Source organism: Streptomyces sp. NPDC048370 (assembly GCF_043200825.1).
GTDB lineage: Bacteria > Actinomycetota > Actinomycetes > Streptomycetales > Streptomycetaceae > Streptomyces.
This window is the reverse complement of the sequence record NZ_JBICYI010000012.1, coordinates 114082-170628: the sequence shown is the minus strand read 5'-3', so window position 1 is coordinate 170628 and position 56547 is coordinate 114082. Positions and strand designations below refer to the sequence as shown.

Genomic DNA, 56547 nt, shown 5'->3' with positions numbered 1-56547 from the left:
CTCGCCGCCGATCAGGAGGAGCTGTGCCGGCGCTTCGCGGTGACGGGCGGCGACAAGTTCGCCGGTACGGCATGGCGGCCGGGCGGCGCGGGCGGCGCCCCGCTGCTCGACGGGGCGCTCGCGACGGTCGAATGCACGCTGGACGCGGTACTGGACGGCGGCGACCACGCCATCGCGCTGGGCCGGGTCGACGCGCCGACCGCGCACCGGGACACCGGTCCGCTGCTCTACTTCCGGCGCACCTACGGACGCTTGCCCTCGGCGGAGTCGACGGAGTCGGCGGCCGCACGGGCGCGCTCCTTCTCCAGCTCCTCGATGTCGGCGAGCATGGCGTCCGCGAGGTCGCGCTCGGAGGCGTAGTACCGCTCGGCCCACTTGAGGGTGAGCGTGGGGTACGCCCACGCCTCCTCGGCCTTCGCCCCCTCCACGTCGACCTCCGCGCGCAGCCGCATGGTCTCGGCGAACTCCCGGTGGCGGCCGAGGACTTCACGCATCTGCTCGGGTTCGAGGAGGTGCCCGAGCCAGAGCCGCAGCATCGGTCCGTGCTTGAGCACGGGCGGGTCGACGGGCGCGGTGCGCGCCCACGTACGGACGGCGGTCATCCCCTCGTCCGTGATCCGGTAGACCCGCTTGTCGCGGCTGCCCGTCTCCTGGGCGACCATCCGCGAGGTGGCGTAACCGGCCTTCTCCAGGCGCTTCAGCTCGCTGTAGATCTGGCTGAACGACGGGCTCCAGTAGAAGAAGCGCAGCGACCAGTCGGACCACTTCTTGAGGTCGTAGCCGGACAGCTCCTCCCCGAAGGAGAGCAGCCCGAGCACCGCCCAGCTGGTCGCCGGGAACCCCGGGATCTCCGGTACGTCTTCCTGACCTGCCGTCTTCTTGTCCGCCACGGACCGAAGTCTACGACCCCCTTCCCGACCTCCGATATGACTGCTAGACGTATTCCTATTCGAAATAGAAGAGGTGAGGAGTTCACCGTGAAGTTCTCCATGATCTTCGAGGCCCAGCTCGTCGACCCGACCCCCGAGCGGGAGCGCCAGGTCATCCACGACTGCGTCGAACAGGCCGTCCACGCCGAGGAGATGGGCTTCGACCGCGTCTGGGCGGTCGAGCACCACTCCCTCACCCAGTACGCGCACATGAGCGCGTCCGAGATCTTCCTGACCTGGGTCGCCGCCCGCACCGAACGCATCCGGATCGGCCACGGCGTCGTCACCATGCCCTTCGGCTACCAGCACCCGGTGCGGGTCGCCGAGCGCGCCGCCATGCTCGACGTCCTCAGCGGCGGCCGGGTGGACATCGGCGCCGGCCGGGGCGCGACCCGGCAGGAGATGCGGATGTACGGAGTGCGCCCCGAGGACACGTACCCGCAGATGGAGGAGGCGCTACGGATCTTCTCCCACGCCTGGCGCGAGGAGCAGTTCGAGTGGCACGGCTCGATCGACATCGGCCCGGGCGCGATCCTCCCCCGCCCCGTGCAGGACCCCCACCCGCCGCTCTTCATGGCCTGCTCGAAGCACGACACCCTGAAGCTCGCCGCCGAACTCGGCATCGGCGCCCTGGTGATGGGCTTCGCCGGCGCCGACGACGTGCGCGCGATGCGCAAGGTGTACGACGAGGCCATCGCCGGACGCGACGGCTCCCGGCTCGTCTCCTCCGAGGTCAACGACCACTTCTCGGCGCTCTGCCCGACGATCGTCCTCGACGACGCGGAGCGCGCGCTCCGGCTCGGCACGCGCGGCCAGCGCTTCTTCGCCGAGTCGATCGCCCACTGGTACGGCAACTCCCCCGCCCCGACCGGCTACGCGGAGGACGAGGACCACACGGGCGCGCTCGAACGGCGCCGCGAGGAGCTGGTCGCCCGCCTCCACGAGGCGAACATCCCGGCCCGCCCGGTCGACACCGGCACGTACAACACCGACCACGCCTACGGGGACGCCGGCACCGCCATCGCGTACGTCGAGCAGCTGCACGAGATCGGGGTGGACGAGGTGATGTGCCTGATCCAGATGGGCACGGTCCCGCAGGAGGTCTGCATGGAGACCATCCGGCAGTGGGGCGAGAAGGTCATCCCGCACTTCCGTGCACTGGAGGCGGCCAAGTGAGCCAGGTGAGCAGGTGAGCCAGGTGAACTCCCTCGCCGGCAAGGTCGTGATCGTCACGGGCGCGGCGCGCGGCCAGGGCGCGGCCGAGGCCCGGCTCCTGGCGGCGGCGGGCGCGCGGGTGGTCTGCACGGACGTACGGGAGGAGGAGGGCCGGGCGGTCGCGGCGGAGTTGGGCGACGCCGGGGAGTTCGTACGCCATGACGTGACCTCCGCCGAGGACTGGCGGGAGGTGGTCGCGCGCGCCCTCGCGTCGTACGGCCGCGTGGACGCGCTGGTCAACAACGCGGCGCTGTGGCGGACGGCACCGGTGGAGTCGGAGACGTACGAGAACTTCGAACTCCTCCTCAGAGTCAATCTGTTGGGCCCGTTCCTCGGCATCCAGGCGGTCGTGCCGGCACTGCGCGAGGCGGGCGGCGGCTCGATCGTGAACGTGTCGTCGACGGCCGGACTCGTCGGCATACCGGGCCACGCGGCGTACGGATCGAGCAAGTTCGGGCTGCGCGGCCTGACCCGCTCCTCGGCCCTCGACCTGGCGGGGCACGGGATCCGCGTCAACTCGGTGCACCCGGGGGCCGTCGACACGCCGATGACGGCGGCGGTGGCGGACAGGGACTGGTCACACGTCCCGCTCGGCCGGATGGGCCGTGCGGAGGAGGTCGGCGGCCTGATCGCCTTCCTGGTCTCGGACGCGTCCTCGTACGTGACGGGTGCGGAGTTCACGGTGGACGGGGGGCTGACGACCGGCTGACGGATCCACTGACCCCGGCGGCCCGGGCACTCTGCGACGCGATGTCGGCGGGCTTCCCCGGCCCCGGCTCCCCGGAGGCCCTGCGGGCGGCGGCCCGGGCGGGGGTACGGGAGGTACCGCCGTCCCGGGAGACGACGGCGGACGGCGTACGCGTACGGCTGTACGCCCCAGCGTCGAGCTCCGCACCGAACGCCGCACCGAACGCCGCCCCGGGCCCGGCCTCCGGCCCCGCGTCGAGCTCCGCGTCGAGCCCGTGCCCGGCCCCTACCCCCACCCCCGTGATCGTCTTCGCCCACGGGGGCGGCTGGGTGCTCTGCGACCTCGACACGCACGACGGCCTGTGCAGGGAACTGGCGGGCCGTACCGGCGCCTCGGTGGTCTCCGTGGACTACCGGCGGGCGCCCGAGCACCGCTTCCCGGCGGCCGAGGACGACGTGTACGCGGTTCTGGAGTGGGCGGCCTCGGAGTATCCGGGGAGCCCTCTCCTCGTCGCGGGCGACTCCAGCGGCGGCAACCTCGCGGCGGCCGCGGCCCTGCGCGCCCGGGACGCGGGCGGCCCGCCGGTCGCGGGCCAGCTCCTCTTCCACCCGGCCCTCGACCACCGCCTGGACACCCCCTCCGCCGAGGCGTACGCCGAGGGCTTCTTCCACACCGCGGCCCACATGCGCTGGTACTGGGAGCAGTACGTCGGCCCGTCCGGCGACCCGGTCGCCGCCTCCCCCGGCCTCGCCGCCGACCTCACCGGCCTCCCGCCCACCCTCGTCGTCCTCGCGGACTGCGACCTTCTCCGGGACGAGGGCCTGGCCTACGCACGTCGCCTCTCCTCCGCCGGAGTCCGGACCCATGTCCAGCTGCACACCGGGGTCTTCCACGGCTTCCTCGGGGCGCGGGGCGTGCTGCCGGAGGCGGACGCCGCGCTGGCCGGGGCGGCGGCCTGGGTGACCACCGTGAGTGGGTGAAGCCCACGACCGGACCGACCGAGGTCAGTCGCCCAGGACGCTGTCGACGTGGGCCGCGAGCGCGGCGCGCAGGGCGTCGGGCGTCATCTTCCGGTCGTCGATCAGGCGCACCACCAGGTCCGCGCGGATGGCGGCTCGGCGATGTCGTCCATCGACACGCTCGTGGGGCTGCTGCTCACGGCGAAGAGCTCGTCGGCGGCGGCAAAGACGGCGGTCGGGGACCCACAAGGAGACGCAAGCAGAACGAGACCGCGTCGACCGTCCGCCCCCGCGAGGAGAACGCACCGCGGCGCCCACCCAGTCGTCCGGTCGGGGACATTCGGGGGGCGCCGCGCTCAGTTCCGTACGTCGTTGTACGGGACGTCTTGGGGACGGGACGGTCAGACCGTCAGGGCACGGTCCGTCGGGCGGATCGGGGCCGGGAGGTCGCTCGCGCCCGTCAGGAAGCGGTCGACGCCTCGGGCCGCCGAGCGGCCCTCGGCGATCGCCCAGACGATCAGCGACTGGCCGCGACCCGCGTCACCGGCCACGAACACACCACCCACGTTGGTGGCGAAGTCCGCGTCGCGAGCGATGTTACCCCGCTCGTCGAGGTCTAGACCAAACTGCGCGACCAGACCGTTCTCCACGTCCGTACCCGTGAAGCCCATCGCGAGCGTGACCAGCTGCGCCGGGATCTTCCGCTCGGTGCCCGGCTTCTGCGTCAGCTTGCCCTCGACGAACTCGACCTCGACCAGGTGCAGGAACTGGACGTTGCCGTCCTCGTCGCCCTCGAAGTGGGTGGTCGAGACGGAGTAGACCCGCTCGCCGCCCTCCTCGTGCGCCGAGGTGACCTTGTACAGCATCGGGAACGTCGGCCACGGCTGGCCGGCCGGCCGGTCCTCGCCCGGACGCGGCATGATCTCCAGCTGCGTGACCGAGGCCGCGCCCTGGCGGTGGGCGGTGCCCACGCAGTCCGCGCCCGTGTCGCCGCCGCCGATGACGACGACGTGCTTGCCCTCGGCCGTGATCGGCGCGGTGACGAAGTCACCCTCGACGACCTTGTTGGCCAGCGGCAGGTACTCCATCGCCTGGTGGATGCCGGACAGCTCCCGGCCCGGGACCGGCAGGTCACGCGCGGTCGTGGCGCCCGCGGCGATGACCACGGCGTCGTAGCGCTTGCGCAGGTCCGTCGCCGTGATGTCGCGGCCGATCTCCACGCCCGTACGGAACTTGGTGCCCTCCGCGCGCATCTGCTCGATGCGGCGGTTGATGTGCCGCTTCTCCATCTTGAACTCGGGGATGCCGTAGCGGAGGAGGCCGCCGATCCGGTCCGCGCGCTCGAAGACCGCGACCGTGTGGCCGGCCCGCGTCAGCTGCTGCGCGGCGGCGAGACCCGCCGGGCCCGAGCCGATGACGGCGACGGTCTTGCCGGACAGCCGCTCGGGCGCCTGCGGCTTGACGTCGTTGGCGTCCCACGCCTTGTCGATGATGGAGACTTCGACGTTCTTGATGGTGACGGCCGGCTGGTTGATGCCGAGCACGCACGCCGCCTCGCACGGAGCCGGGCACAGGCGGCCGGTGAACTCCGGGAAGTTGTTCGTCGCGTGCAGCCGCTCGGACGCCTGCGACCAGTCCTCGCGGTAGGCGTAGTCGTTCCACTCGGGGATCAGGTTCCCGAGCGGGCAGCCGTTGTGGCAGAACGGGATGCCGCAGTCCATGCAGCGGCCGGCCTGCTTGCTGATGATCGGCAGCAGGGAGCCGGGAACGTAGACCTCGTTGAAGTCCTTGACTCGCTCGCCCACCGGACGGGTCTTGGCGACTTCGCGCCCGGTGGTCAGGAAGCCCTTGGGGTCAGCCATTGGTCGCCGCCTCCATCATCTTCTCGGTGGTCTCGGCCTCGGAGAGACCGGCGAGCTCAGCGGCGTCCTTGGCGGCGAGCACTGCCTTGTACGTGGACGGGATGATCTTGCTGAAGCGCTCCGCGTTCGCGGGCCAGTCGGCAAGGAGCTTCTCCGCGACCGTCGAACCGGTCTCCTCGTGGTGGCGGCGCACGACGTCGTGCAGCCACTGCTTGTCGGAGTCGCTCGGCGCCTCGACGGCGGACAGGTTCCCGGAGTTGACGTTGTCCCGGTCGAGGTCGACGACGTACGCGACGCCGCCCGACATACCGGCCGCGAAGTTGCGGCCCGTCTCGCCGAGCACGACCGCCGTGCCGCCGGTCATGTACTCGCAGCCGTGGTCGCCCACGCCCTCCGAGACCACCAGCGCGCCGGAGTTGCGGACGCAGAAGCGCTCGCCGGTGCGGCCGCGCAGGAACAGCTCGCCGCCGGTCGCGCCGTACGCGATCGTGTTGCCGGCGATGGTCGAGTACTCGGCCAGGTGGTCGGCGCCACGGTCCGGGCGGACGATCACGCGGCCGCCGGAGAGGCCCTTGCCGACGTAGTCGTTGGCGTCGCCCTCCAGGCGGAGCGTGACACCGCTCGGCAGGAAGGCGCCGAAGGACTGGCCGGCGGAGCCGGTGAAGGTGATGTCGACGGTGTCGGCGGGCAGACCCGCACCGCCGAACTTCTTCGTCACCTCGTGGCCGAGCATGGTGCCGACCGTCCGGTTGATGTTGCGGATCGCGACCTGGGCCCGGACCGGCTGGGCCTCCTCGGCCGTCGCCGCGCCGAGCGCCTCGGCGGCGAGCTCGATCAGCTCGTTGTCGAGGGCCTTCTCCAGACCGTGGTCCTGCTCGATCAGGGCGTGGCGGACCGCGCCCTCGGGCAGCTCGGGCACGTGGAAGAGCGGGGCCAGGTCCAGGCCCTGCGCCTTCCAGTGTGTGACGGCCCGGCTGGTGTCGAGCAGCTCGGCGTGGCCGACGGCCTCTTCGAGCGTACGGAAGCCCAGCTCAGCGAGGATCTCGCGGACCTCCTCGGCGATGAACTCGAAGAAGTTGACGACGTACTCGGCCTTGCCGGAGAAGCGGTCGCGCAGCACCGGGTTCTGGGTGGCGATGCCGACCGGGCAGGTGTCCAGGTGGCAGACGCGCATCATGACGCAGCCGGAGACGACGAGCGGCGCGGTCGCGAAACCGAACTCCTCGGCGCCGAGCAGCGCGGCGATGACGACGTCGCGGCCGGTCTTGAGCTGGCCGTCGGTCTGGACGACGATCCGGTCGCGCAGGCCGTTGAGCAGCAGCGTCTGCTGGGTCTCGGCGAGGCCGAGCTCCCAGGGACCGCCCGCGTGCTTCAGCGAGGTCAGCGGGGAGGCGCCCGTACCGCCGTCGTGGCCGGAGATGAGGACGACGTCCGCGTGTGCCTTGGAGACACCGGCGGCGACCGTGCCGACACCGACCTCCGACACCAGCTTCACGTGGATACGCGCGGCCGGGTTGGCGTTCTTGAGGTCGTGGATCAGCTGAGCCAGGTCCTCGATGGAGTAGATGTCGTGGTGCGGCGGCGGGGAGATCAGACCGACACCCGGGGTGGAGTGCCGGGTCTTGGCGACCCACGGGTAGACCTTGTGGCCGGGCAGCTGGCCGCCCTCGCCGGGCTTGGCGCCCTGGGCCATCTTGATCTGGATGTCGTCCGCGTTGACCAGGTACTCGCTCGTGACGCCGAAGCGGCCGGAGGCGACCTGCTTGATCGAGGAGCGGCGCGCCGGGTCGTAGAGGCGGTCCGGGTCCTCGCCGCCCTCACCGGTGTTGGACTTGCCGCCCAGCTGGTTCATGGCGATGGCGAGGGTCTCGTGCGCCTCGCGGGAGATGGAGCCGTACGACATGGCGCCGGTCGAGAACCGCTTGACGATCTCGGAGACCGACTCGACCTCGTCGATCGAGATCGAGGGACGGTCCGAGCTGAAGCCGAAGAGCCCGCGGAGCGTCATCAGGCGCTCGGACTGCTCGTTCACCCGGTCCGTGTACTTCTTGAAGATGTCGTACCGCTTGTTGCGCGTGGCGTGCTGGAGACGGAAGACGGTCTCCGGGTCGAACAGGTGCGGCTCGCCCTCGCGGCGCCACTGGTACTCGCCGCCGATGTCGAGCGCGCGGTGCGCGGAGGGGACGCCGGAGGCCGGGTACGCCTTGGAGTGCCGGGCGGCGACCTCCTTGGCGACCACGTCGAGACCGGCGCCGCCGATCTTGGTGGCCGTGCCGTTGAAGTACTTCTCGACGAAGGCGGTGTCGAGGCCGACGGCCTCGAAGACCTGGGCGCCTCGGTAGGAGGCGACGGTCGAGATGCCCATCTTGGACATGACCTTCAGGACGCCCTTGCCGAGCGCGTAGATCAGGTTCCGGATGGCCTGCTCGGGCTCCAGGCCCTCGATGAACGTGCCGGCCCGGACCAGGTCCTCGACGGACTCCATCGCCAGGTACGGGTTGACGGCGGCGGCGCCGTAGCCGATCAGGAGGGCCACGTGGTGGACCTCGCGGACGTCGCCCGCCTCGACCAGCAGACCCACCTGGGTGCGCTGCTTGGTACGGATGAGGTGGTGGTGGACGGCCGCGGTGAGCAGCAGCGACGGGATCGGCGCATGCTCGGCGTCGGAGTGCCGGTCGGAGAGGACGAGCAGGTGGGCGCCGCCCTCGATGGCCGCGTCGGTCTCGGCGCAGATCTCCTCGATGCGGGCGGCGAGCGCGTCGCCGCCGCCGGAGACCCGGTACAGGCCGGACAGGGTCGCGGCCTTCATGCCGGGCATGTCGCCGTCGGCGTTGATGTGGATGAGCTTGGCCAGCTCGTCGTTGTCGATCACCGGGAAGGGCAGGGTGACGCTGCGACAGGACGCTGCGGTCGGCTCGAGCAGGTTGCCCTGCGGGCCGAGCGAGGAGTGCAGGCTCGTCACCAGCTCCTCGCGGATCGCGTCCAGCGGCGGGTTGGTGACCTGCGCGAAGAGCTGGGTGAAGTAGTCGAAGAGCAGCCGGGGGCGCTCGGAGAGGGCCGCGATCGGCGAGTCCGTACCCATGGAGCCGAGCGGTTCGCCGCCGGTGCGGGCCATCGGGGCGAGGATGATGCGGAGCTCTTCCTCGGTGTAGCCGAAGGTCTGCTGGCGGCGGGTGACCGAGGCGTGGGTGTGCACGATGTGCTCGCGCTCGGGGAGGTCGGAGAGCTCGATCTCCCCGGTCTCCAGCCACTCGGCGTACGGGTTCTCGGCGGCGAGGCCGGCCTTGATCTCGTCGTCCTCGATGATCCGGTGCTCGGCGGTGTCGACGAGGAACATCTTGCCGGGCTGGAGGCGGCCCTTGCGGACGACCTTCGCGGGGTCGATGTCGAGGACGCCGACCTCGGAGGAGAGGACGACGAGGCCCTCGTCGGTGACCCAGTAGCGGCCGGGGCGCAGACCGTTGCGGTCGAGGACCGCGCCGACCTGGACGCCGTCGGTGAAGGTGACGCAGGCCGGGCCGTCCCAGGGCTCCATCATCGTGGAGTGGTACTGGTAGAAGGCGCGCCGGGCCGGGTCCATGGAGTCGTGGTTCTCCCACGCCTCGGGGACCATCATCAGGACGCTGTGCGGCAGGGAGCGCCCACCGAGGTGGAGCAGCTCCAGGACCTCGTCGAAGGAGGCGGAGTCGGAGGCGTCCGGCGTGCAGATCGGGAAGATCCGCTCCAGGCTGCCCTGGCCGAAGAGGTCGGAGACGAGCTGGGACTCGCGGGCCACCATCCAGTTGCGGTTGCCCTTGACCGTGTTGATCTCGCCGTTGTGCGCGACGAAGCGGTACGGGTGGGCCAGCGGCCAGCTCGGGAAGGTGTTGGTGGAGAACCGGGAGTGGACCAGGGCCACGGCGGTGGCGCAGCGGCGGTCCGACAGGTCCGGGAAGAAGGGCTCCAGCTGGCCGGTGGTCAGCATGCCCTTGTAGACGATCGTGCGGGCGGAGAGCGACGGGAAGTACGTCCCGGCCTCGCGCTCGGCGCGCTTGCGCAGCACGAACGCCTTGCGGTCGAGGGCGATGCCCTCGCTGCTGCCGTCGGCCACGAAGAGCTGACGGAAGACAGGCATGGTGGCACGGGCGGAGGCGCCGAGCAGCTCGGGGGCTACGGGGACCTCGCGCCAGCCGAGGACGTTCAGACCCTCCTCGGACGCGATCGTCTCGATCTGCGAGACGGCCTGTGCGGAGCCGTCGGCAGGGAGGAAGGCGATACCGACAGCGTAGGCGCCGGCGGCGGGGAGGTCGAAGTCGGTGACCTCGCGCAGGAAGGCGTCCGGAACCTGGAACAGGATGCCGGCGCCGTCTCCGGAGTCGGGCTCGGAGCCGGTGGCGCCGCGGTGCTCGAGGTTGCGCAGTACGGTCAGCGCCTGCTCGACCAGCGCGTGGCTGGCAACACCGGTCAGGGTGGCCACGAACCCGACACCACAGGCGTCGTGTTCGTTACGGGGGTCGTACATCCCCTGCGGAGCGGGGCGACCGTCCATGGGCGACCAGGCGTCGGAACGCATCGGCTCTCCCGTCGTCGTCGTGGCATATGCAGCTGCCGAGGGACGACGTTGGCCCTCCGCGAAATTTCGTGCAGGTTACATGATGGCTGGCTTCTCGCGAAGTGGATAGCTCATTCCAGCATGCGGACACCGCTGACACGGAGCGGTGATGGTGGTTCACATGCGAACAGGTGAATCTCGGGGTCGATCTCGGGGGTCGATCTCGGAGGACCGGACGACCCGTCGCGAAAGCGGGCCTCATTGCCCGCGGCGCTTACGCCTCATGCCCGGTGGTTAAGCCTTTGAAACCGCCGGGTAACGGCTACATATGTCGCGCTGTGCATAGTGTCTCACCGGGCGGCTGATCCGCCCAGGGGATATACATCACAGCAAGCATGCACGCGGAAGGCCCCCGCCGCAGGGCGGGGGCCTTCGGAGCGCGTACGGACACGCTCAGAGCGCGGCCCCGAAGAGCATGCCGAGCCCGTACGTGACGGCCGCGGCGGCACCGCCCAGGACGAGCTGGCGCAGCCCGCTGAACCACCAGCTACGCGCGGTCACCCGGGCCACGAGCGCGCCGCAGGCGAAGAGCCCGAGCAGGGCGAGGAGCACGGCCGGCCACAGCGCGCTCGCGCCGAGCAGATACGGCAGTACGGGGAGCATCGCACCGAGCGCGAACGAGCCGAACGACGACACGGCGGCGGTCACCGGCGACGGCAGGTCGTCGGGGTCGATCCCCAGCTCCTCGCGGGCGTGGATCTCCAGCGCCTGCTCCGGGTCCCGGGAGAGCTGCATCGCGACCTCGCGGGCGAGCGCGGGCTCGACACCCCGCGACACGTACAGCGCGGCGAGCTCCTCCATCTCGTCGACCGGGTGCTTGCGCAACTGACGGCGCTCGACGTCCAGTTCCGCCTGGACGAGTTCACGCTGCGAGGCGACGGAGATGTACTCGCCCGCCGCCATGGAGAAGGCGCCCGCCGCGAGACCGGCGAGACCGGTGATGACGAGGGTCTGCTGCGAGACCGCGCCGCCCGCGACACCGGTCATCAAGGCGAGGTTGGAGACCAGTCCGTCCATCGCGCCGAAGACCGCGGGACGGAGCCAACCGCCGTTCACATCGCGGTGCGTGTGGTTGTCGCGGTGGGCCTCGTGCAGTGGTGCGTGCGCTTCGATGATGGACATGCTTCTCCCCTGTTCCTCCGGCGGGCCGGGTCGCACCCGCCGCCCCCAACACCCTCGAAAATACGCGCGATGTAAGGGGCGCGCCAGCAAGGCAGGCCGTACTTACTAAGGCTGACCTTGCTCTTCTGGCGAGGTGTCAGCCGGGTGACAGAGACGTTTCTTCGACGTCATCGGATCCCCGACGTGGCACAGATCCAGGAACCGCGAAAGGGGTGCGAGATGGTGAGCGAGACGGGAACGACGGCATGCGACACGCGCGAGCGCGCGAGGGGCGCGCTCCTCGGCCTCGCGGTCGGTGACGCGCTCGGCGCCCCCGCCGAGAACATGCGCCCTTCGGAGATCCGCCGCCGATGGGGCCGGATCGAGGGCTTCGTGACGGACAGTCCGGCCGGGACGGACGACACGGAGTACGCGATCTTCTCCGGGCTGCTGCTCGCCCGGCACGGCTCGGCGCTGACGGTCCAGCACGTGGAACGGGCCTGGCACCACTGGATCGCGGACCTGGACGAGGGCCCGTTCCGGGGCGCGGGCTTCAGCGAGCGGGGCACCCTGGAGAACCTCCGCCGGGGCCTCGCGGCCCCCATCTCCGCCCAGCACCGGCACGCGTGGTCGGACGGCCTGGCGATGCGGGCCGCGCCCTTCGGGGTCTTCGCGGCGGGCCGCCCGTCGGAGGCGGCCCGGCTCGTGGCCATCGACGGCAGCGTCAGCCACGACGGCGAGGGCATCTACGGCGGCCAGGCGGTGGCGGCGGGCGTCGCGGCGGCGATGGGCGGCGCGTCGGTGACCTCGGTCATCGCGGCGGCGCTCTCGGTGGTCCCGATGGACTCCTGGACGGCCCGCTCGATGCGCCGCGCGGTGGTCGCGGCCCAGCGGGTGGAGCCCGACGCCCTGCTCCGCGAACGGACGGTCCGCTCGGCGGTCGTCATCGGCGGCTACCCCTGGACGGACCTGGCCCCCGAGGCGGTGGGCCTCGCCTTCGGCGCGTTCGCGGCGGCGCGCGGAGACTTCCGTACGGCAGTCCTGACGGCGGTCAACATGGGCCGCGACGCCGACACCACGGCCGCGGTGGCGGGCGCCCTCGCGGGCGCGGCCGCCGGCGTCTCGGCGATCCCGGAGGAGTGGGCGACGGCCATCGCCCCGGTGACCGGCAGCTGCCTCCCGTCGATGCGCGGCTACCACGTCCTGGACATCGCGGACCTGCTGACGACGGACGAGGAGGAGACGGCATGACAACCACGGACCCCACCCACCGCACCTACGGCTCGGCCACACCGCCCACCGCCGCCGTGGGCGGTCGTTCCACCCCCGCCCCCGAGGGGCCCGCCCTCGCCAAGATCGAGGGCCTCCTCCTCGGCCTCGCCGCGGGCGACGCGGCCGGCTGGCCGGCGGCCCGACACCGCGCCGCCCGCATGCCCGAATGGACCCGCCGCCTCACCCGCGAACTGGACACCTTCGCCGAACAGAACGCCACCACCACCCTCCCCGTCCCCATCGCCCTCAACCAACCCCCCGAGCCGCTGCGCCTCGGCCCCTCCGACGACGCCGAATGGGCGGTCTTCACCGCCGAGGCGGTCCTCGCCGCCGCCGGCCCCCTCTTCGCGACCCTCCCCCCGGAGCGCCGCCTCCGCGCCGCCGTCGACCTCTCCTGGAACTCCCTCGCGAGCCAGGTCGCCGCCGCCTCCGACCGCGCCCCCGAGGTCGAATCCGCCGTCCTCCCGCTCCGCGCGCGGATCTCCGTACGCGCCGGGCTCGGCAATCTCGCCACCGGCCTCCGCCCACCCGCGACCGGCCACGACAACCCGCACTACTTCGACGACGCCGCCTGCGTACGGGCGGCCGTCCTCGCCCTCGTCCACCCCGGGGACCCGGCCGCCGCCGCCGAACTCGCCGAGTTCGACGCCCGGTACACCCAGGACGGCGACGGCGTGCACGGCGCCCGAGCGACGGCGGCGGCGATCGCCGCGGCGCTCGGCGGGGCGTCCGTCGACGAGGCCGTGGAGGCGGCCCTCGCCCAACTGCCGCCCGCCACCGAGATCGGCCGCAACGCCCAACAGGCCGTCAAGATGGCCCAGGACGCGACGAGCGCCTTCGAACTCGTCCCCCTCCTGGAGCACCAGATCGTCGACCACGTCTACAGCTACGGCATCGCCGCCGCCGAGACCGTACCCGTGGCCCTGGCGCTCGCCCTCGCCGCGCGCGGCGAGGCGTCGGGGGCCGTACCCGCCGCCGCCTGCCTCTCGCGCGTCGCGGACTCCGCCCCGGCGCTGGCGGGCGCGCTCACCGGCGCGCTCGGCGGCGCCGACTCCATCCCCGCGACCTGGCGGGACGCCTGCCGCACGCTCGCCGGCTGCGCGCTCCCCCGCCTCGCGGGCACGGATCTGGTCGAACTCGCCGGGCTCCTCGCAGCCACGGAACTGACCGCCAGGGGTAGACAATTCCGACATGACACCCACACCCCCACTCGATGACCGCATCACCGGAAGCCTGATCGGGGCCGCCGTGGGCGACGCCCTCGGCGGCCCCGTCGAGGGCTACACCCCCGACCAGATCGTCGAACGCCACGGCGGCCGCGTCACGGGCATCGTCGGCCCCTGGAACGGCGAGGCCTGGCGCACGGCCCGCCCCATCGCGCCGTACCACAAGGGCGACGGGCACGTCACCGACGACACCTTGATGACCCACGCGCTGATCAGGGTGTACGAGAAGGTCCGCGACCACCTCGACGCGTACGCGGTGGCGGACCACCTCGTCCCCGACCTGATCTCCACCCCTGTCTGGATCCCGGAACTCGAGGCGGAGGCCCTCCCCCTCCAGCGGATCTTCCTCGCGGAGAAGTGGCTGGTGGCGCGGCTCCACTACGCCCATGTCGACCCGCGCGAGGCGGGCGGCGGAAACATCGTCAACTGCGGTGCGGCGATGTACATGGCGCCGGTCGGTCTGGTGAACGCGGCGAACCCGGAGGCGGCGTACGCGGAGGCGCTCGACGTCGCGGCCCCCCACCAGTCGTCCTACGGCCGGGAGGCGGCGGGGGTGTTTGCGGCGGCGGTGTCGGCGGCGTGCGCGCCGGGCGCGACGCCGGGGTCGGTGGTGAGCACGGCGCTCTCCCTCGCGAAGGACGGGACACGGGCGGCGATCGAGTCGGTGTGCGAAGTGGCGTCCCGGTACACGGACTTCGAGTCGGCGCTCGTCCCGCTCCGCAAGGCGGTGGCCCCGTTCGACACGGTGGGCGCGGACTATCGCGCGCCGGGCCTGGGCGCGCGGCGCCCTTCGCGCCTCCACGCGATCGAGGAACTCCCTCTCGCCCTCGGGATGCTGCTGGTCGGCGCGGGCGACTACCGGCATACGGTCCTGGGCGCGGTCAACTACGGCCGTGACTGCGACTCGATCGCGACGATGGCGGGAGCGATCGTGGGCGCGCTCGGCGGCGAGCAGGCGGTCCCCTCCGCCTGGGCGAAGCAGGTCGCCGAGGCGAGCCGCCTGGACCTGCACGCTCCGGCGCGGGCGCTGACGGCGGTCGCGCACGAGGTCTTCGCCCGTGACACGGCCCGCCGCCGGGCCCACGAGGCGGCGTACGCGACCTTGACGAACGCGGCCCTGACGAACGCGACCGTCCGATGAACCTGCGCGTCACCTGGGTGCAGCCTGAGGACCTCGTCGGCCACGAGCTCCGCCAGGCGGCGGAGGACGGCCGCGACGCCACCGAGATCGCCGCCCGCTGGAAAGCGGCGGGCGGCCCCCCACCCCCACTCACGGCCGGCGCCTCCCCCACCCCCCGCCCGGACCTCCGCCCCCTGGCCGACACCCTCCTCACCGAACTGGCCACCCTCCCCGTCCCTGCCCCCCACGCCCCCACCCCCGAAACCCCCCAGCCCCCCGCGCACGAGGCGCCGCGCCCCACCCCCGAAACCCCTCAACCTCCCGCGCGCGAAGCGCCGCGGCCCGCTCCCGGCATCGCACCCCCTGCCACCCCCGCGCGCGAAGCGCCGCGGCCCACCCCCGAAACCCCTCAGCCCCCCGCGCGCGAAGCGCCGCGCCCCACCCCCGGCATCGCACCCCCCGCCACCCCCGCGCGCGAAGCGTCGCGCCCCACCCCCGAACCCGCACAGCCCCCCGCGCGCGAAGCGTCGCGCCCCACCCCCGAACCCGCACAGCCCCCCGCGCGCGAAGCGTCGCGGTATCGGGGGGTCGGGGGCGGAGCCCCCGGTCCCGTCAGGGTTTCGGGGAGGGGCGGGGTGGGGGAAGACCACCCCCTCCGCGACCGGCTGCACGCCGCCTGGCTGGGGCGGGCCGTGGGGTGTCTTCTCGGAAAGCCCGTCGAGAAGCTCCCCCTCCCCGCCATCCGCGCACTCGCCCGCGCCGCCGGCAACTGGCCCCTCACCACCTGGTTCACCGAGCGCGGCGTCCCCCCGCACCTCCTCGCCGCCCACCCCTGGAACCGTCGCTCCGCCGCCACCTCCCTCGCCGAGAACATCGACGGCATGCCCGAGGACGACGACCTCAACTACCCCCTCCTCAACCTGCTCCTCCTCCAGCGGTACGGCCGCGACTTCACCACCGCCGACGTCGCCCGCCTCTGGCTCGACGAACTCCCCGCCGGCCGCACCTTCACCGCCGAGCGCATCGCCTACCGCAACCTCCTCGACGGCATCGAACCCCCGCTGACCGCCACCCACCGCAACCCCTTCCGCGAGTGGATCGGCGCCCTGATCCGCGCCGACATCCACGGCTGGACGCACCCCGGCGACCCCGGGGCCGCCGCCGAGCAGGCCCACCGGGACGCCGCGCTCACCCACACCGCCAACGGCCTCTACGGCGCCCGGTTCGTCGCCGCGACGATCGCCACCGCCGCCACCGGCACCGCCGACGTCCACCAGGCCCTCGCCGCCGGGCTCTCCGTCGTCCCGCCCCGCTCCCGGCTCGCCGTCGCCGTCCGCCTCGGCATCGAAGCCGCCCACACCACCCCCGACTTCGACGCCGTCGTGGACCGGCTGCACGCCACCCTCGGCGGGTATCACTGGGTCCATGCCGTCCCCAACGCCGCCCTCCTCGCCGCCGCCCTCACCCACGGCGACGGCGACTTCTCGCGCACCATCTGCGCCGCGGTCTCCGGCGGCTGGGACACCGACTCCAACGGCGCCACCGCCGGTTCCGTCGCCGGTCTCCTCGCCGGCCACCCCGACCGGCTGCCCGAGCGCTGGACCTCCCCCCTCAAGAACCGGCTCGCCACCTCGATCCCGTCCTTCGACGGCATCGGCTTCGACACCCTCGCCGAACTGACGTATCAGGAGGCAGTACGCCCATGACCAGCATCGTGGTGCTCGGCAGCACCAACATGGACCTCGTCGCCTTCGTGCCCCGGGCCCCCGCACGCGGAGAGACCGTCACCGGACGGGAGTTCCGTACGATCCCCGGCGGCAAGGGCGCCAACCAGGCCGTCGCCGCCGCCCGGGCCGGTGCCGACGTCTCGATGATCGGCGCGGTCGGCACCGACGAGTTCGGCGCACGCCTCCGCGCCGCCCTCGACAGCTCCGGCGTCGACACCGACCTGCTGCGCGCCGCCGAAGGTCCCTCCGGCACGGCGCACATCGTCGTCGACGACGAGGGCGGCAACGCGATCGTCGTCGTCCCCGGCGCCAACGGCACCGTCACCACCCTCGACCACGGCGACGAGGCCCTGATCGCCACCGCCGACGCCCTGCTCCTCCAGCTCGAACTCCCCCTCTCCGCCGTCACGGAGGGCGCCGTCACCGCCCGCCGCCTCGGCGTCCGTACCGTCCTCACCCCCGCCCCGGCCCAGCAGCTTCCCCCCGAACTCCTCGCCGCCACCGACCTCTTGGTTCCCAACGAGCACGAGGCCGCCGCGCTCACCGGCATCGCCGACCCGCACGCCGCCGCGACCGCCCTCCTCGCCCACGTCCCCGAGGTGGTCGTCACCCTGGGCGCGTCCGGCAGCCTGTACGCGGCCCGGGGCCGCGAGCCGTTCACGGTCGCCGCCCCCCGGGTCCGCGCCGTGGACACCACCGCCGCGGGCGACACGTTCGTCGGCGCGCTCGCCGTCGCCCTCGGCGAGGGCCGCCCGGTCCGGGAGGCGATGGCCTGGGCCTCGACCGCCGCCGCGCTCTCCGTCCAGCGCGCGGGCGCCTCGTCCTCGATGCCGTACCGCTCCGAGATCGACGAGGCCCACGACTCCCTCACCGGCCGGGAGGTCGACGCCGTATGACACCCTCCGACGAACGGACCACGGCCCCCGGGGAACCGACCGCGCTCCCTCCCCTCCATGGGCTGCGCGTCCTCGATCTCGCCACCCTCTTCGCCGGGCCGCTCGCGGCGATGATGCTCGGCGACTTCGGCGCCGACGTGATCAAGATCGAGCACCCCCGCAAGCCCGACCCGTCCCGGGGCCACGGCCCGGCCAAGGACGGCGTCGGTCTGTGGTGGAAGGTCCTCGGCCGCAACAAGCGGACCGTCACCCTCGATCTCTCCACCCCCGGCGGCCGGGACACCCTCCTGCGAATGGCCGCCGACGCCGACGTGATCGTGGAGAACTTCCGCCCCGGCACCCTGGAACGCTGGGGTCTGGGCTGGGAGGAACTCTCCACCGTCAACCCCCGCCTCGTCCTGGCCCGGGTCACCGGCTTCGGCCAGTTCGGCCCGTACTCCCACCGGCCCGGCTTCGGCACCCTGGCCGAGGCGATGAGCGGCTTCGCCGCCATCACCGGCGAACCCGAAGGACCGCCCACCCTTCCCCCCTTCGGCCTGGCCGACTCGATCGCCGCCCTGGCCACGGCGTACGCGGTGATGACCGCGCTCACCGCCAGGACGACCACCGACCGCGGCCAGGTCGTCGACATGGCCATCATCGAACCGATGCTCTCCGTCATCGGCCCCCACCCCCTCTGGTACGACCAGCTCGGCTACGTCCAGCCCCGCACCGGCAACCGCTCCCGCAACAACGCCCCCCGCAACACGTACCGCACGGCCGACGACTCCTGGGTCGCCGTCTCCACCTCGGCCCAGTCGATCGCCGAACGCGTCCTGCGGCTCGTCGGCCGCCCCGAGCTGATCGACGAGCCGTGGTTCGCCGACGGCGCGGGCCGGGCCGCCCACGCGGACGTCCTCGACGAGGCCGTCGGCTCCTGGATCGCCCGCCACACCCGGGACGAGGCGATGGCCGCGTTCGAGAAGGCCGAGGCGGCGATCGCGCCCGTCTACGACGTCCGGGACGTGATGGCCGACCCGCAGTTCGCCGCCCTGAACACCGTCACCGAGGTCCCCGACCCCGAGCTCGGCCCGATCCGGATGCAGAACGTCCTCTTCCGGCTCTCCGAGACCCCCGGCGCGATCCGCTGGGCGGGCCGCCCGCACGGCGCGGACACGGCCGAGGTCCTCACCGAGCTCGGCCTCACCCCCGCCGAGATCGGCGCCCTGCGCGGCGAAGGAGCCGTATGAGGACGACGCCCTTCCCCCTCACCTGGCTGTACGCCCCCGGGGACCGCCCCGCCGTCGTCCAGAAGGCCCTGGTCTCCGGCGCGGACGTGGTGATCGTCGATCTGGAGGACGCGGTGGCCCCGGACCGCAAGGCGTACGCGCTCGCCGCCACGGCCGATCTGCTCTCCGACCCCCACTCCGTACCGATCCATGTCCGCATCCACGCCCCATGCGACATCCCCACCCTGGCCCCCCTCCCCGGCCTCCGCGGTCTCCGTGTTCCCAAGGTGACACACGCCACTGACATCCACCGGATCGCGGAGCTCGCCCCGGGCCTCCCGCTCTTCCCGCTCCTGGAGAACGCCCTCGCCGTCGAGCGCGCGTACGCCCTCGCCACCGCCCATCCCGCCGTCCACGGCATCGCCCTCGGCGAGGCGGACCTCCGCGCCGATCTGGGGGTACGCGACGACAGCGGCCTCGACTGGTCGCGCGGCCGGCTCGTCGTCGCCGCCCGCGCGGCGGCCCTGCCCCCACCGACCCAGTCGGTCCACCCCGACATCCGCGACCTGGACGCCTTGGCGGCCGGCTGCGCCCGGGGCCGCGCCCTCGGTTTCCTCGGCCGGGCGGCGATCCACCCGCGCCAGCTCCCGGTGATCGAGCAGGCCTACCTCCCGACCCCCGACGAGGTGGCGGCGGCCGAGGAGGTCGTGAAGGCCGCCGAGGTGGAGGAGGGCGCCCTCGCGCTCCCGGACGGCCGCTTCGTCGACGCGGCGGTCGTCGAGGGCGCCCGCCGCGTCCTCACCCTGGCGGCGCGAGCCGCCTGAGCACCTGAGCGCCTGAGCACCCTGAAACGACAGGGCCGCCGGAACCTTTCGGTCCCGGCGGCCCTGTACGCGATTGCACGACGTACGTGCGTCAGCCCTTGGCTGCGGACTCCGCACCGTTCGCGGGCGCGTCGACGGGCGCGTCCTCGGAGCCCTTGCGAAGAGCGGTACCGTCCCCGGTCTCGGCGTCCGTGTCGGACCCGCTGCCGGCCTCGCTGTCGGACTCCCCGTCGGTTTCGGCCTCGGCCGACTCCTTGCCACCGCCGACCGGCTTGCCCCGCTCCGGCTCCACGACCTCCTCGCGCCCCGGACGGAGCCGCGACGAGATCACGATGTACGCGACGGCCAGGACGAAGACGACGATCGCGGTCCAGACGTTCAGCCGGAGGCCGAGCACGTGGTGCGCCTCGTCGACCCGCATGTACTCGATCCACGCCCGGCCCGTGCAGTACGCGGCGACGTACAGCGCGAAGGCCCGGCCGTGTCCGAGCTTGAAGCGACGGTCGGCCCAGATGACCAGGAGCGCGACGCCGATGCACCACAGCGACTCGTACAGGAAGGTCGGGTGGTAGACGCCCGCCTCGCGGTTGGCTCCGGCGGAGATCTCCAGGCCCCAGGGCAGATCGGTCGGCCTGCCGTACAGCTCCTGGTTGAACCAGTTGCCCCAGCGTCCGATGGCCTGGGCGAAGGCGATGCCGGGCGCGATGGCGTCCGCGTACGCGGGAAGCGGGATGCCGCGTCGGCGGCAGCCGATCCAGGCGCCGACCGCGCCGAACGCGATGGCGCCCCAGATGCCGAGGCCGCCCTCCCAGATCTTGAAGGCGTCTACCCAGTTCTCACCCTCGCTGAAGTACAGCTGGTAATCGGTGATGACGTGGTAGAGCCGGCCGCCGACGAGACCGAAGGGCACCGCCCAGACGGCGATGTCGGCCACGGTGCCGGCTTTGCCGCCCCGGGCGATCCAGCGCTTGTTGCCGTACCAGACGGCGACGAAGACACCGAGGATGATGCAGAAGGCGTAGGCGCGCAGCGGAACCGGTCCGAGGTGGAGGACACCGGTCGACGGGCTGGGAATGTAGGCAAGGTCCATGGCAGGACCGACGCTACCTTGCCGGGCGGGCGTCACGGCAGCCCACCCGGCAACGTCTGGGTAACTAAGAGGATCGTACGAAAGGGGATCGGCCCCTCCCGGCCGCTACCGGCCACTCCCGGCCGCTCCCGGGGGCGTCAGCCCGCCGACGGCGAGGCCGTGCCCGCCTTCTTGCCCTTGTTGGCCTCGGCGACCCACTTCTTCAGGTTCTCCGGGGAGATCTGCTCGCTCCCCTTCTGCGGGAAGATCGATTCTCCGTTCAGGAGCACCGACGGGGTGCCCTGGAAGTTGCCCTTCTCGAAGGCCTCGTTCGACTTCCCGACCCAGCTGTCGTGCGTGCCGTCCTCGACGCAGCTGCGGAAGTCCGGTGTGTCGAGGCCGGGCACCTTCGCCGCGAGCTCGATCAGCTTGGCGTTGTCCCCGAAGGCGTCGTCCGTCTCCGGCGGCTGGTTGATGTACAGCGTGTCGTGGTACGCCGTGAACTTCCCGGCGTCCTGCGCGCACGCCGCCGCGTTCGCCGCGCGCAGCGAGCCCTTGCCGCCCATGTTCCGGTCGATGAGGGTGGCGAGGTGGTACTCCGCCTTGAGCGCGCCGGAGGCCTCCAGCTCGTGGATGGTGTCCCGGAACGCGTTCTCGAAGGAGGCGCACGCGGGGCAGCGGAAGTCCTCCCAGATCGCGAGTGTCGACGGGGCGTCCGACTTCCCGGTGGGGATCGAGGGCTTGTCCCCCTCGACCGCGCCGGTCGGGGCGACGACCGGGCCCGCCTTGTCCGAGCCGCCGTCCTTGCCCCCGGTGTTTGCGGCGATCACCCCGACGACCGCGGCCAGGCCGAGGACGCCGACGACCGCGGCCGACACGATCAGGAGGCGCCGCTGCTTGTCGCGGGCCTTCTCGCGCTCGCGCTGCTCCTGGAGGCGCTCCCGCGCACTCCGATTACCGTTACCGTCACTGTTCTTCTTGCTCACGCCCGGAGCAACGAACCGGGGAGGCGCGGACGCGCCTCCCCGGTCACAGATCCACCCGAACGGGCTACGAAACTCGACGGACACCCTCGGCGAGTTCGGCCGCCAGTTCCTTTACTGCGGCGAGTCCGGCGGCCTCGCCGTCGGCGTCGAGCATCCGCTTGACGAACGCGGAGCCGACGATGACGCCGTCGGCGAAGCCGGCGACCTCCTTGGCCTGCTCGGCGTTGGAGACGCCGAGCCCGACGCAGACCGGCAGGTCGGCGGTGGCACGGGTGCGGCGGACGAGGTCGGCCGCCTCGGCGCCGACGGACTCCCGGGTGCCGGTGACGCCCATGAGCGAGGCGGCGTAGACGAAGCCGGAGCCGGCGGCGGTGATGGTCGCGAGCCGCTCGTCCTTGCTGCTGGGGGCGACGACGAAGACGGTCGCGAGACCGTGCTTCTCGGCGTGCTCACGCCACTGGGTGGACTCCTGGACCGGCAGGTCCGGCAGGATGCAGCCGGCGCCGCCGGCCGCGGCCAGCTCCTCGGTGAACCGCTCGACGCCGTAGCGGTCGATGGGGTTCCAGTACGTCATGACCAGGACGGGCTTCCCGGTGGCCGCGAAGGCCTCCCGTACCGTCCGCATCACGTCGGCGATCCGGACGCCGCCCCGCAGGGCGATGTCGTCGGCGGTCTGGATGACGGGTCCGTCGAGGACCGGGTCGCTGTGCGGGAGACCGACCTCGACGATGTCGGCGCCGCCCTCGAAGACGGCCTTGACCGCCTCGATGCCGCCGTCCACGGTCGGGAATCCGGCCGGAAGGTACGCGATGAGTGCGGCCCGGTTCTCGGCCTTGGCCTTCGCCAGGGTGTCACTGAGCAGCTGGATGTTCCCGGTCACTTCGCGTCCCCCTCGGTACCGTCGTACAGCCCGAAGTAGCGGGCCGCCGTGTCCATGTCCTTGTCGCCGCGCCCGGAGAGGTTGACGAGGAGCAGCCCCTCGGGGCCCAGCTCCTTGCCGATCTCCAGCGCCCCTGCGAGCGCGTGCGCGGACTCGATGGCCGGGATGATGCCCTCGGTACGGGAGAGCAGCCGCAGGGCCTGCATGGCCGCCTCGTCGGTGACGGCGCGGTACTCGCCGCGTCCGGTGTCCTTGAGGTACGCGTGCTCCGGGCCGATGCCCGGGTAGTCGAGACCGGCCGAGATCGAGTACGGCTCGGTGATCTGGCCCTCGTCGTCCTGGAGGACGTACGACCGCGAGCCGTGCAGGATGCCGGGCTCGCCCGCGGTGAGGGTGGCCGCGTGCTCGCCGGTCTCGACGCCGTGGCCGGCCGGCTCGCAGCCGATGAGGCGCACGTCGGCGTCCGGGATGAAGGCGTGGAAGAGCCCGATGGCGTTGGATCCGCCGCCGACACAGGCGACGGCCGCGTCGGGGAGGCGGCCGGCGCGCTCCAGGATCTGGCGGCGGGCCTCGACGCCGATGACGCGGTGGAAGTCGCGGACCATGGCGGGGAAGGGGTGCGGCCCCGCGACGGTCCCGAACAGGTAGTGCGTCCGGTCGACGTTGGCGACCCAGTCCCGGAACGCCTCGTTGATGGCGTCCTTGAGGGTGCGGCTGCCGGACTTCACCGGGATGACCTCGGCGCCGAGCATGCGCATCCGGGCGACGTTCAGCGCCTGGCGCTGGGTGTCGATCTCGCCCATGTAGATGGTGCATTCGAGCCCGAAGAGGGCGCAGGCGGTGGCGGTGGCGACGCCGTGCTGGCCGGCGCCGGTCTCGGCGATGACCCGGGTCTTGCCCATGCGCTTGGTGAGCAGGGCCTGGCCGAGCACGTTGTTGATCTTGTGCGAGCCGGTGTGGTTGAGGTCCTCGCGCTTGAGGAAGACCCGGGCGCCACCCGCGTGTTCGGCGAACCGGGGGACCTCGGTGAGGGCGCTCGGGCGGCCGGTGTAGTTGACCATCAGGTCGTTGAGCTCGCGCGCGAACTCGGGGTCGGCCTTGGCCTTGTCGTACTCGACGGCGACCTCGTCCACGGCGGCGACGAGGGCCTCCGGGATGAACTTGCCGCCGTAGGCGCCGAAGTACCCCTCGGCGGTGGGGACCTGACCCTCCGGGTCGGGAAGGAAGAACTCGCTGGACATGCGACTGCTCCTCGCGGGGTGATGCCCCGATGACGTGCTGGGTGGTGGTCACGTTATGCGCGCGACCCGCTCACGTACGGCAACGCCGTGGGCCGTGACGGCAACGCCGTCTCCGTCGCCCCTGCCCGGCCCAGGCTCCCGGTCCCTACGGTGCAGACGGGTGCGGCGACTCGTGGTGCGGGGGGGGCCAGGGAGCGGACGCGCCCGTAAGGGCGCCGTCCCGTGTGCCCACCCGTCCCGCCCAGCGGGACGACTGCCCACACGGGGGGGGTGGCCGAGGTACGGCGGAGTGGCTAAAGGCCGGCGTTCGTGAGAGTGCGCGCGAGGCGCCCGCGCCATCGCATCCCGTTGACCTGGCCCGGCTCGCTGCCGATCACGTACCGCACACGGCGGCCGTGGACCCGGCGGGCGGGGGCCCGGCAGCCGCGCGGGCGGCAGCCCCGGGCCAGCGGGGCGTGCGCGGGCGCGGCGGCGGTACGGAGCCGGGTGCGCATCGCGCGCGTCGTCACCGCGGCCGCGCCGAACCCACCCGGGGCGGCGAGGCCCTGGGTGGTCGGCGTGGCGACGCGGTACGAGGTCATGGTGGGGTCAGCCCCGCCCGTGGCGCAGGGCCGGGTGGGCGCCGGCGGCGACCAGGTCGGCGACGGCGGCCTTCGGGTCGCGGCCGGTCACGAGGGACTCGCCGACCAGGACCGCGTCGGCGCCGGCGTTGGCGTACGCGATGAGGTCGTGCGGCCCGCGGACGCCGGACTCGGCGACCTTGACGATGCCGGCCGGGATCTCGGGGGCGACCCGCTCGAAGGTGGAGCGGTCGACCTTGAGGGTCTTGAGGTTCCGCGCGTTGACGCCGATGATCCGGGCGCCCGCCTCGACGGCGCGCTCGACCTCGTCCTCGTCGTGGACCTCGACCAGCGGCGTGAGGCCGATGGACTCGGCGCGCTCGATGAGGGAGACGAGGGCCTCCTGCTCGAGGGCGGCGACGATCAGGAGCGCGAGGTCGGCGCCGTAGGCCCGGGCCTCCCACAGCTGGTACGCCGTGACGATGAAGTCCTTGCGCAGCACCGGGATGTCGACCCGGGCGCGGACGGCCTCCAGGTCGGCGAGCGAACCGCCGAAGCGGCGCTCCTCGGTGAGCACGGAGATGACGGCGGCGCCGCCCGCCTCGTAGTCGGCGGCGAGACCGGCCGGGTCGGCGATCGCGGCGAGTGCGCCCTTGGACGGGCTGGAGCGCTTGACCTCGCAGATCACGGTGACGCCCTCGCCGCGCAGTGCGGCGACGCCGTCCTTGGCCTGCGGCGCCTTGGCGGCGCGCTCCTTGAGCTCGTCGAGGGAGACCCGCGCCTGCCGCTCTGCGAGGTCGGCGCGTACGCCTTCGATGATCTCGTCGAGCACACTCACGCGAGAGGCCCCCTTCCGGGACGGTGATGGTGACGGTCGTGTGGATGAACCAGGTTCAGCCATGTCGATGGTATCCGCACGAGGGCTCGGGACCCGCATCCGGCCGACATGCGTCCCACGTGCTGGGACTTCGCGGGAGGCGTCATGGGGCGAGCGCGGAGCCGAACGGGAGGTTCCGCACCACGGTGAAGAGGGCGAGAACAGCGCCGATCCCCCACCACCAGGCGGGGCTGATCGCGACCCTCATGGGCACGGCGCGTACGGCGCGAATCAGCCAGACGGCCATGACGACGGCGAAGAGGCCGTAGCCGAGGACGGCGAGGGCGTTGGCGCCGAACGCGGTGGCGAGCTCGCCGTGGACGAAGGCGTGGGCGCTGCGGAGCCCGCCGCAGCCGGGGCAGTACAGGCCGGTGAAGCGGAGGAGTGGGCAGACGGGATAGTGCCCGGGTTCGTTGGGGTCGACGGCCGCGACGTACGCGAACGCGGCGGCGACCCCGGCGAGCGTGCCGAGCGGCGCCGGCAGCCGCGCCCCGAGCGACCGGGGCTCACGGGGTGCGCGGGGTGCGCGGGCACCGTGGGCATGCCGACCGAACGCCGCCCCGGCCGCGAGCGGCGGGGCCGGCGGGCCGTCGGTCCCGACGAAGACCGGGGGCGCGCCAGAGCTCCCCTGGGCCTCAGGCGCCGCGGGGGTGTCGGTCACGGCGGGAGTCGTCGGCTTCGCGTCCACCCGGTGATTCTCGCCCCTGACGCGCGAAGGCGCAGCCCGGCCCCGCCGGACTGCGCCTTCGCGCGTGTCATGTGCCGCTGCCGTCAGGCGCGCGCCTTCGCCGTCGCCGTCTCGCGGGCCGCGGCGACCGCAGCCGACTCCTTCGGCATGCCCAGGCCCGCCACCCTCATCGCCAGGCCGATGACGCCGCCGAGCAGGATGACGGCCATGCCGGCCCAGAAGCCGGCCGTGTTGGCCGCCACCATGAAGACTCCGGCGATGCAGAAGCCGATGAAGGAGATGATGACACCGGTCCAGGCGGCCGGGGTGTGTCCGTGGGCGCTGCCCGCCATGAGTTGCTCCTCGTTGCTGTTGCTCGGTGGTGGCTCGATGGTGAGGTCTCACGCGTGCGCGGACACTCGTGGTCATTGTCCCGCACACAGGGGCGCGAGGATGAATCGGGGTGGCCCGACGATCACGCGTCGCGCCCGGCCCGGGCGTCCGATGCCCGCGGGTCCCGTGTCCGCGCGCCCGACGCCCGCGCGGTCAGTCCTTGTCCGTGGGGTCCTCGCCGCGGTCCAGGGCCTTCCACAGGTCCTCGGGCCGGTCCGTCGCCGCCGTGCGGGGCGCCGGGCGCCCGGCGCGCGGGGCGGCGGCGCGCTCGTACCGTCCGCCCATCGCGGGCCAGCTGGTGCCGTAGCGCAGCGCGAGCAGCCCGGCGATCAGGATCAGCAGCGCGCCGCCCGCCGTGACGTACGGCCAGGCGGTGTGGGTGAGGCCCGCGACCGTCGCCGCGGTGTCGCCGGAGATCCGGGCGGCCTCGGCGTCAAGGGCGTCGCTGTCGGACGCGCCGAGGAACGCGGCCGCCGCCGCGCCCGCGCCGCTGAGCGCGAGCAGGCCGGAGACCAGGGTGCGTCCGGCGCGACGGACGGCGAAGACGGCGACGAGCGCGGCGAGGCCGACGATCGCGAGCGCCGTCGGTACGCCGGTGACGGCGCCGCCGTCGGCCTCGACGGGCACCGTGCCGCCGCCGACCGACGCCGCGCCCTGGGCCCAGATCTGGCCTGCGGACAGCAGCACGACGGTGGCGCCGAGGGCGCCGAGCAGGAGAGCCGCGGCCAGGCTGCGGCGGCCGCCGGGCGCGGCGGCCGCGCCGCCCGCGCGAGCGGCTCGGGGCTGGGGTACGGGAACAGCACTCACGTACCCCACTATCCCTTACGCCGTCATGCGCCGTTCATCCGGTTGGCGGTGTGTACGGCGCGGAGGACGGCGGCGGCCTTGTTGCGGCACTCGTTGTCCTCGGCGACCGGGTCGGAGTCGGCGACGACACCCGCTCCGGCCTGCACGTACGCCGTGCCGTCGCGCAGCAGGGCCGTACGGATGGCGATGGCGGTGTCGGAGTCCCCCGCGAAGTCGAGGTAGCCGACGCACCCGCCGTACAGTCCGCGCCTGGAGGGCTCCAGCTCCTCGATGATCTGCATGGCGCGCGGCTTCGGGGCGCCCGAGAGCGTGCCGGCGGGGAAGCAGGCGGTGAGGACGTCGAAGGCGGTCCTGCCCTCGGCGACCCGGCCGGTGACGGTCGAGACGATGTGCATGACGTGCGAGTACCGCTCGATCGACATGAAGTCGACGACCTCCACCGAGCCCGGCTCGCAGACCCGGCCGAGGTCGTTGCGGCCGAGGTCGACGAGCATCAGGTGCTCGGCGCGCTCCTTGGGGTCGGCGAGCAGCTCCTCGGCGAGGTCGTGGTCCTCCTGCGGGGTGGCGCCACGGTGCCGGGTGCCGGCGATGGGGTGGACCATCGCCTGCCCGTCCTCGACCTTGACGAGGGCCTCGGGGCTGGATCCGACGACGTCGAAGCCGTTCTCGAAGCGGAAGAGGTACATGTACGGGGACGGGTTGGTGGCCCGCAGCACGCGGTAGACGTCGAGCGCGGAGGCCTGGCACGGGGTCTCGAAGCGCTGTGAGGGGACCACCTGGAAGGCCTCGCCCGCCCGGATCCGCTCCTTGATGTCCTCGACGGCGTCCTGGTAGGCCGGGCCGCCCCAGAGCGCGGAGAACTCCGGCAGCTCGGAGGGCGGGAGCGCGACGGGGACGGAGGCGACGGGGCGGGCCAGGTCGGCCTGCATGGCGTCGAGCCGGGCGACGGCGTCGGCGTACGCCTCGTCGACGCCGGTCTCCAGGTCGTTGTGGTTGATCGCGTTGGCGATCAGCAGGACCGAGCCGTCCCAGTGGTCGAGGACGGCGAGGTCGCTGGTGAGGAGCATGGTCAGCTCGGGCAGCTCCAGGTCGTCCCGGGTGGAGTCCCCGATGCGCTCCAGGCGGCGGACGATGTCGTAGCCGAGGTAGCCGACCATGCCGCCTGTGAAGGGCGGCATGCCGGAGGCGAGGTCGCGGGGGGTGTGCAGGGCCTCGACCGTGGCGCGCAGCGCGGCGAGCGGGTCGCCGTCGGTGGGGACGCCGACGGGCGGGGTGCCGAGCCAGTGGGCCTGCCCGTCGTGGACGGTGAGGGTGGCGTCGCTGCGGACGCCGATGAAGGAGTACCGAGACCACAACTGGGCTGAGCAGCCGTTCTCGGCGGATTCGAGGAGGAACGTGCCGGGGCGCTCGGCGGCGAGCTTGCGGTAGAGCGCGACCGGGGTGTCGCCGTCCGCGAGGAGCCGGCGGCTGACGGGAATCACGCGGCGGTCGGCCGCCAGCTTGCGGAAGGTCTCGAGATCCATGGCGCCAGACCCTACTTGCCCAGGGGCAGGACGTCGGCGTCGAAGCAGGTCCGCGCGCCGGTGTGGCAGGCGGCCCCCACCTGGTCCACCTTGACGAGCACGGTGTCGGCGTCGCAGTCGAGGGCGACGGACTTGACGTGCTGGACGTGGCCGGAGGTGTCGCCCTTGACCCAGTACTCCTGCCGGCTGCGGGACCAGTAGGTGCAGCGGCCGGTGGTGAGGGTGCGGTGGAGGGCCTCGTCGTCCATCCAGCCGAGCATCAGCACCTCGCCGGTGTCGTACTGCTGGGCGATGGCCGGGACGAGTCCGTCCGGGCTGCGCTTGAGGCGGGCGGCGATGGCCGGGTCGAGATTGCTGCTCATGGGGCCATTGTGCCGTGGCATGGGGTTCGTCCAGGTGGGCGTCCACTGGGCGGACCACGGGTCGCGGTCGTACGCTGGCGGGCATGTCGACCCATGCGAAGCGTGAACGCCTTCTGCTCGCCGACCTGTTGGAGGCGGCCGGGCCCGATGCCCCGACGCTCTGCGAGGGCTGGCGGACCCGGGACCTGGCGGCCCATGTGGTGGTGCGCGAGCGCCGCCCGGACGCGGCCGCCGGATCCCTCGTACCGGCGTTGAAGGCGCGGCTCGACCGGGTGCAGGCGGAGTTCGCGGAGAAGCCGTACGAGGAGCTGATCCAGCTCATCCGGACGGGGCCGCCGCGGATGTCGCCGTTCACCATCAAGCAGGTGGACGAGGGGGCGAACGTCGTCGAGTTCTACGTCCACACGGAGGACGTACGGCGCGCCCAGCCCGACTGGTCCCCGCGCGAGCTCGACCCGGTCTTCTCGGACGCGCTCTGGTCCCGCCTGGAGAAGGGCGCCCGCCTCCTCGGCCGCAAGGCCCCGGTGGGCCTGGTCCTGCGCCGCCCGAACGGCCAGACGGCGGTCGCGCACAAGGGCACCCCGGTGGTGACGGTCTCCGGCGAACCGGGCGAGCTGACGATGTTCGTCTTCGGCCGCCAGGACGTGGCGAAGGTGGAGCTGGACGGCGACCAGGACGCGATCGAGCGCCTGCACGAGGCGAAGCAGCTGGGGATCTGATCCAGGGGCTGTCCGGCGGTAGCCCCTAGGGCCTTTCGTTTGGATCAGGCCGGAGCCCGGCATGATCCAAACGAAAGGCCCTAGGAGGTCGAGGGGCCCGGCCCGCCCTGAGGCCCGCCGGGCAGCTCCGCCCTGCGCAGGGCCTTGACGGACAGGCCGTACAGTCCGCCCAGGACGCAGATCGCCGCGCTCGCCACGAACACCGGGCCGAGGCCCCACAGGCCCACCGCCGCGCCGGTGAGCGGGAAGCTCAGCGGGGCGAGGCCCAGGCTGACGAAGCTGGTCACGGCCGTCACCCGACCGAGGTACGCGGGGTCGCACTCGGTCTGGGTGAGGGCTCCGCACAGGGCGCCGCTGAGGCCCCCGAGCAGGCCCACGGAGAGGGCCAGGGCCACGGCGACGGGCAGCTCCGGTACGTACGCGAGGGCGCCCATCGAGGCCGCGCCGAGGGCGATCGTCCAGCCGAGGACAGCCCCTGCGCGCGGTATCCGGCCCCGCACGGTCAGGACCAGGGACGCGGCGGCGGCTCCCGTACCGAATCCGGCGAGGACCCAGCCGATGCCCGACGCGCCCCAGCCCCGCTCGTCGGCGAGGAGCGCGAGGCCGACGTTGAAGGGGCCGACGAAGCCGAGGTCGCTGAGTGCGACGACGATCATCAGGGGGCCGAGGACGCGGTGCCGGCGGAGGTAGCGCAGGCCGTCGGCGAGGTCGCGCAGGGCGGTGCCGTCGCGGGACGGCCCGCCGCCGGGCAGCGGGCCGAGGCGGAGTGTGAGCAGCAGCGGCAGCGCGAGGGCGAAGAGCAGCCCGGCGGCCCCGAACGCGGCGGCCGGTCCGCCGAGGGCGACGGCGAGGCCGCCGAGCGGGGCGCCGAGGACGAGGGCGGCGCGTTGGGCGAGGCCGCGCATGCCCTGGACGCGGGCGAGCTGGTCGCGGGCGGCGATCCGGGGCGGCAGGGCGCCGACGGCGGGCAGGAAGAGGGCGTCGACGGCGCCGAAGACGAGGGCGGCGGCGGCGAGCACCCAGAGGCCCGGGCTGCCGAGCAGGAGCAGCCCGGCCACGCCGAGGACGACGAGGCAGCGGACGGTGTCGGAGACCACGACGACCCGGCGCGGCCCGAAGCGGTCGGCGATCACTCCCCCGCCGAGCATGAGCAGGGCGCGTGGCACGGCGCTGACGGCCATGACGAGCCCGGCCTCGGCGGGGGTGCCGCTACGGACGGCGCTCCAGGAGAGGGCGATGTAGTAGACGCTGTCGCCGACGGCGGAGGCGGAGTACGCCCCGAGCCAGCGGAAGACGTTGGGGTCACGGTGGGCGGGCCGGGCGGGCCGGGCGCCGGGGATCTCGGTGAGCGCCGTCATGGGCGGTAGGGGAAGCCGTGGAGGTGGACGGCGACGTTCTCGCGGCCCTCGGTGTCGCCGGCGGCCTCGGCGGCCCGCGCCCTCTCGTCGTACTTCCGCAGGACCGTGTCGAGCTCCTGGCCGAGTGCGGCCAGTTCGGCGGCGGTGAGGCGGGGCAGCCACTCGGAGCTGACGGAGGCGGAGCGCCACTCGCCGGACCAGGTGAGCCGCTCGTCGAGGAAGCGCCGGTGGAGCTCGACGCGCTGTTCGTTGACGGTGCGACCGAGGGCGTCGCTCGCGGCGACCAGCTCGGGGGCGCCGCGCATGTCCTCGTCGTGCACGCTGACCCCGTAGGAGCTGGGCCGCCACCACCGCTCGCGGCCGTCCGTCGACGGGTTCTCGGCCTCCTCGATGAGGCCGTGGTCGGCGAGCTTGCGCAGGTGGTAGCTGACGAGCGAGACGGCCTCGTCGACCTGGTCGGCGAGCTGGGACGCGGTGGCGGTGCGGGCCACGAAGAGGGCGCGGTAGAGGCGCATCCGCAGCGGGTGCGAGATGGCCTTGAGGGTGCCGAGGTCGGTGATCCGGCGGTTCTCCGGCGAAGTCATGTCCCTGACGATAAATAGGAAAGAAATCTTGCGCAAGGGAAGTTGCGCAAATAAAACTGCGCGTTCCGGAACGAAGAAGGGCCCCCGAAGGGGCCCTTCCGTGCGGTCGTTCAGCGGACCGGGTGGCCCGCCCCCCGCAGTGCGTCCTTGACCTCGGAGATCCGCAGGTCGCCGAAGTGGAAGACCGACGCCGCGAGCACCGCGTCCGCGCCCGCCGCGATCGCCGGCGGGAAGTCGGACAACTTGCCCGCTCCCCCGCTCGCGATCACCGGCACGGTCACGTGCTTGCGCACGGCCGCGATCATCTCCGTGTCGTAGCCGTCCTTCGTGCCGTCCGCGTCCATCGAGTTGAGCAGGATCTCGCCCGCGCCCAGCTCGGCGGCCCGGTGCGCCCACTCGACGGCGTCGATGCCGGTGCCCCTACGGCCGCCGTGCGTCGTCACCTCGAAGGAGCCGGAGGCGGTACGGCGGGCGTCCACGGACAGGACGAGCACCTGGCGGCCGAAGCGCTCCGCGATCTCGCGGATCAGCTCGGGCCGGGCGATCGCCGCGGTGTTGACGCCGACCTTGTCGGCGCCGGCGCGCAGCAGCTTGTCGACGTCCTCCGCCGCGCGCACCCCGCCGCCCACGGTCAGCGGGATGAAGACCTGCTCGGCGGTGCGGCGCACCACGTCGTAGGTCGTCTCCCGGTTGCCGGAGGAGGCGGTGATGTCGAGGAAGGTCAGCTCGTCGGCGCCCTCGGCGTCGTACAGCTTCGCCATCTCGACGGGGTCGCCCGCGTCGCGCAGGTTCTGGAAGTTGACGCCCTTGACGACCCGGCCGTTGTCCACGTCCAGGCAGGGGATCACGCGTACGGCGAGGCTCATGCCCCGTCACCTCCGTCGGCCGCACCACTCCTGTACGCCTCGACCTCGACCTCGACGACCAGACTCGGGTCGACGAAGCCGGACACGATGATCATCGAGGCCGCCGGGCGGACGGCGTCGAACAGCTCCTTGTGGGCGCGGCCGACCTCCTCCACGTCCCGTGCGTGGGTGATGTACATCCGGGTCCGTACGACGTCCTCGGGGCCCAGGTCGAGCTTCTTGAGCGCGTCGAAGGCCACGTTGAAGGAGTTGATCGCCTGCTCGTACGGGCCTCCGCCGGCGATCTGGCCGCCGACCACCGACGTACAGCCGGCGACGAGGACCAGGCCGTTCGGCAGCTCCACCGCGCGGGAGTAGCCGAACTGCTCCTCCCAGGGAGCGCCGGTGACGACCTTGCGGACGGCGTCGGTCATACGGAAGCCACCGCCTCCAGGGCCTCTTCCAGGGTGAACGCCTTGGCGTACAGCGCCTTGCCGACGATCGCGCCCTCGACGCCCAGCGGGACGAGCCCGGACAGGGCGCGCAGGTCGTCCAGGGACGACACGCCGCCGGAGGCGACGACGGGCTTGTCGGTGGCCGCGCAGACGTTCTTCAGGAGCTCCAGGTTCGGGCCCTGCAGGGTGCCGTCCTTGGCGATGTCGGTGACGACGTAGCGGGAGCAGCCCTCGGCGTCGAGACGGGCGAGCGTCTCGTAGAGGTCGCCGCCGTCGCGGGTCCAGCCGCGGCCGCGGAGCGTGGTGCCGCGCACGTCGAGGCCGACGGCGATCTGGTCACCGTGCTCGGCGATGACCTTGGCGACCCACTCGGGGGTCTCCAGGGCGGCGGTGCCCAGGTTGACGCGGGTGCAGCCGGTGGCGAGGGCGGCGGCGAGCGAGGCGTCGTCGCGGATGCCGCCGGAGAGCTCGACCTTGATGTCCATCGCCCGGGCGACCTCGGCGATCAGCTCGCGGTTGTCGCCGGTGCCGAAGGCGGCGTCCAGGTCGACCAGGTGCAGCCACTCGGCGCCGGAGTTCTGCCACGCGAGGGCGGCCTCCAGCGGGGAGCCGTAGGACGTCTCCGTACCGGACTCGCCGTGCACGAGGCGGACGGCCTGGCCGTCACGGACGTCGACGGCGGGGAGGAGTTCGAGCTTGCTCACAGCGTTCCGATCCAGTTCTTCAGCAGCTGGGCTCCGGCGTCGCCGGACTTCTCGGGGTGGAACTGGGTCGCCCACAGGGCGCCGTTCTCGACGGCCGCGACGAACTGCTCGCCGTGGGTGGCCCAGGTGACCTTGGGGGCCCGCATGTTCGGGTTGCCGACCTCCAGGCTCCACTCCCGCACTCCGTAGGAGTGCACGAAGTAGAACCGGGCGTCGGCGTCGAGGCCCGCGAACAGCTCGGTGTCCTCGGGCGCGTCGACGGTGTTCCAGCCCATGTGGGGCACGATCGGGGCCTTCAGCGGCTCGACCGTACCGGGCCACTCGTCCAGACCCTCGGTCTCCACGCCGTGCTCGATGCCACGGGCGAAGAGGATCTGCATGCCGACGCAGATGCCCATCACGGGGCGTCCGCCGGAGAGGCGGCGGTCGACGATCCACTCGCCGCGCGCCTCCTTGAGGCCCTTCATGCAGGCGGAGAAGGCGCCGACGCCGGGGACGAGGAGCCCGTCGGCGTTCATGGCCCTGTCGTAGTCGCGGGTGATCTCGACGTCGGCGCCGACGTGGGCGAGGGCGCGCTCGGCGGAGCGCACGTTGCCGAAGCCGTAGTCGAAGACGACGACCTTCTTGGGGGTGCTCGCAGTGCTCATTCCCAGATTCCCTGAATCCGCAGGACGCCCGCGACCAGGCACATCACGGAGGCGATGGCGAGGAGGACGATCACGCCCTTGGGTAGCTCCTGCTTGGAGAAGGAGTACACACCGCCGGCGAGGAAGAGCCCGACGACGATGAGGATGGTGGAGAGGCCGGTCATGGGGTTAGAGCGCGCCCTTCGTGGAAGGCAGGATGCCGGCCGCGCGCGGGTCGCGCTCGGAGGCGTAGCGCAGGGCCCGGGCCAGCGCCTTGAACTGGCACTCCACGATGTGGTGGGCGTTGCGCCCGTACGGCACGTGGATGTGGAGGGCGATCTGAGCCTGGGCGACGAAGGACTCGAAGATGTGCCGGGTCATCGTCGTGTCGTAGGAGCCGATCATCGGCGCCATGTTCTCGGGCTCGGTGTGCACCAGGTAGGGGCGGCCGGAGAGGTCGACGGTGACCTGGGCGAGGGACTCGTCCAGCGGGACGGTGCAGTTGCCGAAGCGGTAGATGCCGACCTTGTCGCCGAGCGCCTGCTTGAAGGCGGCGCCGAGGGCGAGGGCGGTGTCCTCGATGGTGTGGTGCGAGTCGATGTGCAGGTCGCCGTCGGTCTTGACGGTGAGATCGAAGAGCCCGTGGCGGCCGAGCTGGTCGAGCATGTGGTCGTAGAACCCGACCCCGGTGGCGACGTCGACCTTGCCGGTGCCGTCGAGGTCGATCTCGACGACGACGGAGGTCTCCTTGGTGGTGCGCTCGACTCTTCCTACGCGGCTCATGCGCTCTGCTCCTTCTTGACTTCACGGACCGCGTCGAGGAACGCGTCGTTCTCTTCGGGGGTGCCGGCGGTGACCCGCAGCCAGCCCGGTACGCCGTTGTCCCGGACCAGGACGCCCCGGTCGAGGATCTTCTGCCAGGCCTCGTGGGAGCCCGCGGCTCCGTCGAAGCGGCCGAACTGGACGAAGTTGGCGTCGGACTCGGTGACCTCGTAGCCGATCGCGCGCAGCTCGGTGACCAGGCGGTCCCGCTCGGTCTTGAGCTGTTCGACGTACCCGAGGAGCGTATCGGTGTGCTCCAGGGCGGCGAGCGCGGTGGCCTGGGTGACGGCGGACAGGTGGTACGGCAGGCGTACGAGCTGCACGGCGTCGACCACGGCGGGGTGGGCGGCCAGGTAGCCCAGGCGCAGACCGGCCGCGCCGAAGGCCTTGGACATGGTGCGGGAGACGACGAGGTTCGGGCGGCCCTCGATCAGCGGCAGGAGCGAGTCCCGGTGGCTGAACTCGACGTACGCCTCGTCGACGACCACCAGCGAGGGCTTGGCCGCCTGGGCGGCCTCGTACAGCGCGAGGACCGTCCCGGCCTCGACCGCCGTGCCGGTGGGGTTGTTGGGCGAGGTGATGAAGACGACGTCAGGACGGTTCTCGGCGATGGCCTTCTCGGCCGCCTCGACGTCGATCGTGAAGTCCTCGTTGCGCGGGCCTGAGATCCAGCCGGTGCCGGTGCCGCGCGCGATGAGCGCGTGCATCGAGTACGAGGGCTCGAAGCCGATGGCCGTACGGCCGGGGCCGCCGAAGGTCTGCAGCAGCTGCTGGAGGACCTCGTTGGAGCCGTTGGCGGCCCAGACGTTCTCGACGGCGACGGGGTGCTTGCCGGTTCGGGTGAGGTAGCGGGCGAGCTCGGTGCGCAGCTCGATCGCGTCCCGGTCGGGGTAGCGGTTGAGGCCGCGGGCGGCCTCGGCGACCCGCTCCGCGATCCGGGCCACCAGGGGCTCGGGCAGCGGGTAGGGGTTCTCGTTGGTGTTCAGCTGGACGGGGACATCGAGCTGCGGCGCGCCGTACGGGGACTTGCCGCGCAGCTCGTCCCGGATGGGCAGGTCGTCGATGCCGACGGTGTCGTACGTGGTCACTTGCCGGGCACCTTCCATCCGAACCGGGCCTTGAGCGCGGCGCCGTGGGCGGGGAGGTCCTCGGCCTCGGCGAGGGTCACGACGTGGTGGGTGACGTCGGCGAGGGCGTCGCGGGTGTAGTCCACGATGTGGACGCCACGCAGGAAGGACTGGACGGACAGGCCGGAGGAGTGGCAGGCACAACCGCCGGTGGGCAGCACGTGGTTGGAGCCGGCGCAGTAGTCGCCGAGGGAGACCGGCGACCAGGGGCCGATGAAGATCGCGCCCGCGTTGCGGACGCGCTCGGCGCGGGCGGCGGCGTCGGCGGTCTGGATCTCCAGGTGCTCGGCGCCGTACGCGTCGACGACCTTGAGGCCGTCCTCCAGGTCGCTGACGAGGACGATGGCGGACTGCTTTCCGGCCAGGGCCGGGACGATCCGATCCTCGATGTGCTTGGTGGCGGCGACCTGGGTCTTCAGCTCGGCCTCGGTGGCGGTGGCCAGTTCCTCGGAGTCGGTGACGAGGACGGCGGCGGCCATCGGGTCGTGCTCGGCCTGGCTGATGAGGTCGGCGGCGACGTGCACGGGGTCGGCGGTGGAGTCCGCGAGGATCGCGATCTCCGTCGGGCCGGCCTCCGCGTCGATGCCGATGCGGCCGGTGAAGTACCGCTTGGCCGCGGCGACCCAGATGTTGCCGGGTCCTGTGACCATGTTGGCGGGGGCGCAGGACTCGGTGCCGTACGCGAACATCGCGACGGCCTGGGCGCCACCGGCGGCGTACACCTCGTCGACGCCGAGGAGCGCGCACGCGGCGAGGATCGTCGGGTGCGGCAGGCCGCCGAACTCCTTCTGCGGCGGGGACGCGAGCGCGATGGACTCGACGCCCGCCTCCTGCGCCGGGACGGCGTTCATGATCACGGAGGAGGGGTAGACGGAGCGGCCGCCGGGCGCGTAGAGACCGACGCGCTGGACGGGGATCCACTTCTCGGTGACCGTGCCGCCGGGCACGACCTGGGTGGTGTGCGTCGAGCGGCGCTGCGCGCGGTGGACGATCCGGGCCCGGCGGATGGACTCCTCCAGGGCCTCGCGGACGGCGGGGTCGAGCTGCTCGAGGGCCTCGGCGAGCGCCTCGGCCGGCACGCGCACGTGCTCCAGCGTCACACCGTCGAACTTCTCCGCGTACTCGACCAGCGCCGCGTCGCCCCGATGATGGACGTCCTCGCAGATGGGCCGCACCTTTTCCAGGGCGGCTTCCACGTCGAACTCGGCACGGGGCAGCAGGTCGCGCAGTGCGCCACCCTCGGGGAGGGCGTCGCCGCGCAGGTCGATACGAGAGATCACGGGTCAATTCTCGCAGACGCCCCACAAGCGCCGGACGCCTGTATCACTGGCTGATACGAGCCACATTGGCGTCTTGTCGCCACAGCTGACCGTTAGCGTTCACTCCGTCACTCAGCGGGAAGAACGGCTGTACGAATCCAGGGAAGCGGATTCGTGGAAAGCGAGGGGGCGGCAGTGACCGAGCCGCACGAGGACGGAATGCCGGACGGTCTGACGGGCCCGGAGCGGGTCATGTGGCGGGCCTTCCGGATCGGCAGGACCTGCGATCTGAGCGAGGGGGACGCGACACGGGACGACCCCTTCGGCGTGCACGTCTGGGGCGAGGAGCGCAGCGTGCGCGCGGAGGTGGTGGCGCTGCTGCTGCTCGACGGCCCGCCGCCGCGCTCGGGGCGGGTCGCGGCGCTGAAGCTGCGCGGCGTGCGGATCACCGGCGTGCTCAATCTGGCCGGCGGGACGGTCGATCCGTACGTGGAGTGGAACCGCTGCCGGTTCGACCAGGAGATCGTGCTGCCGGAGGCGCGCTTCGGCACGGTGCGGTTGGTGGAGTGCGCGATACCCCGGATCGAGGCGGCGCGGCTGCACACCCAGGGCGATCTGCATCTGCCCCGGTGCCGGGTGCAGCGCGGCATCCGGCTGACGGACGCCCAGATAGGCACGGACCTGCTGATCAACCAGATCCGGGTGTGGCCGGACCGGCGCGGCCGGGCGATCACGGCCGACGGTCTCGTGGTGGCGCAGGACCTGCAGGCCGAGCTGATCGAGACGTACGGCGAGCTGAGCCTGCGCGGGGCGAAGGTCGGGGTGTCGCTGAGCCTGCGGGGCAGCGTGCTGCGCGGAGCACAGCAGCGCCGCGCGCTGAACGCGCCGCAGCTGACGGTCGAGCGCTCGCTCTATCTGAACGCGGCGTGGGTGTACGAGGGCTCGGGGAACGCCACGGCCACTCCTCCGTACGGCATCGGCTACACCCCGGTGCGCGGGGCCCGGCGCAAGCCGGTGGAGTGTCACGGCGGGGTGCGCCTGGACGACGGGCGGTTCGGCGACGCGGTGGACCTGCACTACGCGCGGTTCGTGCTCGACGGGGCGAAGCGGGAGGAGGTGTCGCTGCGCCGGATCGTGACGCCGGAGCTGCGGTTCAACGGGGAGCAGCCGGAGGAGGGCCGGGTGGTGCTCAACGGCGCCCGGGTGGTGACGCTGATCGACCTCTCCACGAGCTGGCCCGGGCCGGGCGGCCTGTCGATGAACGGCTTCGTCTACGAGAACCTCGTGCCGTACGGCCACTTCCCGCTGACGCGCCGCCTGGAGTGGGTGGCGGCGGCGACCCCGGAGTACGCCCCGGAGCCGTACGAACGCCTGGCGACGGTGCTGCGCAACAGCGGGGAGGACGCGGACGCCCGCGAGGTGCTGCTCGCCAAGCAGCGCAGACGCCGGGAGACGCTGCCGGTGGCGGGCAAGCTCTGGGGCTACCTCCAGGACTGGACGGTGGCGTACGGCTACCGACCGGGCCGGGCCGCGCTGTGGATGGCGGTGCTCTGGGCGGCGGGGGCCCTGGCGTTCTCGCGCCACGACCCTCAGCCACTGAAGCCGGAGGAGTCGCCGAACTGGAACGCCACGCTGTACGCGCTGGATCTGCTGCTGCCGGTGATCAATCTCGGCCAGGACGGCTACTGGCGCCTTCAGGGCCTGTGGCAGTGGGGGGCGGCGGTTCTGATCCTGCTGGGCTGGGTGCTGGCGACGACGGTGGCGGCGGGTGCGTCGCGACTGCTGCGCCGAGGGTGAGATGAGGGCGGCGAGCGCGTCGAGAACAGTGGGACTGGTGTGACGCAGGGGACGGATTGCGCCAACCTCCACCTCTTTCTTTACGCTGTCTTGACCATCTGGAGGACAACTTTCCCGCCGCTACCAAAGCTTCACAGTCCCCCACTGGCGCCGCTCCCACCTGCGGTTTTCAATGGTCCGCACCATGTCTTTGCTCCGCGCCCTGATCGGCACCGCCCGACTGGTCCGGCACGCACCGCGGCTCAACGCCGCACTGCCGCCGGACGACGACGTGCTGCTCGACGTGCCGGACGAGCGTCTCGCCCCCGCGCTGATCGCGGCCGCGCTCGCCGATCCCGAGCCGGCGGCCAAGCTGCTCGCGACGACCAGGGACGGCGCCGAGTGGGAGGCCAGGGACCGGTACGTGGCGCGTCTGGCCACGTTCGCGTACAGCAGGGACGAGTGGCTGACCCACTGGCTGCAGGCCGCGCCGCGCGACCCGGACGCCCTGCTCGTGAAGGCCGAGCTCGCGGTGCGCAGGGCCTGGGAGTCGCCGGCCCGCGCGGAGCGGCTGCGCGAGCTGGGGCCGCTGATCGACGCGGCGGCGGAGGCCTGCCCCGGCGACCCGGTGCCGTGGCGGCTCGCCCTGGACCACGCGCGCGGCACGCACGCCGGGCACGCGGCCTTCGAGTCGCTGTGGGAGCAGGCCGTGCGCCGCTCCCCGCACCACTACGGCTGCCACATCGCCGCACTGCGCTACCTCTCGGCCCAGTGGTACGGCTCGCACCGCGAGTGCTTCGACTTCGCGGAGCAGGCCGCCGAGGACGCCCCGCCCGGCTCGCTGGCCCGGGTGCTCCCGGTCAACGCGGCCTTCGCCCAGTACCTGACGGGCAGCGGGCCGATCCCGGAGGACCGGATCGACGCGGCGGCGGACCGGGGGCTCGCGCTGTCGGCGGCGTACCCGGAGGGCGATCCCTGGCCGGCCGAGGTCCGCAACCTGCTCGTGTACGTGCTGGTCCAGCGGGGGCGCTGGGCGGAGGCCCTGGAGGAGTTCCGGAAGATCGGCCCGTACGCCACGTCGTTCCCGTGGGCGCTGGTCGGCGACGATCCGCTGAACGGTTTCCTGGAGACCCGGGACCTCGTGAGGGCCGAGGTCGCCCGCACGATTCCCCTCCGCGGAAAGGGCCACGGACCGGACCGCGGAGCGGGCCGCGAGAGGGGCCGGTGGACCGGACATGGACGGCCCGGACGAAGCGGTCCCGGCGGCCATTACGCTTGACCGCTGTGACCACCGCTCGCCTGCCCCTCTTCCCGCTCAACGCGGTGCTGTTCCCGGGCCTCGTGCTGCCCCTGAACGTGTTCGAGGAGCGGTATCGCGCCATGATGCGCGAGCTGCTCAAGACCGACGAGTCGGAGCCCCGCCGCTTCGCCGTCGTCGCGATCCGCGACGGCCGTGAGGTCGCGCCGACGGCGCCGGGGATGCCGGACCCGACGGCGCTGCCGGAGAAGGGGCCCGCCGCGGGCTTCGGCCCCGACCCCATCCAGGCGTTCCACCGGGTCGGCTGCGTCGCCGACGCGGCGACGATCCGAGAGCGGGCGAACGGCAGCTTCGAGGTGATGGCCACCGGGACGACCCGGGTGAAGCTGCTGTCGGTGGACGCGACCGGACCGTTCCTGGTGGCCGAGGTCGAGGAGATCCCGGAGGAGCAGGGCGACGAGGCTGGCACGCTCGCGGAGGGCGTGCTGCGGGCGTTCCGGAGCTACCAGAAGCGGCTGGCCGGGGCGCGGGAGCGGTCGTTGACGACGAGTGACCTGCCGGACGACCCGTCGGTGGTGTCGTACCTGGTGGCGGCGGCCGCGGTCCTCGACACCCCGGCGAAGCAGCGGCTGCTGCAGGCGCCGGACACGGCGACGCGGCTGCGCGAGGAGCTGACGCTGCTGCGGTCGGAGACGGCGGTGCTGCGGCACCTGCCGTCCCTGCCGGCGGTGGAGCTGACCCGGGCGCCGACGAGCCCGAACTGACGGAGGAGCGCCCGTGGCGAAGAAGCAGAAGAAACAGGCGGGCGGCACCCCGGCAACGGTGGCCCTGACAACGGCGGGTGTCCCGTACACCCTCCACTCCTACGACCACGACCCGGCGTCGCCGTCGTACGGCGACGAGGCGGCGGAGGCGCTGGGCGTCTCCCCCGACCGGGTCTTCAAGACGCTGGTCGCGGACGTCGACGGCGAACTGACGGTCGCGGTCGTCCCGGTCGCCGGCCAGCTGGACCTGAAGGCCCTGGCCTCGGCGGTCGGCGGCAAACGCGCGACGATGGCGGACCCCACCCTGGCGGAACGCACGACGGGCTACGTCCGAGGCGGCATCTCCCCCCTGGGCCAACGCAAACGCCTCCGCACGGTCCTGGACGCCTCGGCCTCCGCCCACGCCACGATCTGCATCTCGGCAGGCCGCCGAGGCCTGGAGGTAGAACTCACCCCCACGGCCCTGACGACCTTGACCGCAGCGGTCCTGGCCCCCATCGGCAGGGCCTAGCGGGCAGCGGCGGAGCCCCGGCGTCTCGCGGCGCGCAGCCGCGCCCTCGGCCGGTGGCAGAGCCTTCGCGGCGCGAAGCTGCCACTCCGGGGGGCGGGCCCGTGGGTCTCGCGGCGCGAAGCCGCCGCTCCGAGGGGGCCGGACCCCAGGGTCTCGCGGCGCGAAGCTGCCGCTTCGGGGGGTCAGGGGCGGAGCCCCCGGTCTCGTCAGGGTTTGGGGGATGGGTGGACTGGGGGGACTCCCTGGCCGCGCCCCACGCGGCCCACGCGCCTCAGGCCGCCGGCTCCGGGGGCCACGTGTCCTCCGGGTCCCTCGGGCCGAAGAGGGCCGTCAGGGCCAGGTGGACGATCATCGCCGCCAAGGGCCACGCCAACAACGCCCCCGCCCACATCTCCAGCTTCAGCGGCGCGTCGAAGACCACGTTCGGGCCCACCTCCCGCGCGTGCGCGACCACATCGTGCGTCGGGCCGAGGAACGTACCCACGCCCCACCCGAGCGCCGAGCCCAGCACACCGCCCGCCGCCAGCGCGAGCACCAGCGCCACGCCGCCGTGCCGGTGGATCAGGAAGACGAGCGTCGCCGCCACGACACCGAAGCCGAGCGCCAGCAGCACGAACGTTCCGTCCGCCCCGACCGCCGACTCCCCCTCGCTGTCCCGCAGGAACACCGCCTTGCCGTCCGAGATCAGCGGAACCTTCGGGGCCAGCCACAGCCACAGCAGCCCCAGGGCCACACCGACCACCGTCGAGACCGCGGCCACCACGGCGGCCTGCCGCAGCTCCGTGGCCACGCTCGGGCCCCCGTCGTCCTTCGGCAGGGGCGGATACGACGCCGGCCAACCCACCGCGTCGTGCGGCGGCTCGTTCGGCGGCTCGTGAGGCTGGTGAGGCGGTGTCAGAGGTGCGGTCACCCCGCCATCGTGCCAGGTACGGAACCGACCCGCCTCAGCGGACCGCCGCCCGGCGATACGCCCACGTCGCCACCGCGAGCGACACCACCCCGACCACCCCGCACACCGCGAGGTCCAGGCCGACCGCCGCCCAGTCCGGACGCGCGTCGAAGGTACGGGCCAGCGCCTCCACCCCGTACGTCGACGGCAGTAGATCCCGCGCCCAGCCGATCGGCCCCGGCAGCCGGTCCGCCGGCAGCACGCCGAGGAGCAGCGCGGCCGACATGCCCAGCTGCCCGAGCAGCGTCGCGAGTTCCTGACGCGGCGCGAGCAGCCCGAGCGCCGCGCCCAGACCGGCGAGCGCCGCCCCGACCAGCGGCACGACCGCCGCGAGGATCCAGAGGTTGCCGAGCGGCAGCCCGAACAGCAGCGACCCGATCACCGCGGTCACCGCCGTCCCCGGCACCGTGAAGGACGCGTACGCCCCCGCCGCCCCGAGCACCACGGCCGCCGGCGGCACCGGCAGGGTGGCGTAGTGGTCGAGCCCACCGGTCGCCCGCAGCTGCCCGAAGTACTGCGCGAGCAGGTTGAGCGCGACGAACGCGACGACGAGCACCGAAGAGCCCGCCACCACGGCGCGCGCCTCCGACCCGCCGTCGACGACGCCCCGCATCAGGACCATGATCCCGACGGACTGGAAGGTCGCCACGAAGAGCAGGGGGATACGGGAGACCCGGGCCCGCGAGAGCTGCGCGCGGTACACGGCGGCGAGCGCGGGCAGCAGCCGGGCGCGCGGCGCCAGAGGCGCGGCAGCGCTCCCGACCGCCGCACCGGATGACACGTCAGAGGCAGAAGCAGAAGCAGAAGCAGCGGAAGCCCCCGGCACAGCCGACCCCCCCGACGCCGCCTGGGCGGGCACGATACTCACTCCGTACAGCTCCTCACGCCTTGACCAACCCCTGCGTCTCCCCGCCCAGCGCCAGATACACGTCCTCCAGGCTCGGCGTCGCCAAGGTGAAGTCGTCCAGGGCCGCGAAAGCCGCCCCGCCCGTCACCGCCGCGACCGTCGCCCGGGCCTCGTCCGGGGCGAGCCGGAGGGTCCAGCGCCGCCCCGACTCCTGCGCGAGCCCACGCAGCGCGGCGACCTCGGGCACCTCCAGCGGGGCGCGCTCGCGCCACACCAGGTCGACCCTGACCTCGCCCGCGACCCGCTCCTTGAGCCCGGCCGGGGTGTCGCAGGCGATGACCCGGCCCTGCTCCAGGACGGCGACCCGGTCCAGTACGGTCTCGGCCTCGATCACGTTGTGGGTCACCAGCAGCACGGTGGTGCCGTGTTCGGCGCGCCGCCGGTCGACGGCGGACCAGACGGCCCGCCGGGCGATCGGGTCCATGCCGGTGGTGGGCTCGTCGAGGACGAGGACGGGCCGTTCGCCGACCAGGGCGGCCGCGACGCAGGCGAGCCGTCGCTGTCCGCCCGAGAGCTTCTTCAGCGGCCGCCCGGCGAGCTCGGTCAGCCCCAGCTCCTCCAGGACCGCGTCCTTCTCGGCCCGGGCGTCCCGCGCGGAGAGCCCGCGCAGCCGCGCCGTGGTCTCGGCGGCGAGCGCGACCGTCAGCTCGTCGAGCGCGGTGGACTCCTGGCCGAGGTAGGCGAGCAGCCGCGCGGCGCGCTCCGGGTGGCGTACGAGATCGTGGCCGAGCAGTTCGACCGTGCCGGAGTCGGGGCGCATCAGTCCGGTCAGCTGGCGGACGAGCGTGGACTTGCCGGCGCCGTTGGGCCCGAGCAGGCCGAAGATCTCGCCGCCCGTGACATCGAGGCTGATGCCGTCGGTGGCGCGGATCTCCGGCGTCGCGGGCGTTCCCCGCCGGGCGCGCGCGGCAGGGTACGTCTTGACCAGATCCCGCACCACGCACACCGTACTCACGGGGGAAGAGCCTACGGGGTCCCTCGGCCTACTCCCCCGCGGGGGCGCGTTCCGCCGCGGCCCGGACGTCGATCTCGCGCCAGAACCCCGCCCGGATCGCGTACCGGTCGTGCTCGTCGATCTGGTCGTCCTTGTGGGCGAGGAGGCCGAACCTGGCCGCGTACCGGAGCAGTTCGCCGTCGATGCGGTGCGGGATCCGCGGGTACATCAGGGAGAGCTTCTGGACGTGGCTCTGCTCGGGGAGCCGTTCCATCCAGCGGCGCGCGAACACCTGCCCGACCTCGAAGGGGTCGCCGCCGACGGTGGTGATGTCCTCCTCGCGGTCCGCCCAGCGCTGTTCGGCGCTGGTGAGCTGGGCGAGGGTGGGCAGGGACGCGGTCTCGGGCGGCTCGCCGAGTGCGGCGGTCGGGCGGTCGATCCAGCCCTTGTCGGAAGACCAGCGGAGCGTGGCGCCCGCGGGCTGCTGCGCGCCGGGCGCGCCCGGGCCGCCGGGGGCACGCAGCCCGGCCAGGTCCTTGGGGGTGGGGACGCCCTTCCCGGGGGACGGGGCGGGCACCCCGGCCGCCGCCGGTCCGTCCTCGGCGGAGGCGGGCGCGGCGGTGTCGGGGGCCGAGGCTCCGTTGTGTACGGAGGCGGCTGCCGCGGCCGCCGCCTCCGCGGCCCGCTCGGCGGAGGCGGCGAGCGCCGACTCGGGCAGCGGGGCGGAGAGGATCGCGGCGATCTCGGGGCGCGGGGCGGGCGGGGGCGCGCAGATGCCGGTGAGGTCCTTGGCGCGGACGGCCCGGGTGATCCAGGCCCGGTCGAGGACCCTGCGTTCGTCGGCCTCGGCGACGAGGTCCTCGGACTGGTTGTAGTCGCCGTCGGCGGCCTGGACGGCCCAGAGGTGGACGGCGACGCCGTGTTCCTTGGCGGACATCAGGCCGGGCAGCAGATCGCCGTCGCCGGTCACGAGCACCACGTCGGAGCAGGCCCGGTTCCTCGCCAGCTCGGTCAGCTCGGCGTGCATGGCCGCGTCGACGCCCTTCTGGGCCCAGCGGCCGTCGCTGCGGGTCAGGGCCCCGAGCCGGACGGTGACCCGGGGCATCACCCGAAGCCTGCGGTGCTCGGGCTGGGGCACCCGGTCGGGTGCGCCGTCGAACCAGTAGATGCGGAGCAGGGGCTGCTCGGTGTCCGCCTCGGCCCGTTCCCTCAGGTTCTGGATGAGCGCGGCGTGGTCGACGGTGATCCTGGAGCGGGCCGGTTCCCCGGCGAGAAGGCTCGCGGCGGCGCCCAGCAGATAGCCGGCGTCCACCAGAACGACGCAGCGGTCCACGTGTTCCACCCTCTTTCGGGAACCTCGGGATCGGAAGTTGCTTCGGATTTCCTTCGAGTCTGCCCGAACGTCGGGAGGTTGACGGTCGGAACTGGATCATCGGCGTGGCGAATGTCACTCCGTGGCCGACCGGCACCCTCCTCACTGTCGGTAATGATCCAAAATGCGGCGGTTCACCCCGTGTGTGAGTCTGGCAGCGGCCCTGGCCCCGAGATTCCGTTAGAGGAGGCATCACCATGGCCAAGAATCGCAAGCAGAACCGCAGTCAGCAGCAGTCCTCGCCGGCCGAGCGCGGCACCCAGCAGGCGCAGCAGTCGTCGATGGAGTCGCAGGCGGAGCAGCGCGCCTCGCAGGTGACTCCCGGTGACATGGCCCGCAAGGGCCGGCAGAAGCGCTTCGGTCACAACTGACCGCGCGTAACCCCGGAAGGGGCGCACCCGTGACGACGGGCGCGCCCCTTCCGCGCGTACGAAAGCTCCGGTACGAGGCCGAGAGCCTCCCGAAGCGCTATCCCGCCAGGCAGGACGGGCCGAGCAGCACCTTCAGGTCGCCGAAGAGCGCGGGGTCGGGCTGGACCCGGTGCCGGTCGAGCCGCAGGACGGTCGTCTTACGGGGGCCCTGGAGCTTGATCCGTACCTCGGTGTTGCCCTTGTGGTGCCCGAGGATCTCGCCGAGGCGGCTGATCATCGGCGGGGTGACCTTCACCGTCGGGATGGTGAGGATGACGGGCGCGTTGGTCCCCGCGTTCGACAGGTCGGGGACCATCAGCTCCATGGCGACGAGCCGGGGCACGTCCTCGCGCTTGTCGAGGCGGCCCTTGACGAAGACGACCGTGTCCTCGACGAGCTGGGTGGAGACCAGCTGGTACGTGGCCGGGAAGAACATGCACTCGATGGAGCCGGCCAGGTCCTCGACGGTGGCGATGGCCCAGGCGTTGCCCTGCTTGGTCATCTTGCGCTGGAGGCCGGAGATGATGCCGCCGATGGTGACGACCGCGCCGTCGGAGTGCTCGCCGCCGGTCAGCTGGGAGATCGCCGCGTCCGTCTTGTCGGAGAGGACGTGCTCGATGCCGAAGAGCGGGTGGTCGGAGACGTAGAGGCCGAGCATCTCGCGCTCCTGGGCGAGCAGGTAGGACTTCTCCCACTCGAGGTCGGAGAACTCCACGTCGAGACCGAAGCCGGGCTCGTCGCTCGTCTCGTCGCCCATTCCGCCGAAGAGGTCGAACTGTCCCTCGGCCTCCCTGCGCTTGACCGCGACCACGTTGTCGATCATGGGTTCGTGGTGGGCGACCAGGCTCTTGCGGGTGTGGCCCATCTCGTCGAAGGCGCCGGCCTTGATCAGCGACTCGATGGTCCGCTTGTTGCAGACGACGGCCTCGACCTTGTCGAGGAAGTCGGGGAACGTGGAGTACTTCCCCTTCGCCTTGCGCGATTTGATGATCGACTCGACGACGTTGGTGCCGACGTTACGGACGGCGGAGAGGCCGAAGAGGATCACGTCGTCGCCCTGGGCGGCGAAGTTCGACTCCGACTCGTTGACGTTCGGCGGCAGGACCTTGATGCCCATGCGGCGGCACTCGTTCAGATAGACCGCGGACTTGTCCTTGTCGTCCTTGACCGAGGTCAGCAGTCCGGCCATGTACTCGGCCGGGTAGTTCGCCTTGAGGTACGCCGTCCAGTAGGTGACCAGGCCGTACGCGGAGGAGTGCGCCTTGTTGAAGGCGTAGCCGGCGAAGGGCACCAGGACGTCCCAGAGGGCCTGGATGGCCTCGTCGCTGTAGCCCCGGCCGCGGGCGCCCTCCTGGAAGATGGTGAAGTTCTTCGCCAGCTCCTCGGGCTTCTTCTTGCCCATCACGCGGCGGAGGATGTCGGCCTCGCCGAGGGAGTACCCGGCGATGATCTGGGCGGCCTTCTGCACCTGCTCCTGGTACACGATCAGGCCGTAGGTGACGTCGAGGACCTCCCTGAGGGGCTCCTCCAGCTCCGGGTGGATCGGAGTGATCTCCTGCTGCTTGTTCTTGCGCAGGGCGTAGTTCGTGTGCGAGTTCATGCCCATCGGGCCCGGCCGGTACAGGGCCGAGACGGCGGAGATGTCCTCGAAGTTGTCGGGCTTCATCAGCCGCAGCAGCGACCGCATGGGGCCGCCGTCGAACTGGAAGACGCCGAGCGTGTCACCCCGGCAGAGCAGTTCGTACGTCTTGGGGTCGTCCAGCGGGATGGCCAGGAGGTCGAGGTCGACCCCCTTGTTGGCCTTCACCATCTTGACGGCGTCGTCCATGATCGTGAGGTTGCGCAGGCCCAGGAAGTCCATCTTGATCAGGCCGAGGGACTCGCACTGCGGGTAGTCCCACTGCGTGATCGTGACACCGTCGGTGTGCCGCACCCAGATCGGGGCGTGGTCGACGATGGGCTCGCTGGACATGATCACGCCGGCCGCGTGCACACCCATCTGCCGGACGAGGCCCTCGACACCCTTGGCGGTGTCGATGACCTTCTTCACGTCGGGCTCGTTCTCGTACATCGCCCGGATCTCGCCGGCCTCGCTGTAGCGCGGGTGCGAGGGGTCGGTGATGCCGTTGAGGTCGATGCCCTTGCCGAGGACGTCGGCGGGCATGGCCTTGGTGAGCCGGTCGCCCATCGCGTACGGGTAGCCCAGGACCCGGGCGGAGTCCTTGATGGCGTTCTTCGCCTTGATCTTTCCGTACGTACCGATCATGGCGACCTTGTCCTCGCCGTACTTCTCGGTCACGTACCGGATCACCTCGACGCGCCGACGCTCGTCGAAGTCGATGTCGACATCGGGCATCGAGACGCGCTCGGGGTTGAGGAACCGCTCGAAGATCAGTCCGTGCTCGATCGGGTCGAGGTCGGTGATGCCCATGGCGTACGCGACGATCGAACCGGCGGCGGAGCCACGGCCGGGGCCGACCGCGATGCCGTTCTTCTTCGCCCACATGATGAAGTCGGCGACGACGAGGAAGTAGCCCGGGAACCCCATCTGGATGATGACGTCCATCTCGTACTCGGCCTGCTTCTGCCGGTCCTCGGGGACACCACCGGGGTAGCGGCGGTTCATGCCGCGCCGCACTTCCTCCTTGAACCAGGTGGTGTTGGTGTAGCCCTCCTCCGGGATGTCGAACTTCGGCATGAGGTTCTTGGCCTCGAACATGCCGGTGGTGTCGATCTGCTCGGCGACCAGGAGGGTGTTGCGGCAGCCCTCCTGCCAGGCGTCCGAGGAGTCGATGGCGTACATCTCGTCCGTGGACTTCAGGTAGTAGCCGGTGCCGTCGAAGCGGAAGCGGTCCGGGTCGGAGAGGTTCTTGCCGGTCTGGATGCAGAGCAGGGCGTCGTGCGCGGTCGACTCGTGCGCGTACGTGTAGTGCGAGTCGTTGGTGACCAGCGGCGGGATGCCGAGCTTCTTGCCGATCTCCAGGAGCCCGTCACGGACCCGGCGCTCGATCTCGATGCCGTGGTCCATGAGCTCCAGGAAGTACCGGTCCTTGCCGAAGATGTCCTGGTACTCGGAGGCGGCCTTCAGGGCCTCGTCGAACTGGCCGAGGCGCAGCCGGGTCTGCAGCTCGCCGGAGGGGCAGCCGGTGGAGGCGATCAGGCCCTCGGACCACTGGGAGATGGTCTCCTTGTCCATCCGGGGCCACTTCTGGAGCCAGCCCTCGGCGTAGGCGTCGGAGGAGAGCCGGAAGAGGTTGTGCAGTCCGGTGGCGTTCGCCGCCCAGATCGTCTTGTGGGTGTAACCACCGGAGCCGGAGACGTCGTCGCGCTTCTGGTGGGGCTGGCCCCACTGGATCTTCCGCTTGTTCCGCCGGGACTCGGGGGCGACGTACGCCTCGATGCCGATGATCGGCGTGACCCCGGCCTTCTTGGCCGAGTGGAAGAAGTCGTACGCGCCGTGCAGGTTGCCGTGGTCGGACATCGCGATATGGGTCATGCCCATCTCGTTGCACGCGTTGAACATGTCCTTGAGCCGCGCGGCACCGTCCAGCAGCGAGTACTGGGTGTGTACGTGAAGGTGCGTGAAGGGCGGCTTGGTCACGGCGGAAGGCCTCCGGAAACGAGAGACGACAGGCTGCGGACAGTCTGGGGGGACAGCGTGGAAGTCTACGTCGGCGGACTGACAGTCGCGGGGCACTCGGCGGTACCGTCGCGCGTTGAGAGGCACAGAACACCTGTCCCAATTGTCATGAACAGTCTTGCACCAGGAGGCACCCTCGATGTCGGTCCCCCAGCCCACCGCCGCCGAGCGCGGTGAGCAGATCCTCGCCGTCTTCGACACCGCCTTCGGTGAGCTCCTCGCCGCCGACCCGGCCGCCTTCCGCGTCAAGTTCCGGAAGATGGCCGGCTCCGCCTTCGCCTTCTACCGGGGCACGGCGTGCCTGTTCTACGCCGACCTGGAGCAGGAGCGGCACACCGGCCCGTACCTGGACGAGCGGACCGGCCGGGTGTGGATCCACGGCGATCTGCACGCCGAGAACTTCGGCACGTACATGGACGCCAACGGCCGGCTGATCTTCAACGTCAACGACTTCGACGAGGCGTACGTCGGCCCCTTCACCTGGGACCTGAAGCGACTCTCCGCCTCGCTCGCGCTGATCGGCTACACGAAGGCGCTCAGCGACGAGCAGATCACGGAGCTGGTACGGATCTACGCGGCGGCCTACCGCGAGCGCATCCACGCCCTGGCCACCGGCGCCAAGGACGACGAGCTGCCCCCCTTCACCCTGGACACCGCCGACGGCCCCCTCCTGGGGGCCCTGCGGGTGGCCCGCTCGCTGACCCGCTTCGGGCTGCTCGACTCCATGACGGAGATCCGCGAGTTCGAGCGCCGGTTCTCCTCCGGCGCCGGCTCGGTCGAGCTGGACGCGGCGACCCGCTACAAGGTGCTCGCGGCCTTCGACGGCTATCTGGAGACTCTGCCGGAGTCCTCGCTCGCGCGCCCCGACTCGTACCGGGTCAAGGACGTCGTCGGGCGGCGCGGGATCGGCATCGGCTCGGCCGGCCTCCCGTCGTACAACATCCTCCTGGAGGGCAACAGCGACGCCCTGGAGAACGACGTCGTGATCTACATGAAGCAGGCCCAGACGCCGGCGGTGTCGCGCCACGTCACGGACGCGGCGGTGCGGGAGTACTTCCAGCACGAGGGTCACCGCACGGTCATCTCGCAGCGGGCGCTGCAGGCACACGCGGACCCGTGGCTGGGCTGGACGGAGCTGGACGGCTCCGGGCAGCTGGTCGCCGAGGTCTCGCCGTACGCGGTGGACCTGGACTGGTCGGACATCGACGACCCGGAGGAGATCGCGGCGACCGTCGCCGACCTCGGCCGGGCGACGGCTACGATGCACGCGGCGGCGGACGACTCCAGCGGGCACTCCCTGGTGCCGTTCTCCACGGAGCGGGCCATCGACGCGGCGATCGCGGCCGACGAGGAGGGCTTCGCGGACCTTCTGGTCGACTTCGCCCACAGCTACGGGGCACGCGCGCGTGCGGACCACCAGATCTTCGTGGACCTGTTCCGCAACGGCCGGATCCCTGGCCTGTAGACCGTTCACAGCCTGCCCTTAAGGACCTCTTACGGGCGGACATGGCACACTCTCCAGCGACTATGGACATATCAGGGAAGCGGCTCAGGGGGCTGCGGGCGGCGCTCTTCACGGCAGTGGTCGTGACGCTGTCCGCCGGCTCCCATGTCCTGCTGTCCCAGGTGCCGCTGCCGCTGCTGACCGTCGGGCTGCTCTCGGCCGGCGTCTTCGCCGTCGCGTACGCGCTGGCCGGCCGTGAGCGCGGCTTCGGCCCCATCGCGGGGCTGCTCGTGCCGCTGGAGCTGGCCGCCGACACGATCTTCACCACCGGCCAGGCGGTCTGTTACGGCCCCGCCGGCGGCCCGGTCGCCGGTTCGCTGCGTGCGGTGGGCGTGGACGTGCTGTGCGGCGGCGCCGTCGGCACCCCGCTGCCGGGCGTCGCCGCGCCGGAGAGCGGAACCGCCGCCGCCCTGCTCAGCTCCCCCGCCCCGGCCCTGCCGTGGCTGCTGCTCGCCGCCCATGTGGCGGTCGGGCTGTTCGCCGCGGCCTGGCTGCGGCACGGCGAGCGGGCGCTCGCCCGGCTCGTCGGGGCCGTCGCGGCCTTCGCGTTCCGGCCCCTGCTGGTGGTCGCCGCGCTCTTCGGCGCGCCCCGCCCGGTGCCCGGGGGCGCGGGCCGTCCGGTGGACCGGCCCCGCCCGTCCCGTACCCGCCTCCTCGTGCACTCCGTCGGACGGCGCGGACCGCCGCGCTCGGGCTTCACCCTCGCCTGAGCACCGCAGCCCCGTTCCTTCCCTTTCGCCCTTTCGCCCTTTCCGGGCACGCGGGCTTTCGACTTCCACGGAGATCACGATCATGAGCGCACGCAACAGCCACGCCAACAAGGCGGCCGCCCGCGAGCGGCTGCGCGTCGAGCGCGAACGCCAGGCCAAGAAGGAGAAGGTGCGCCGCCAGGTGACCGTGGCCGTGTCGGCGGTCGCCGTCCTGGCGGTCGCCGGCGGCGTCGGCTACGCCGTCGTCCAGTCCAACAAGCCGTCGCACTGGGAGGCGGCGGCCAAGGAAACGAAGGTCACCGCGCCCAAGAACACCGAGGGCACGGACGGCACGACGGTCGTCATCGGCAAGCCGACCGCGACGAAGACGCTGGAGATCTACGAGGACTCCCGCTGCCCGGTGTGCGCGCAGTTCGAGCAGCAGGTGGGCGCGACCGTCGACAAGGACGTGACGGACGGCAAGTACAAGGTCAAGTACGTCGGCGCCACCTTCATCGACAACCCCACCCAGGGCGAGGGCTCGAAGAACGCCCTGTCGGCCCTCGGCGCGGCCCTGGACGTGAGCCCCGAGGCGTTCATGAAGTACAAGGCGGCGCTCTACTCCACGGAGTTCCACCCGGAGGAGAGCAAGGACGAGTTCGCCAAGGACTCCTACCTCCTGAAGGTCGCGGACTCGGTCCCGGCGCTGAAGGGGAACGCCGACTTCAAGAAGAACGTGGAGAACGGCACCTTCGACGCCTGGGCGATGAAGATGTCGGCGGCGTTCGACAAGAGCGGTGTGACGGCGACGCCGACGCTGAAGATGGACGGCAAGACCCTGACGGCCCAGGGCAGCCAGAACCCGCCGATGACGGTCGAGCAGTTCAACGCGGCGCTGACGCCCGCACTCAAGGGCTGATCGACCGGCGGCCGACCGGCCGGCCGTGAGGCACGGGTCCGTGGGAGTCGCTCCCACGGACCCGCCCGCATGTCCGGGCCGGCAAACGCCGCGAGGCGCCGCGCACCCCTGAGCCGTACACCACCCGAGCCGAACCCGCACGAGCCGAACCCGGGCGCCCGCGCCCCGACCCGCGCACCCCCGAGCCGAACCACCCGACGCCCGACCCGTCCCCTATGTCCGGGCCGTCCCGACCACCGGGCGACGAGTGCGCGAATTTCCTGCAATCGTCTGCCTGTTCGCCATACCCGTCAGTAATCTGACTGCCCGTGACCAGTCGACACATATCCCCCGCCCCCACCCGCCGAACCGTCGTGAAGGCCGCCGCCGTCACGGCCGTCGCCGCCCCGGCCCTGGTGGGCGCCGCCTCCCCCGCGCTCGCGGGTACGGAGGCCCCCTCGTTCCTCCACGGTGTCGCCTCCGGCGACCCGCTGCCCGACGGCGTCCTGCTCTGGACGCGCGTCACCCCCACCTCCGACGCCACGCCCGGCTCCGGCAAGGGCCCGACCGTCGCGGTCCGTTGGGAGATCGCCGAGGACCGCGCCTTCTCCCGGCTCGCGGCCGAGGGCGCCGCCACCGCGACCGCCGCGAGCGACCACACGGTCAAGGTGGACGTCCGGGGCCTGCGCCCGGAGACCCCTTACTGGTTCCGCTTCACGGCGGGCGACACCGTCTCGCCGGTCGGCCGCACCAGAACCACCCCGGCCACCGACGCCACCACCCCGGGCGTCCGCTTCGGCGTGGTCTCCTGCTCCAACTGGGAGGCCGGCCACTTCTCCGCCTACCGCCACCTCGCCGCCCGCACGGACCTGGACGCGATCCTCCATCTCGGCGACTACATCTACGAGTACGCGAGCGGCTCCTACCCCGAGGCGCCGTACACGGTGCGCCGGCACGAGCCCGAGCACGAGATCGTCTCGCTGGCCGACTACCGGCTCCGGCACGCCACCTACAAGACGGACGCCGACCTCCAGGCGCTGCACGCCACGCACCCGATGATCGCGATCTGGGACGACCACGAGGTCGCCAACGACACCTGGTCGGGCGGCGCGGAGAACCACACCCCGGGCACCGAGGGCGACTGGGCGGCCCGGGTGGCGGCCGCGAAGCAGGCGTACTTCGAGTGGATGCCGGTCCGCGCCTCGACCGAGGGCACGGTCTACCGGCGGCTGCGCTTCGGCAAGCTGGCCGATCTCCACCTGCTCGACCTGCGCTCCTTCCGCTCCCAGCAGTCGTCGGTCGGCAACGGCTCGGTCGACGACCCGGAGCGTACGATCACCGGCCGCGCCCAGCTGGACTGGCTGAAGTCGGGGCTCGCGGGCTCCGACGCGGCCTGGAAGCTGGTCGGCACCTCGGTGATGATCTCGCCGGTCGCCTTCGGCGCGCTGCCCGCCCACCTCCTCGCCCCGCTCGCCGAGCTGCTCGGCCTGCCCAAGGAGGGGCTCGCGGTCAACGTCGACCAGTGGGACGGCTACACGGACGACCGCAAGGAGCTCCTGGCGCACCTGACCCAGCGGTCCATCCGGAACACGGTCTTCCTGACCGGTGACATCCACATGGCGTGGGCCAACGACGTGCCGGTGAAGGCGGCGACGTATCCGCTGTCGCAGTCGGCCGCGACCGAGTTCGTGGTGACCTCGGTGACCTCGGACACCGTCGCCGACCTGCTGCACGTGCCGCCGGGCACGGTCTCCGTGGTGGCGTCCGGCGCGATCAAGGCGGCCAACCGCCATGTGAAGTGGGTGGACATGGACCACCACGGCTACGGCGTGCTCGACGTGACGACCGAGCGGACGCAGATGGACTACTACACGGTCTCCGACCGCACGAAGCCGGACGCCACGACCGCGTGGCAGCGCTCGTACCGGACGCGGAGCGGAACGCAGAAGATCGAGCGGGTGTACCAGCCGGTGCGATGAGATGACTGCATGGTCGATTTTCGGCCATGATCCAGTCTGTTAACGGGAGATCACATCGCCGCGACGGGTGGTGAGTTCGGATGGCCGAATCCGGACACACCACCCGTCGCCGCCGTCCGGATTGTTTCATCTCCCTTTCAAACTCCGGAGCAGGCCGGAGATTTTCTTCCCGATGCCCTGATATGCACCACGAATGATTGGGCTTGATCAATGCTCATCAAGGCCTGACATGGACCCGTAATCTCCCCGCCGTGGCGAGGAATCCCCTCTCCGCACACCCCCCGCGAGGAGTCACCATGCGTGCTCTTGTCCGTATATCACCGCGTCTGACACGTCGTATGCTCGGCACCGCCGTCATGGCCGGAACCCTGGCCCTGGCCCCGCTCTCCGCCCCTTCGGTGGCCCAGACGACCACCACCACCGCTGCCGGCGCCGAGGAGTGCGACACGCACGAGGGCGAAGCCCTCTCCGGCGCCCGTAAGGCCCGCGGCGCCGACCACCACGGCGCCGAGCCCAACGAGGTCACCGCTGCCCAGGCCAAGGCCATGGACGCCGACCTCAACAAGAGACTGTCCGCGGCCCGTTCGAACGGACGCGCCTCCGCCGCCTCGGCCGCCGCCGTGGTCACCATCCCGGTCCACTTCCACGTCGTCCACAGCGGTACGGCGGGCAAGCTGACCGCCACCGACATCAGCAAGCAGATGGCGGTCCTCAACGCGGCCTACGCCGGCCAGGGCACCGGCAACGTGAACACCAACTTCCAGTTCACGCTCGCCTCGACCGACTACACGGACAACGCGTCCTGGTACAACCTGGCCTCCGGCTCCACCGCCGAGCGGCAGATGAAGCAGACCCTGCGCAAGGGCGACGCCGGCGCGCTGAACTTCTACACCGCCAAGCTCAGCGGCGGCCTGCTCGGCTGGGCGACCTTCCCGTCCTCCTACGCCTCCAACCCGTCCATGGACGGTGTGGTGGTCCTCGACTCCTCGCTGCCGGGCGGCTCCGCGGCCAACTACAACGAGGGCGACACCGCGACCCACGAGGTCGGCCACTGGATGGGGCTGTACCACACGTTCCAGGGCGGCTGCAACGGAGCCGGTGACTCGGTCAGCGACACCCCGGCCGAGAAGAGCCCCGCCTACGAGTGCCCGACGGGCCGTGACAGCTGCGCCAGCAAGCCCGGCGTCGACCCGATCAAGAACTTCATGGACTACACGTACGACTCCTGCATGACCCAGTTCACCCCGGGCCAGGTCACGCGGATGAACGACTTCTGGACGGCGTACCGCGCCTGAACCACCGCCTGAACGTACGAGGGCGCGGCGGGAGAGCCCCCGCCGCGCCCTCGCGCGCGTCCGACCGCCCGGTCGTCAGCCGTCCTGGAGGCTCTCCAGGAACGCCAGCGCGACCCTCCAGGTCCGCTCGGCGGCGTCCTCGTCCCAGTCCGGCAGGTCGGGGTCCGTGAAGATGTGCC

The 56547-nt window shown here is 72.2% G+C and carries 53 protein-coding genes (2 of these 53 cut by a window edge); 22 read left to right on the top strand and 31 right to left on the bottom strand.

What is annotated here, in order from left to right:
* Window positions 1–360 carry the 3' portion of a flavin reductase family protein gene (locus ACGFYP_RS25085; RefSeq protein WP_393497611.1) on the top strand. 201 nt of this gene lie to the left of the window's left edge, so the window shows 360 of its 561 coding nt (coding positions 202–561); its start codon lies off the left edge, out of view; the stop codon is at window positions 358–360.
* Here the strand turns inward: ACGFYP_RS25085 and ACGFYP_RS25080 are convergent.
* On the bottom strand, window positions 243–890 hold the full coding sequence (locus ACGFYP_RS25080) for a PadR family transcriptional regulator (protein WP_393497608.1): 648 nt from the start codon (window positions 888–890) through the stop codon (window positions 243–245). The two genes, ACGFYP_RS25085 and ACGFYP_RS25080, sit on opposite strands and share 118 nt — an antisense overlap.
* An 87-nt stretch (window positions 891–977) precedes the next feature.
* Between ACGFYP_RS25080 and ACGFYP_RS25075 the strand changes: the two genes are divergently transcribed.
* Genes ACGFYP_RS25075 through ACGFYP_RS25065 form a run of 3 tightly spaced genes read left to right on the top strand, consistent with a single transcriptional unit; the run spans window position 978 to window position 3812 of the window.
* Window positions 978–2105, top strand: coding sequence for an LLM class flavin-dependent oxidoreductase (locus ACGFYP_RS25075; RefSeq protein WP_393497605.1), 1128 nt, complete (start codon window positions 978–980; stop codon window positions 2103–2105).
* A gap of 22 nt (window positions 2106–2127) precedes the next feature.
* Complete coding sequence (locus ACGFYP_RS25070; RefSeq protein ID WP_393497875.1) at window positions 2128–2853, top strand: glucose 1-dehydrogenase; 726 nt, start codon at window positions 2128–2130, stop codon at window positions 2851–2853.
* 41 nt (window positions 2854–2894) lie between these two features.
* Window positions 2895–3812 carry an alpha/beta hydrolase gene (locus ACGFYP_RS25065; protein WP_393497602.1) on the top strand — a complete coding sequence of 306 codons (918 nt, stop codon included), beginning with the start codon at window positions 2895–2897 and terminating at the stop codon, window positions 3810–3812.
* 380 nt (window positions 3813–4192) lie between these two features.
* Here ACGFYP_RS25065 and ACGFYP_RS25060 read toward each other — a convergent pair whose 3' ends face one another.
* From ACGFYP_RS25060 to ACGFYP_RS25050, 3 genes are all read right to left on the bottom strand, one after another.
* On the bottom strand, window positions 4193–5653 hold the full coding sequence (locus ACGFYP_RS25060) for a glutamate synthase subunit beta (protein WP_361967719.1): 1461 nt from the start codon (window positions 5651–5653) through the stop codon (window positions 4193–4195).
* On the bottom strand, window positions 5646–10205 hold the full coding sequence (gene gltB, locus ACGFYP_RS25055; protein ID WP_393497597.1) for a glutamate synthase large subunit: 4560 nt from the start codon (window positions 10203–10205) through the stop codon (window positions 5646–5648). The genes ACGFYP_RS25060 and gltB overlap by 8 nt, the downstream gene beginning before the upstream one ends.
* A 432-nt stretch (window positions 10206–10637) precedes the next feature.
* Complete coding sequence (locus ACGFYP_RS25050; protein WP_393497594.1) at window positions 10638–11366, bottom strand: VIT1/CCC1 transporter family protein; 729 nt, start codon at window positions 11364–11366, stop codon at window positions 10638–10640.
* A gap of 219 nt (window positions 11367–11585) precedes the next feature.
* On the opposite strand from ACGFYP_RS25050, the gene ACGFYP_RS25045 reads away from it, so the two are divergent.
* Genes ACGFYP_RS25045 through ACGFYP_RS25015 form a run of 7 tightly spaced genes read left to right on the top strand, consistent with a single transcriptional unit; the run spans window position 11586 to window position 19618 of the window.
* Entirely contained in the window at window positions 11586–12596 is a 1011-nt protein-coding gene (locus tag ACGFYP_RS25045; RefSeq protein WP_361967713.1) for an ADP-ribosylglycohydrolase family protein, read from the top strand.
* Window positions 12593–13834 carry an ADP-ribosylglycohydrolase family protein gene (locus ACGFYP_RS25040; protein WP_393497591.1) on the top strand — a complete coding sequence of 414 codons (1242 nt, stop codon included), beginning with the start codon at window positions 12593–12595 and terminating at the stop codon, window positions 13832–13834. The genes ACGFYP_RS25045 and ACGFYP_RS25040 overlap by 4 nt, the downstream gene beginning before the upstream one ends.
* Window positions 13809–14984, top strand: coding sequence for an ADP-ribosylglycohydrolase family protein (locus tag ACGFYP_RS25035; protein ID WP_393497588.1), 1176 nt, complete (start codon window positions 13809–13811; stop codon window positions 14982–14984). Before ACGFYP_RS25040 ends, ACGFYP_RS25035 begins: the two co-directional genes overlap by 26 nt.
* Window positions 14981–16669 carry an ADP-ribosylglycohydrolase family protein gene (locus ACGFYP_RS25030; RefSeq protein WP_393497585.1) on the top strand — a complete coding sequence of 563 codons (1689 nt, stop codon included), beginning with the start codon at window positions 14981–14983 and terminating at the stop codon, window positions 16667–16669. Before ACGFYP_RS25035 ends, ACGFYP_RS25030 begins: the two co-directional genes overlap by 4 nt.
* Entirely contained in the window at window positions 16666–17586 is a 921-nt protein-coding gene (rbsK, locus tag ACGFYP_RS25025) for a ribokinase (protein WP_393497582.1), read from the top strand. The genes ACGFYP_RS25030 and rbsK overlap by 4 nt, the downstream gene beginning before the upstream one ends.
* Window positions 17583–18815, top strand: a complete 1233-nt coding sequence (locus ACGFYP_RS25020) for a CaiB/BaiF CoA transferase family protein (protein WP_393497579.1) — start codon at window positions 17583–17585, stop codon at window positions 18813–18815. The genes rbsK and ACGFYP_RS25020 overlap by 4 nt, the downstream gene beginning before the upstream one ends.
* A complete protein-coding gene (locus ACGFYP_RS25015) occupies window positions 18812–19618 on the top strand; it encodes an HpcH/HpaI aldolase/citrate lyase family protein (protein ID WP_393497576.1) in 807 nt (268 codons plus the stop codon). The genes ACGFYP_RS25020 and ACGFYP_RS25015 overlap by 4 nt, the downstream gene beginning before the upstream one ends.
* 91 nt (window positions 19619–19709) lie before the next feature.
* Here the strand turns inward: ACGFYP_RS25015 and lgt are convergent, their stop codons facing one another.
* From lgt to hisI, 11 genes are all read right to left on the bottom strand, one after another.
* Window positions 19710–20708: a prolipoprotein diacylglyceryl transferase gene (gene lgt / locus ACGFYP_RS25010; protein WP_393497573.1), complete on the bottom strand. Its 999-nt coding sequence runs from the start codon at window positions 20706–20708 to the stop codon at window positions 19710–19712.
* Between the two features lie 137 nt (window positions 20709–20845).
* Window positions 20846–21673, bottom strand: coding sequence for a thioredoxin domain-containing protein (locus ACGFYP_RS25005; RefSeq protein ID WP_361967698.1), 828 nt, complete (start codon window positions 21671–21673; stop codon window positions 20846–20848).
* A gap of 64 nt (window positions 21674–21737) precedes the next feature.
* The gene (trpA, locus tag ACGFYP_RS25000) at window positions 21738–22553 is read right to left on the bottom strand and encodes a tryptophan synthase subunit alpha (protein WP_393497569.1); all 816 of its coding nucleotides are present in this window, start codon (window positions 22551–22553) and stop codon (window positions 21738–21740) included.
* Window positions 22550–23794 carry a tryptophan synthase subunit beta gene (trpB, locus tag ACGFYP_RS24995; RefSeq protein WP_361967694.1) on the bottom strand — a complete coding sequence of 415 codons (1245 nt, stop codon included), beginning with the start codon at window positions 23792–23794 and terminating at the stop codon, window positions 22550–22552. Before trpB ends, trpA begins: the two co-directional genes overlap by 4 nt.
* A gap of 293 nt (window positions 23795–24087) precedes the next feature.
* Window positions 24088–24288, bottom strand: coding sequence for a tryptophan biosynthesis modulator TrpM (gene trpM, locus ACGFYP_RS24990; RefSeq protein ID WP_393497872.1), 201 nt, complete (start codon window positions 24286–24288; stop codon window positions 24088–24090).
* Window positions 24289–24382: 94 nt separating this feature from the next.
* Complete coding sequence (gene trpC, locus ACGFYP_RS24985) at window positions 24383–25192, bottom strand: indole-3-glycerol phosphate synthase TrpC (protein ID WP_361967692.1); 810 nt, start codon at window positions 25190–25192, stop codon at window positions 24383–24385.
* A 142-nt stretch (window positions 25193–25334) separates the two neighbouring features.
* Window positions 25335–25919 carry a DUF2752 domain-containing protein gene (locus tag ACGFYP_RS24980; RefSeq protein WP_393497564.1) on the bottom strand — a complete coding sequence of 195 codons (585 nt, stop codon included), beginning with the start codon at window positions 25917–25919 and terminating at the stop codon, window positions 25335–25337.
* 83 nt (window positions 25920–26002) lie between these two features.
* The gene (locus tag ACGFYP_RS24975) at window positions 26003–26251 is read right to left on the bottom strand and encodes an HGxxPAAW family protein (RefSeq protein WP_361967690.1); all 249 of its coding nucleotides are present in this window, start codon (window positions 26249–26251) and stop codon (window positions 26003–26005) included.
* 193 nt (window positions 26252–26444) lie between these two features.
* On the bottom strand, window positions 26445–27107 hold the full coding sequence (locus ACGFYP_RS24970) for a TIGR02234 family membrane protein (protein WP_393497559.1): 663 nt from the start codon (window positions 27105–27107) through the stop codon (window positions 26445–26447).
* A 14-nt stretch (window positions 27108–27121) separates the two neighbouring features.
* A complete protein-coding gene (locus ACGFYP_RS24965; protein ID WP_393497556.1) occupies window positions 27122–28621 on the bottom strand; it encodes an anthranilate synthase component I in 1500 nt (499 codons plus the stop codon).
* 11 nt (window positions 28622–28632) lie between these two features.
* A complete protein-coding gene (hisI, locus tag ACGFYP_RS24960; protein ID WP_393497553.1) occupies window positions 28633–29004 on the bottom strand; it encodes a phosphoribosyl-AMP cyclohydrolase in 372 nt (123 codons plus the stop codon).
* Between the two features lie 62 nt (window positions 29005–29066).
* Between hisI and ACGFYP_RS24955 the strand changes: the two genes are divergently transcribed.
* Entirely contained in the window at window positions 29067–29702 is a 636-nt protein-coding gene (locus tag ACGFYP_RS24955; protein WP_361967684.1) for a TIGR03085 family metal-binding protein, read from the top strand.
* A gap of 80 nt (window positions 29703–29782) precedes the next feature.
* Here the strand turns inward: ACGFYP_RS24955 and ACGFYP_RS24950 are convergent, their stop codons facing one another.
* The 10 genes from ACGFYP_RS24950 to hisD form a co-directional block, all read right to left on the bottom strand.
* A complete protein-coding gene (locus ACGFYP_RS24950) occupies window positions 29783–31060 on the bottom strand; it encodes an MFS transporter (protein WP_393497548.1) in 1278 nt (425 codons plus the stop codon).
* On the bottom strand, window positions 31057–31644 hold the full coding sequence (locus tag ACGFYP_RS24945) for an ArsR/SmtB family transcription factor (RefSeq protein WP_393497545.1): 588 nt from the start codon (window positions 31642–31644) through the stop codon (window positions 31057–31059). Before ACGFYP_RS24945 ends, ACGFYP_RS24950 begins: the two co-directional genes overlap by 4 nt.
* Before the next feature lie 110 nt (window positions 31645–31754).
* Window positions 31755–32510 carry an imidazole glycerol phosphate synthase subunit HisF gene (gene hisF, locus ACGFYP_RS24940; RefSeq protein ID WP_361967678.1) on the bottom strand — a complete coding sequence of 252 codons (756 nt, stop codon included), beginning with the start codon at window positions 32508–32510 and terminating at the stop codon, window positions 31755–31757.
* Complete coding sequence (locus ACGFYP_RS24935; RefSeq protein WP_393497541.1) at window positions 32507–32923, bottom strand: RidA family protein; 417 nt, start codon at window positions 32921–32923, stop codon at window positions 32507–32509. Before ACGFYP_RS24935 ends, hisF begins: the two co-directional genes overlap by 4 nt.
* Window positions 32920–33648, bottom strand: coding sequence for a bifunctional 1-(5-phosphoribosyl)-5-((5-phosphoribosylamino)methylideneamino)imidazole-4-carboxamide isomerase/phosphoribosylanthranilate isomerase PriA (priA, locus tag ACGFYP_RS24930; RefSeq protein WP_393497538.1), 729 nt, complete (start codon window positions 33646–33648; stop codon window positions 32920–32922). The genes ACGFYP_RS24935 and priA overlap by 4 nt, the downstream gene beginning before the upstream one ends.
* Window positions 33645–34295 carry an imidazole glycerol phosphate synthase subunit HisH gene (gene hisH, locus ACGFYP_RS24925; RefSeq protein WP_393497536.1) on the bottom strand — a complete coding sequence of 217 codons (651 nt, stop codon included), beginning with the start codon at window positions 34293–34295 and terminating at the stop codon, window positions 33645–33647. Before hisH ends, priA begins: the two co-directional genes overlap by 4 nt.
* Window positions 34292–34459, bottom strand: a complete 168-nt coding sequence (locus ACGFYP_RS24920; protein ID WP_361967670.1) for a hypothetical protein — start codon at window positions 34457–34459, stop codon at window positions 34292–34294. The genes hisH and ACGFYP_RS24920 overlap by 4 nt, the downstream gene beginning before the upstream one ends.
* A gap of 4 nt (window positions 34460–34463) precedes the next feature.
* A complete protein-coding gene (gene hisB, locus ACGFYP_RS24915; protein WP_158986436.1) occupies window positions 34464–35057 on the bottom strand; it encodes an imidazoleglycerol-phosphate dehydratase HisB in 594 nt (197 codons plus the stop codon).
* Entirely contained in the window at window positions 35054–36184 is a 1131-nt protein-coding gene (locus ACGFYP_RS24910; RefSeq protein WP_393497531.1) for a histidinol-phosphate transaminase, read from the bottom strand. The genes hisB and ACGFYP_RS24910 overlap by 4 nt, the downstream gene beginning before the upstream one ends.
* Window positions 36181–37503, bottom strand: a complete 1323-nt coding sequence (gene hisD, locus ACGFYP_RS24905) for a histidinol dehydrogenase (protein ID WP_393497528.1) — start codon at window positions 37501–37503, stop codon at window positions 36181–36183. The genes ACGFYP_RS24910 and hisD overlap by 4 nt, the downstream gene beginning before the upstream one ends.
* A 174-nt stretch (window positions 37504–37677) precedes the next feature.
* Between hisD and ACGFYP_RS24900 the strand changes: the two genes are divergently transcribed.
* The 4 genes from ACGFYP_RS24900 (at window position 37678) to ybaK (ending at window position 41791) form a co-directional block, all read left to right on the top strand.
* The gene (locus ACGFYP_RS24900; protein ID WP_393497525.1) at window positions 37678–39279 is read left to right on the top strand and encodes an oxidoreductase; all 1602 of its coding nucleotides are present in this window, start codon (window positions 37678–37680) and stop codon (window positions 39277–39279) included.
* A 172-nt stretch (window positions 39280–39451) separates the two neighbouring features.
* Complete coding sequence (locus ACGFYP_RS24895) at window positions 39452–40537, top strand: hypothetical protein (RefSeq protein WP_393497522.1); 1086 nt, start codon at window positions 39452–39454, stop codon at window positions 40535–40537.
* Window positions 40538–40542: 5 nt separating this feature from the next.
* Window positions 40543–41280 carry an LON peptidase substrate-binding domain-containing protein gene (locus ACGFYP_RS24890; RefSeq protein WP_361967660.1) on the top strand — a complete coding sequence of 246 codons (738 nt, stop codon included), beginning with the start codon at window positions 40543–40545 and terminating at the stop codon, window positions 41278–41280.
* 13 nt (window positions 41281–41293) lie between these two features.
* Window positions 41294–41791, top strand: coding sequence for a Cys-tRNA(Pro) deacylase (gene ybaK / locus ACGFYP_RS24885; RefSeq protein ID WP_393497518.1), 498 nt, complete (start codon window positions 41294–41296; stop codon window positions 41789–41791).
* A gap of 271 nt (window positions 41792–42062) precedes the next feature.
* Here the strand turns inward: ybaK and ACGFYP_RS24880 are convergent, their stop codons facing one another.
* From ACGFYP_RS24880 to ACGFYP_RS24865, 4 genes are all read right to left on the bottom strand, one after another.
* Window positions 42063–42581, bottom strand: a complete 519-nt coding sequence (locus ACGFYP_RS24880) for an ABC transporter permease (protein WP_393497515.1) — start codon at window positions 42579–42581, stop codon at window positions 42063–42065.
* Window positions 42582–42735: 154 nt separating this feature from the next.
* On the bottom strand, window positions 42736–43521 hold the full coding sequence (locus ACGFYP_RS24875; protein ID WP_393497512.1) for an ABC transporter permease: 786 nt from the start codon (window positions 43519–43521) through the stop codon (window positions 42736–42738).
* 100 nt (window positions 43522–43621) lie between these two features.
* Window positions 43622–44593: an ABC transporter ATP-binding protein gene (locus ACGFYP_RS24870; RefSeq protein ID WP_393497869.1), complete on the bottom strand. Its 972-nt coding sequence runs from the start codon at window positions 44591–44593 to the stop codon at window positions 43622–43624.
* A 37-nt stretch (window positions 44594–44630) separates the two neighbouring features.
* Window positions 44631–45914: an NYN domain-containing protein gene (locus ACGFYP_RS24865; RefSeq protein ID WP_393497509.1), complete on the bottom strand. Its 1284-nt coding sequence runs from the start codon at window positions 45912–45914 to the stop codon at window positions 44631–44633.
* Window positions 45915–46150: 236 nt separating this feature from the next.
* Between ACGFYP_RS24865 and ACGFYP_RS24860 the strand changes: the two genes are divergently transcribed.
* On the top strand, window positions 46151–46324 hold the full coding sequence (locus tag ACGFYP_RS24860; protein ID WP_393497506.1) for a hypothetical protein: 174 nt from the start codon (window positions 46151–46153) through the stop codon (window positions 46322–46324).
* A 97-nt stretch (window positions 46325–46421) separates the two neighbouring features.
* On the opposite strand, the gene dnaE is transcribed toward ACGFYP_RS24860, so the two are convergent.
* Window positions 46422–49964, bottom strand: a complete 3543-nt coding sequence (gene dnaE, locus ACGFYP_RS24855) for a DNA polymerase III subunit alpha (RefSeq protein ID WP_393497503.1) — start codon at window positions 49962–49964, stop codon at window positions 46422–46424.
* 178 nt (window positions 49965–50142) lie between these two features.
* Here dnaE and ACGFYP_RS24850 point away from each other — a divergent pair, with 178 nt between their 5' ends.
* From ACGFYP_RS24850 to ACGFYP_RS24830, 5 genes are all read left to right on the top strand, one after another.
* A complete protein-coding gene (locus tag ACGFYP_RS24850; RefSeq protein WP_393497500.1) occupies window positions 50143–51468 on the top strand; it encodes a DUF2252 domain-containing protein in 1326 nt (441 codons plus the stop codon).
* Between the two features lie 62 nt (window positions 51469–51530).
* Window positions 51531–52217, top strand: coding sequence for a hypothetical protein (locus ACGFYP_RS24845; protein ID WP_393497497.1), 687 nt, complete (start codon window positions 51531–51533; stop codon window positions 52215–52217).
* Between the two features lie 82 nt (window positions 52218–52299).
* Complete coding sequence (locus tag ACGFYP_RS24840) at window positions 52300–53115, top strand: thioredoxin domain-containing protein (RefSeq protein ID WP_393497494.1); 816 nt, start codon at window positions 52300–52302, stop codon at window positions 53113–53115.
* Window positions 53116–53423: 308 nt separating this feature from the next.
* Entirely contained in the window at window positions 53424–55073 is a 1650-nt protein-coding gene (locus ACGFYP_RS24835) for an alkaline phosphatase D family protein (RefSeq protein WP_393497491.1), read from the top strand.
* Between the two features lie 356 nt (window positions 55074–55429).
* Window positions 55430–56368 (top strand): zinc metalloprotease, encoded by a 939-nt coding sequence (locus tag ACGFYP_RS24830; RefSeq protein ID WP_393497487.1) that lies wholly within the window; start codon window positions 55430–55432, stop codon window positions 56366–56368.
* A gap of 75 nt (window positions 56369–56443) precedes the next feature.
* Here the strand turns inward: ACGFYP_RS24830 and ACGFYP_RS24825 are convergent, their stop codons facing one another.
* Window positions 56444–56547 carry the end of a dienelactone hydrolase family protein gene (locus ACGFYP_RS24825; RefSeq protein WP_393497484.1) on the bottom strand. 475 nt of this gene lie beyond the right edge of the window, so the window shows 104 of its 579 coding nt (coding positions 476–579); the start codon falls outside the window, past its right edge; the stop codon is at window positions 56444–56446.

Excerpts from the sequence above, each read along its gene's own strand:
- ACGFYP_RS25065 (WP_393497602.1), top strand. The coding sequence starts at position 2,895 with ATGTCGGCGGGCTTCCCCGGCCCCGGCTCCCCGGAGGCCCTGCGGGCG.
- ACGFYP_RS25060 (WP_361967719.1), bottom strand. The coding sequence starts at position 5,653 with ATGGCTGACCCCAAGGGCTTCCTGACCACCGGGCGCGAAGTCGCCAAG.
- gltB (WP_393497597.1), bottom strand. The coding sequence starts at position 10,205 with ATGCGTTCCGACGCCTGGTCGCCCATGGACGGTCGCCCCGCTCCGCAG.
- ACGFYP_RS25050 (WP_393497594.1), bottom strand. The coding sequence starts at position 11,366 with ATGTCCATCATCGAAGCGCACGCACCACTGCACGAGGCCCACCGCGAC.
- ACGFYP_RS25045 (WP_361967713.1), top strand. The coding sequence starts at position 11,586 with ATGGTGAGCGAGACGGGAACGACGGCATGCGACACGCGCGAGCGCGCG.
- ACGFYP_RS25040 (WP_393497591.1), top strand. The coding sequence starts at position 12,593 with ATGACAACCACGGACCCCACCCACCGCACCTACGGCTCGGCCACACCG.
- ACGFYP_RS25035 (WP_393497588.1), top strand. The coding sequence starts at position 13,809 with ATGACACCCACACCCCCACTCGATGACCGCATCACCGGAAGCCTGATC.
- ACGFYP_RS25030 (WP_393497585.1), top strand. The coding sequence starts at position 14,981 with ATGAACCTGCGCGTCACCTGGGTGCAGCCTGAGGACCTCGTCGGCCAC.
- rbsK (WP_393497582.1), top strand. The coding sequence starts at position 16,666 with ATGACCAGCATCGTGGTGCTCGGCAGCACCAACATGGACCTCGTCGCC.
- ACGFYP_RS25020 (WP_393497579.1), top strand. The coding sequence starts at position 17,583 with ATGACACCCTCCGACGAACGGACCACGGCCCCCGGGGAACCGACCGCG.
- ACGFYP_RS25015 (WP_393497576.1), top strand. The coding sequence starts at position 18,812 with ATGAGGACGACGCCCTTCCCCCTCACCTGGCTGTACGCCCCCGGGGAC.
- lgt (WP_393497573.1), bottom strand. The coding sequence starts at position 20,708 with ATGGACCTTGCCTACATTCCCAGCCCGTCGACCGGTGTCCTCCACCTC.
- trpB (WP_361967694.1), bottom strand. The coding sequence starts at position 23,794 with ATGTCCAGCGAGTTCTTCCTTCCCGACCCGGAGGGTCAGGTCCCCACC.
- trpM (WP_393497872.1), bottom strand. The coding sequence starts at position 24,288 with ATGCGCACCCGGCTCCGTACCGCCGCCGCGCCCGCGCACGCCCCGCTG.
- ACGFYP_RS24975 (WP_361967690.1), bottom strand. The coding sequence starts at position 26,251 with ATGGCGGGCAGCGCCCACGGACACACCCCGGCCGCCTGGACCGGTGTC.
- ACGFYP_RS24965 (WP_393497556.1), bottom strand. The coding sequence starts at position 28,621 with ATGGATCTCGAGACCTTCCGCAAGCTGGCGGCCGACCGCCGCGTGATT.
- hisI (WP_393497553.1), bottom strand. The coding sequence starts at position 29,004 with ATGCCACGGCACAATGGCCCCATGAGCAGCAATCTCGACCCGGCCATC.
- ACGFYP_RS24955 (WP_361967684.1), top strand. The coding sequence starts at position 29,067 with ATGTCGACCCATGCGAAGCGTGAACGCCTTCTGCTCGCCGACCTGTTG.
- ACGFYP_RS24950 (WP_393497548.1), bottom strand. The coding sequence starts at position 31,060 with ATGACGGCGCTCACCGAGATCCCCGGCGCCCGGCCCGCCCGGCCCGCC.
- ACGFYP_RS24945 (WP_393497545.1), bottom strand. The coding sequence starts at position 31,644 with ATGACTTCGCCGGAGAACCGCCGGATCACCGACCTCGGCACCCTCAAG.
- hisF (WP_361967678.1), bottom strand. The coding sequence starts at position 32,510 with ATGAGCCTCGCCGTACGCGTGATCCCCTGCCTGGACGTGGACAACGGC.
- ACGFYP_RS24935 (WP_393497541.1), bottom strand. The coding sequence starts at position 32,923 with ATGACCGACGCCGTCCGCAAGGTCGTCACCGGCGCTCCCTGGGAGGAG.
- hisH (WP_393497536.1), bottom strand. The coding sequence starts at position 34,295 with ATGAGCACTGCGAGCACCCCCAAGAAGGTCGTCGTCTTCGACTACGGC.
- ACGFYP_RS24920 (WP_361967670.1), bottom strand. The coding sequence starts at position 34,459 with ATGACCGGCCTCTCCACCATCCTCATCGTCGTCGGGCTCTTCCTCGCC.
- hisB (WP_158986436.1), bottom strand. The coding sequence starts at position 35,057 with ATGAGCCGCGTAGGAAGAGTCGAGCGCACCACCAAGGAGACCTCCGTC.
- ACGFYP_RS24895 (WP_393497522.1), top strand. The coding sequence starts at position 39,452 with ATGGTCCGCACCATGTCTTTGCTCCGCGCCCTGATCGGCACCGCCCGA.
- ACGFYP_RS24860 (WP_393497506.1), top strand. The coding sequence starts at position 46,151 with ATGGCCAAGAATCGCAAGCAGAACCGCAGTCAGCAGCAGTCCTCGCCG.
- ACGFYP_RS24850 (WP_393497500.1), top strand. The coding sequence starts at position 50,143 with ATGTCGGTCCCCCAGCCCACCGCCGCCGAGCGCGGTGAGCAGATCCTC.
- ACGFYP_RS24845 (WP_393497497.1), top strand. The coding sequence starts at position 51,531 with ATGGACATATCAGGGAAGCGGCTCAGGGGGCTGCGGGCGGCGCTCTTC.
- ACGFYP_RS24840 (WP_393497494.1), top strand. The coding sequence starts at position 52,300 with ATGAGCGCACGCAACAGCCACGCCAACAAGGCGGCCGCCCGCGAGCGG.
- ACGFYP_RS24830 (WP_393497487.1), top strand. The coding sequence starts at position 55,430 with ATGGCCGGAACCCTGGCCCTGGCCCCGCTCTCCGCCCCTTCGGTGGCC.